This window comes from Pseudomonas sp. C2.3V, from assembly GCF_058536325.1.
In genome coordinates, this window is sequence record NZ_JBZUBN010000001.1 from 450,068 (window position 1) to 507,072 (window position 57,005).

The 57,005-nt window shown below is 54.7% G+C and carries 53 protein-coding genes and 2 tRNA genes (2 of these 55 running past the window's edge); 34 read left to right on the top strand and 21 right to left on the bottom strand.

The annotated features are described in order from the left end of the window. Positions 1-277: the final stretch of a carbamoyl-phosphate synthase large subunit gene (gene carB, locus AC4LF3_RS02225; RefSeq protein WP_010796799.1), read on the top strand. 2,945 nt of this gene lie to the left of the window's left edge; the window shows 277 of its 3,222 coding nt (coding positions 2,946-3,222); the start codon falls outside the window, past its left edge; the stop codon is at positions 275-277. Then, on the top strand, positions 274-750 hold the full coding sequence (gene greA / locus AC4LF3_RS02230) for a transcription elongation factor GreA (RefSeq protein ID WP_010796800.1): 477 nt from the start codon (positions 274-276) through the stop codon (positions 748-750). The genes carB and greA overlap by 4 nt, the downstream gene beginning before the upstream one ends. A 179-nt stretch (positions 751-929) precedes the next feature. Here greA and yhbY read toward each other — a convergent pair whose 3' ends face one another. After that, positions 930-1,241 (bottom strand): ribosome assembly RNA-binding protein YhbY, encoded by a 312-nt coding sequence (yhbY, locus tag AC4LF3_RS02235; RefSeq protein ID WP_491834694.1) that lies wholly within the window; start codon positions 1,239-1,241, stop codon positions 930-932. A 267-nt stretch (positions 1,242-1,508) separates the two neighbouring features. Between yhbY and AC4LF3_RS02240 the strand changes: the two genes are divergently transcribed. The 17 genes from AC4LF3_RS02240 (at position 1,509) to AC4LF3_RS02320 (ending at position 17,332) form a co-directional block, all read left to right on the top strand. Beyond that, entirely contained in the window at positions 1,509-1,814 is a 306-nt protein-coding gene (locus tag AC4LF3_RS02240; protein WP_376748341.1) for an SAM-dependent methyltransferase, read from the top strand. 78 nt (positions 1,815-1,892) lie between these two features. Then, complete coding sequence (gene ftsH, locus AC4LF3_RS02245; protein ID WP_019366086.1) at positions 1,893-3,803, top strand: ATP-dependent zinc metalloprotease FtsH; 1,911 nt, start codon at positions 1,893-1,895, stop codon at positions 3,801-3,803. A gap of 7 nt (positions 3,804-3,810) precedes the next feature. Next, positions 3,811-4,659, top strand: a complete 849-nt coding sequence (folP, locus tag AC4LF3_RS02250; RefSeq protein ID WP_491834695.1) for a dihydropteroate synthase — start codon at positions 3,811-3,813, stop codon at positions 4,657-4,659. A gap of 15 nt (positions 4,660-4,674) precedes the next feature. Further along, entirely contained in the window at positions 4,675-6,012 is a 1,338-nt protein-coding gene (gene glmM / locus AC4LF3_RS02255; RefSeq protein ID WP_289929651.1) for a phosphoglucosamine mutase, read from the top strand. A 66-nt stretch (positions 6,013-6,078) separates the two neighbouring features. Next, entirely contained in the window at positions 6,079-6,837 is a 759-nt protein-coding gene (gene tpiA, locus AC4LF3_RS02260) for a triose-phosphate isomerase (RefSeq protein WP_286790295.1), read from the top strand. Next, entirely contained in the window at positions 6,837-7,223 is a 387-nt protein-coding gene (gene secG, locus AC4LF3_RS02265) for a preprotein translocase subunit SecG (protein ID WP_312509750.1), read from the top strand. The genes tpiA and secG overlap by 1 nt, the downstream gene beginning before the upstream one ends. Before the next feature lie 12 nt (positions 7,224-7,235). After that, positions 7,236-7,321 (top strand) — tRNA-Leu (locus tag AC4LF3_RS02270). 84 nt (positions 7,322-7,405) lie between these two features. Next, positions 7,406-7,482: transfer RNA gene (locus AC4LF3_RS02275), tRNA-Met, on the top strand. A 128-nt stretch (positions 7,483-7,610) separates the two neighbouring features. Beyond that, positions 7,611-8,069, top strand: coding sequence for a ribosome maturation factor RimP (rimP, locus tag AC4LF3_RS02280; protein WP_010796808.1), 459 nt, complete (start codon positions 7,611-7,613; stop codon positions 8,067-8,069). Positions 8,070-8,116: 47 nt separating this feature from the next. Beyond that, entirely contained in the window at positions 8,117-9,598 is a 1,482-nt protein-coding gene (gene nusA, locus AC4LF3_RS02285) for a transcription termination factor NusA (RefSeq protein WP_491834696.1), read from the top strand. A gap of 26 nt (positions 9,599-9,624) precedes the next feature. After that, on the top strand, positions 9,625-12,219 hold the full coding sequence (infB, locus tag AC4LF3_RS02290; protein WP_491834697.1) for a translation initiation factor IF-2: 2,595 nt from the start codon (positions 9,625-9,627) through the stop codon (positions 12,217-12,219). A 94-nt stretch (positions 12,220-12,313) separates the two neighbouring features. Continuing rightward, on the top strand, positions 12,314-12,694 hold the full coding sequence (gene rbfA / locus AC4LF3_RS02295; RefSeq protein ID WP_019366080.1) for a 30S ribosome-binding factor RbfA: 381 nt from the start codon (positions 12,314-12,316) through the stop codon (positions 12,692-12,694). Between the two features lie 2 nt (positions 12,695-12,696). Continuing rightward, complete coding sequence (gene truB / locus AC4LF3_RS02300; protein ID WP_491834698.1) at positions 12,697-13,611, top strand: tRNA pseudouridine(55) synthase TruB; 915 nt, start codon at positions 12,697-12,699, stop codon at positions 13,609-13,611. A gap of 95 nt (positions 13,612-13,706) precedes the next feature. Then, a complete protein-coding gene (rpsO, locus tag AC4LF3_RS02305; RefSeq protein WP_010796813.1) occupies positions 13,707-13,976 on the top strand; it encodes a 30S ribosomal protein S15 in 270 nt (89 codons plus the stop codon). Between the two features lie 154 nt (positions 13,977-14,130). Beyond that, on the top strand, positions 14,131-16,236 hold the full coding sequence (gene pnp / locus AC4LF3_RS02310) for a polyribonucleotide nucleotidyltransferase (protein WP_010796814.1): 2,106 nt from the start codon (positions 14,131-14,133) through the stop codon (positions 16,234-16,236). Between the two features lie 235 nt (positions 16,237-16,471). After that, a complete protein-coding gene (locus AC4LF3_RS02315) occupies positions 16,472-16,834 on the top strand; it encodes a BON domain-containing protein (RefSeq protein WP_010796815.1) in 363 nt (120 codons plus the stop codon). 54 nt (positions 16,835-16,888) lie between these two features. Beyond that, positions 16,889-17,332: a PA2169 family four-helix-bundle protein gene (locus AC4LF3_RS02320; RefSeq protein WP_122043663.1), complete on the top strand. Its 444-nt coding sequence runs from the start codon at positions 16,889-16,891 to the stop codon at positions 17,330-17,332. Here AC4LF3_RS02320 and AC4LF3_RS02325 read toward each other — a convergent pair whose 3' ends face one another. The 16 genes from AC4LF3_RS02325 to dksA all read right to left on the bottom strand — a co-directional run bounded on the left by AC4LF3_RS02325 (position 17,333) and on the right by dksA (position 37,497). Beyond that, positions 17,333-17,644: a DUF2845 domain-containing protein gene (locus AC4LF3_RS02325; RefSeq protein WP_010796817.1), complete on the bottom strand. Its 312-nt coding sequence runs from the start codon at positions 17,642-17,644 to the stop codon at positions 17,333-17,335. Between the two features lie 9 nt (positions 17,645-17,653). Next, positions 17,654-17,947, bottom strand: coding sequence for a DUF2845 domain-containing protein (locus AC4LF3_RS02330; RefSeq protein WP_010796818.1), 294 nt, complete (start codon positions 17,945-17,947; stop codon positions 17,654-17,656). Between the two features lie 8 nt (positions 17,948-17,955). Further along, on the bottom strand, positions 17,956-20,814 hold the full coding sequence (locus AC4LF3_RS02335) for a DUF748 domain-containing protein (protein WP_491834699.1): 2,859 nt from the start codon (positions 20,812-20,814) through the stop codon (positions 17,956-17,958). An 80-nt stretch (positions 20,815-20,894) separates the two neighbouring features. Next, a complete protein-coding gene (locus AC4LF3_RS02340) occupies positions 20,895-21,911 on the bottom strand; it encodes a class I SAM-dependent rRNA methyltransferase (protein WP_312272074.1) in 1,017 nt (338 codons plus the stop codon). Positions 21,912-21,982: 71 nt separating this feature from the next. Further along, positions 21,983-22,861, bottom strand: a complete 879-nt coding sequence (locus AC4LF3_RS02345; protein ID WP_491834700.1) for an oxygenase MpaB family protein — start codon at positions 22,859-22,861, stop codon at positions 21,983-21,985. An 87-nt stretch (positions 22,862-22,948) separates the two neighbouring features. Then, on the bottom strand, positions 22,949-24,898 hold the full coding sequence (gene acs / locus AC4LF3_RS02350) for an acetate--CoA ligase (RefSeq protein WP_491834701.1): 1,950 nt from the start codon (positions 24,896-24,898) through the stop codon (positions 22,949-22,951). A 161-nt stretch (positions 24,899-25,059) separates the two neighbouring features. After that, complete coding sequence (pgi, locus tag AC4LF3_RS02355; protein ID WP_491834702.1) at positions 25,060-26,724, bottom strand: glucose-6-phosphate isomerase; 1,665 nt, start codon at positions 26,722-26,724, stop codon at positions 25,060-25,062. A 182-nt stretch (positions 26,725-26,906) separates the two neighbouring features. Next, a complete protein-coding gene (gene panC, locus AC4LF3_RS02360) occupies positions 26,907-27,761 on the bottom strand; it encodes a pantoate--beta-alanine ligase (RefSeq protein WP_491834703.1) in 855 nt (284 codons plus the stop codon). Next, the gene (panB, locus tag AC4LF3_RS02365) at positions 27,758-28,558 is read right to left on the bottom strand and encodes a 3-methyl-2-oxobutanoate hydroxymethyltransferase (protein ID WP_019367423.1); all 801 of its coding nucleotides are present in this window, start codon (positions 28,556-28,558) and stop codon (positions 27,758-27,760) included. The genes panC and panB overlap by 4 nt, the downstream gene beginning before the upstream one ends. Positions 28,559-28,812: 254 nt before the next feature. Next, on the bottom strand, positions 28,813-29,298 hold the full coding sequence (gene folK, locus AC4LF3_RS02370) for a 2-amino-4-hydroxy-6-hydroxymethyldihydropteridine diphosphokinase (protein ID WP_219652530.1): 486 nt from the start codon (positions 29,296-29,298) through the stop codon (positions 28,813-28,815). Between the two features lie 3 nt (positions 29,299-29,301). Then, entirely contained in the window at positions 29,302-30,705 is a 1,404-nt protein-coding gene (locus AC4LF3_RS02375) for a polynucleotide adenylyltransferase PcnB (RefSeq protein WP_491834704.1), read from the bottom strand. A gap of 688 nt (positions 30,706-31,393) precedes the next feature. Further along, the gene (locus AC4LF3_RS02380) at positions 31,394-32,824 is read right to left on the bottom strand and encodes a sigma-54-dependent transcriptional regulator (RefSeq protein ID WP_125888603.1); all 1,431 of its coding nucleotides are present in this window, start codon (positions 32,822-32,824) and stop codon (positions 31,394-31,396) included. Positions 32,825-32,886: 62 nt separating this feature from the next. Then, positions 32,887-35,844 carry a sensor histidine kinase gene (locus AC4LF3_RS02385; RefSeq protein WP_074829436.1) on the bottom strand — a complete coding sequence of 986 codons (2,958 nt, stop codon included), beginning with the start codon at positions 35,842-35,844 and terminating at the stop codon, positions 32,887-32,889. Beyond that, the gene (locus AC4LF3_RS02390) at positions 35,828-36,004 is read right to left on the bottom strand and encodes a hypothetical protein (RefSeq protein ID WP_010796831.1); all 177 of its coding nucleotides are present in this window, start codon (positions 36,002-36,004) and stop codon (positions 35,828-35,830) included. The genes AC4LF3_RS02385 and AC4LF3_RS02390 overlap by 17 nt, the downstream gene beginning before the upstream one ends. Positions 36,005-36,108: 104 nt before the next feature. Next, positions 36,109-36,996, bottom strand: a complete 888-nt coding sequence (gene gluQRS / locus AC4LF3_RS02395) for a tRNA glutamyl-Q(34) synthetase GluQRS (protein ID WP_010796832.1) — start codon at positions 36,994-36,996, stop codon at positions 36,109-36,111. Positions 36,997-37,053: 57 nt separating this feature from the next. Further along, the gene (gene dksA, locus AC4LF3_RS02400; RefSeq protein WP_010796833.1) at positions 37,054-37,497 is read right to left on the bottom strand and encodes an RNA polymerase-binding protein DksA; all 444 of its coding nucleotides are present in this window, start codon (positions 37,495-37,497) and stop codon (positions 37,054-37,056) included. A 238-nt stretch (positions 37,498-37,735) separates the two neighbouring features. On the opposite strand from dksA, the gene AC4LF3_RS02405 reads away from it, so the two are divergent. The 6 genes from AC4LF3_RS02405 (at position 37,736) to deoA (ending at position 44,124) form a co-directional block, all read left to right on the top strand. Continuing rightward, positions 37,736-38,908 carry a pyridoxal phosphate-dependent aminotransferase gene (locus AC4LF3_RS02405; protein WP_407362768.1) on the top strand — a complete coding sequence of 391 codons (1,173 nt, stop codon included), beginning with the start codon at positions 37,736-37,738 and terminating at the stop codon, positions 38,906-38,908. A gap of 21 nt (positions 38,909-38,929) precedes the next feature. Beyond that, positions 38,930-39,637 (top strand): DNA/RNA nuclease SfsA, encoded by a 708-nt coding sequence (gene sfsA, locus AC4LF3_RS02410; protein ID WP_491834705.1) that lies wholly within the window; start codon positions 38,930-38,932, stop codon positions 39,635-39,637. A gap of 367 nt (positions 39,638-40,004) precedes the next feature. After that, positions 40,005-40,943 carry a nucleoside-specific channel-forming protein Tsx gene (locus AC4LF3_RS02415; protein ID WP_139208921.1) on the top strand — a complete coding sequence of 313 codons (939 nt, stop codon included), beginning with the start codon at positions 40,005-40,007 and terminating at the stop codon, positions 40,941-40,943. Positions 40,944-41,001: 58 nt separating this feature from the next. Next, entirely contained in the window at positions 41,002-41,415 is a 414-nt protein-coding gene (locus AC4LF3_RS02420; RefSeq protein ID WP_074829428.1) for a cytidine deaminase, read from the top strand. Between the two features lie 66 nt (positions 41,416-41,481). Next, a complete protein-coding gene (locus AC4LF3_RS02425; RefSeq protein ID WP_010796838.1) occupies positions 41,482-42,747 on the top strand; it encodes a NupC/NupG family nucleoside CNT transporter in 1,266 nt (421 codons plus the stop codon). A 69-nt stretch (positions 42,748-42,816) separates the two neighbouring features. Continuing rightward, positions 42,817-44,124, top strand: a complete 1,308-nt coding sequence (gene deoA, locus AC4LF3_RS02430) for a thymidine phosphorylase (RefSeq protein ID WP_491834706.1) — start codon at positions 42,817-42,819, stop codon at positions 44,122-44,124. Positions 44,125-44,360: 236 nt separating this feature from the next. Here the strand turns inward: deoA and AC4LF3_RS02435 are convergent, their stop codons facing one another. From AC4LF3_RS02435 to AC4LF3_RS02445, 3 genes are all read right to left on the bottom strand, one after another. Then, positions 44,361-45,158, bottom strand: a complete 798-nt coding sequence (locus tag AC4LF3_RS02435) for a Crp/Fnr family transcriptional regulator (RefSeq protein WP_010796840.1) — start codon at positions 45,156-45,158, stop codon at positions 44,361-44,363. Positions 45,159-45,233: 75 nt separating this feature from the next. Further along, positions 45,234-45,521 (bottom strand): TfoX/Sxy family protein, encoded by a 288-nt coding sequence (locus tag AC4LF3_RS02440; protein ID WP_010796841.1) that lies wholly within the window; start codon positions 45,519-45,521, stop codon positions 45,234-45,236. 115 nt (positions 45,522-45,636) lie between these two features. After that, positions 45,637-47,178 carry a bifunctional aminoglycoside phosphotransferase/ATP-binding protein gene (locus AC4LF3_RS02445; RefSeq protein WP_491834707.1) on the bottom strand — a complete coding sequence of 514 codons (1,542 nt, stop codon included), beginning with the start codon at positions 47,176-47,178 and terminating at the stop codon, positions 45,637-45,639. A gap of 117 nt (positions 47,179-47,295) precedes the next feature. Here AC4LF3_RS02445 and mrcB point away from each other — a divergent pair, with 117 nt between their 5' ends. The 3 genes from mrcB to AC4LF3_RS02460 are packed head-to-tail and all read left to right on the top strand — an operon-like array spanning position 47,296 to position 50,692. Continuing rightward, positions 47,296-49,617 (top strand): penicillin-binding protein 1B, encoded by a 2,322-nt coding sequence (gene mrcB / locus AC4LF3_RS02450; protein ID WP_407362772.1) that lies wholly within the window; start codon positions 47,296-47,298, stop codon positions 49,615-49,617. Between the two features lie 11 nt (positions 49,618-49,628). Further along, positions 49,629-50,366 carry a tetratricopeptide repeat protein gene (locus AC4LF3_RS02455; protein WP_491834708.1) on the top strand — a complete coding sequence of 246 codons (738 nt, stop codon included), beginning with the start codon at positions 49,629-49,631 and terminating at the stop codon, positions 50,364-50,366. After that, on the top strand, positions 50,366-50,692 hold the full coding sequence (locus AC4LF3_RS02460) for a YqcC family protein (RefSeq protein ID WP_010796845.1): 327 nt from the start codon (positions 50,366-50,368) through the stop codon (positions 50,690-50,692). The genes AC4LF3_RS02455 and AC4LF3_RS02460 overlap by 1 nt, the downstream gene beginning before the upstream one ends. A gap of 3 nt (positions 50,693-50,695) precedes the next feature. On the opposite strand, the gene AC4LF3_RS02465 is transcribed toward AC4LF3_RS02460, so the two are convergent. Further along, the gene (locus AC4LF3_RS02465; protein WP_491834709.1) at positions 50,696-51,145 is read right to left on the bottom strand and encodes a DUF4124 domain-containing protein; all 450 of its coding nucleotides are present in this window, start codon (positions 51,143-51,145) and stop codon (positions 50,696-50,698) included. 387 nt (positions 51,146-51,532) lie between these two features. Between AC4LF3_RS02465 and AC4LF3_RS02470 the strand changes: the two genes are divergently transcribed. From AC4LF3_RS02470 to msrQ, 6 genes are all read left to right on the top strand, one after another. Then, the gene (locus AC4LF3_RS02470) at positions 51,533-53,260 is read left to right on the top strand and encodes an acetolactate synthase 3 large subunit (RefSeq protein WP_010796848.1); all 1,728 of its coding nucleotides are present in this window, start codon (positions 51,533-51,535) and stop codon (positions 53,258-53,260) included. Positions 53,261-53,262: 2 nt separating this feature from the next. Then, on the top strand, positions 53,263-53,754 hold the full coding sequence (gene ilvN / locus AC4LF3_RS02475; protein ID WP_010796849.1) for an acetolactate synthase small subunit: 492 nt from the start codon (positions 53,263-53,265) through the stop codon (positions 53,752-53,754). A 39-nt stretch (positions 53,755-53,793) separates the two neighbouring features. Next, positions 53,794-54,810, top strand: a complete 1,017-nt coding sequence (ilvC, locus tag AC4LF3_RS02480) for a ketol-acid reductoisomerase (protein WP_010796850.1) — start codon at positions 53,794-53,796, stop codon at positions 54,808-54,810. A gap of 168 nt (positions 54,811-54,978) precedes the next feature. After that, entirely contained in the window at positions 54,979-55,845 is an 867-nt protein-coding gene (pssA, locus tag AC4LF3_RS02485; protein ID WP_019367407.1) for a CDP-diacylglycerol--serine O-phosphatidyltransferase, read from the top strand. 63 nt (positions 55,846-55,908) lie between these two features. Beyond that, positions 55,909-56,919 carry a protein-methionine-sulfoxide reductase catalytic subunit MsrP gene (gene msrP, locus AC4LF3_RS02490; RefSeq protein WP_491834710.1) on the top strand — a complete coding sequence of 337 codons (1,011 nt, stop codon included), beginning with the start codon at positions 55,909-55,911 and terminating at the stop codon, positions 56,917-56,919. Beyond that, a protein-coding gene (gene msrQ, locus AC4LF3_RS02495; RefSeq protein ID WP_491834711.1) for a protein-methionine-sulfoxide reductase heme-binding subunit MsrQ crosses the window boundary here: on the top strand, positions 56,919-57,005 show its start. Its footprint extends 522 nt past the window's final position; 87 of the gene's 609 nt are visible here — the first part of the coding sequence; the start codon lies at positions 56,919-56,921; its stop codon lies beyond the right edge, outside the window. The genes msrP and msrQ overlap by 1 nt, the downstream gene beginning before the upstream one ends.

A 57,005-nucleotide genomic window follows, 5' to 3' on the forward strand; every position in this document is an offset into this window, starting at 1 on the left:
AGCTGGCCTGCCGGTTCGCCGTGTTAACAAGGTGACTGAAGGTCGCCCACACGTTGTCGACATGATCAAGAATGATGAAATTACATTGGTGATCAATACAACCGAAGGTCGTCAGTCTATTGCTGACTCCTACTCAATTCGCCGGAATGCGCTTCAACACAAGATCTGCTGCACGACAACGCTTGCAGGCGGCCAAGCGATTTGTGAAGCTTTGAAGTTTGGTGCAGAAAAGACTGTGCGCCGGCTTCAAGATTTACATGCAGGAATCAAGGCATGAACAAATATCCTATGACAATCCAGGGCGCTCGCGCCCTGGAGGAAGAGCTCAAGCATCTCAAGACGGAGCTTCGTCCCCAAATTACACAGGCGATTGCCGAGGCGCGCGAGCTGGGTGATTTGAAAGAAAATGCGGAATATCATGCGGCTCGCGAGCAGCAGGGTATGGTCGAGGCGCGTATTCGTGATATCGAAGGGCGTTTATCCAATGCCCAGGTAATCGATATCACAACGATTCCGCGCTCGGGCAAGGTGATTTTTGGTACAACCGTTGAGATCATAAACGTTGATACGGACGAGTCGGTGACGTATCAGATCGTTGGTGACGACGAGGCAGATATAAAGTCTGGCAAGATCTCGGTTAGTTCTCCAATTGCTCGCGCATTAATCGGCAAGCAAGAGGGCGACGCGGTGATCGTCAAGACCCCGGGTGGCGATGTTGAATACGAAATCGTCGAAGTGCGTCATATCTGATGTAGGTAGCCAGCTGTCCAATCGCTTCCCTTGAGGTAGCGATTGGAGGCGGGTAGGCAGGTTGTCAAAAGATGACTTGCCGAACAAGCATTAAGGTGAGAGGTCTGCCCAAGGTGGGCCTGCTTTCTCTTCCCATCAGACAGAATGCAGTTATCTGTATGCCTGATTCGTCCCGGGCATTACAGGCTGTGGCGGACTACGTTTGAAAGCGAACGGTTCTGCGGCTGAGCCTTGCGATAGATAAGTGCCATTTTGCCAATGGTCTGAATCAGGTCGCATTTGGCGGACTGGCAAAGTTCTCCCATTAGGGTTCGCCGATCTTCGCGCTCACTTAAATTGAACTTGACCTTGATGAGTTCATGATCGTTAAGTGCCCGCTCAAGCTCAGCCAGTACACCTTCAGTAAGACCATTTTCACCTACTATCAATACAGGCTTTAAATGGTGTCCGATAGATTTGAATTGCTTTTTCTGCTCTTGATTGAGAGCCATAATTAAACCCCAGAGAAAAGGTATCTATTGTACCCTAGCGGCTAGGTATAGCCCAGAAGGACAGGATAAAGTACGCGTGGCTCGATCAGAAAAGCAGCGTGTTTTTGCTCAGGTAACATTGTTCAGAGTGTTTTCGCGCAACATAAAGTTTTGAACGAATTGGCAAGGCGACTAGTGGAGCTTCCGAAGACCTTGTTATTTCTGATAGGGCCCCAATATGTGGGGTTTGAGTACAGTAAGTCAGCTGCAAGCTAAATATTTTGTAAGCTGGCGCCTGATCTTGCGCAGTGTCTACTGCGTCCGGCTGGTGAATTCTTAATCAAAATATTTCAAGACGAGGGGTTTGGCAGTTACCTGAAGCTGGAGCGGGAGAACTTCGACAAGGTTGTTATGCGCACGTCTTCTGCGTCACAAGATCGTCTGCATGAGCAGTATTTGCTGGTGCGAGGCTTAAAGGTAACGCGCAGTCAGATGCAACGGCAGACTCTTCTGAAAGTCTCAGCTAAAGTGAGAAGAGCGACGGATCTCATAAAGGGTTACAGACGGCCGCTGCTCAGCGTCAGCGTTGTGTAGTAACTTACCGGCCAATAGCCGGTTTCGATACGAACGGTTCCAAGCGAAGCCGGCTCAGAGGGTAGTCAATTGAACGATATGGCAAAGAATCTGATTCTGTGGCTCATCATCGCGGCCGTACTGGTCACGGTGATGAACAATTTCTCCAGTCCCAATGAGCCGCAAACGCTCAATTATTCTGACTTCATCCAACAAGTGAAGGACGGTCAGGTTGAGCGTGTGACTGTCGACGGTTACGTCATCACGGGAAAACATCGTGGCGGCGATACGTTCAAGACGGTTCGGCCTGCTATTCAGGACAACGGTCTGATTGGTGATCTGGTCAACAATAATGTGGTCATTGAAGGCAAAATGCCTGAACAGCAGAGCATCTGGACGCAGCTACTTGTAGCGAGCTTCCCGATTCTGGTGATCATTGCCGTGTTCATGTTCTTTATGAGGCAGATGCAAGGCGGCGCAGGTGGACGCGGCGGCCCCATGAGCTTCGGCAAGAGCAAGGCACGACTACTATCTGAAGATCAGGTGCGAACAACGTTCGCAGACGTTGCTGGCTGTGATGAGGCGAAAGAAGAAGTTACCGAGCTGGTAGAGTTTCTGCGTGACCCCGGTAAGTTTCAGCGTCTGGGTGGACGTATTCCTCGTGGTGTGCTGATGGTAGGTCCGCCCGGTACAGGCAAGACCCTGTTGGCAAAGGCTGTTGCCGGTGAGGCCAAGGTACCTTTTTTCACTATTTCAGGTTCCGACTTCGTTGAAATGTTCGTGGGCGTTGGTGCTAGCCGCGTTCGTGACATGTTTGATCAGGCGAAAAAACATGCGCCCTGCATTATTTTTATCGACGAGATCGATGCGGTTGGCCGCCACCGTGGAGCGGGCATGGGCGGTGGTCATGATGAGCGTGAGCAGACCCTGAACCAATTGCTGGTTGAGATGGACGGCTTCGAAATGAATGACGGTATTATCGTCATAGCTGCTACCAACCGTCCTGATGTACTTGACCCTGCTTTACTACGCCCGGGTCGCTTCGATCGTCAGGTCGTAGTAGGTCTTCCAGATATTCGTGGTCGTGAGCAAATCCTTAAGGTTCACATGCGGAAAGTTCCAATGGGAGATCGTGTGGATGCCGCTGTTATTGCGCGTGGCACCCCGGGGTTTTCGGGCGCTGACCTTGCCAATCTGGTAAACGAAGCCTCTCTATTTGCAGCGCGTTCCAATAAGCGCACCGTAGATATGCGTGAATTCGAGTTGGCCAAAGACAAGATCATGATGGGCGCAGAGCGCAAGACAATGGTCATGTCCGAGAAGGAGAAGCGCAACACTGCTTATCACGAGGCGGGGCACGCTATCGTAGGTCGCCTGGTGCCTGAGCATGACCCTGTCTACAAGGTCTCGATTATTCCTCGTGGACGCGCTTTAGGTGTAACCATGTTCCTGCCTGAGGAGGATCGTTACAGTCTGTCCAAGCGGGCGTTGGAGAGTCAGATCTGCTCGCTGTTTGGAGGACGAATCGCTGAGGAGATGACGCTTGGCTTCGAAGGCGTCACTACTGGCGCTTCGAATGACATCATGCGCGCTACTCAGTTAGCTCGCAATATGGTCACCAAGTGGGGCTTGTCTGAAAAGCTCGGCCCGCTACTCTACGGTGAGGAAGAAAGTGAAAGCTTCCTGGGTCGTGGTTCGGGTGGTGGTAGCGGCAGCATGTCAGGTGAGACAGCCAAAGAGATCGACTCTGAAATCCGGCGAATCATCAATGACTGTTACAACACAGCCAAGCGTCTGTTGGATGAGAATCGAGACAAGCTGGAAATGATGTCTGACGCTCTGATGAAGTACGAGACGATTGATGCTGATCAGATCGACGACATCATGGCAGGTCGTGTACCGAGGGAGCCGCGTGATTGGCAGGACGGTTCAGGTCCTACCGGCACCAATGCTACTCAAGGAGATAGTCGTCCCGAAACACCAATAGGTGGACCGGCAGGCGAGCACTAATTTCTCCATGATTCCTGTTTCAATCCAAACCCGACTGCTTTGCGGCAGTCGGGTTCTTGATTTATCACATCCCCATGTCATGGGGATCCTCAATGTCACCCCTGATTCCTTTTCTGATGGCGGCCGGTTTAATACCTTGGATAGCGCGCTGTTTCATGCACGTGCTTTGGTATCGGCAGGTGCCACCCTTGTTGATATTGGCGGCGAGTCAACAAGGCCTGGAGCTCCCGCTGTTTCAGAGGACGAAGAACTCAGTCGGGTAGTGCCTGTAGTTGAAGCTATATCTAAAGAATTGGACGTTATCATTTCGGTTGATACCTCTTCACCTCAGGTGATGCTTGAAAGTGCAAAGGTGGGGGCGGGACTGATTAATGACGTGCGTGCCTTGAAGCGTCCCGGTGCGCTTGAGGCTGCCGCTGCAACAGGCTTACCTGTCTGTCTGATGCATATGCAGGGTGAGCCTGGGACAATGCAGCAAAACCCTCATTATGAGGATGTGGTTACCGATGTGATTGCCTTCCTGAGTGAGCGGGTTGCTGCTTGTGAAAATGAAGGGATTCGTCGCGACCAACTTATTCTTGATCCTGGCTTCGGGTTTGCCAAAACGCTTGAGCATAACCTTGTTCTGTTCAAGCGTATGCCAGAGTTGTTTGAGCTAGCGTTGCCGCTGTTAGTAGGCGTTTCACGTAAGAGCATGATCGGGGCGGTCCTGGCCAGGCCTGTCGAAGAGCGTTTATATGGCAGTCTCGCTTTAGCTGCACTCGCGGTTGCCAAGGGAGCCAGTATTATCCGGGTGCATGATGTAGAGCAGACGGTTGATGTTATAAAAATGATTGCTGCGGTAGAGCAGGCTTAAGGCAAGGCGATAGCAATGGCTAGAAAGTATTTTGGAACAGATGGAATTCGTGGTCGCGTAGGTGAGTATCCCATTACCCCTGACTTTATGTTGAAGTTGGGATGGGCTGCGGGCATTGCGTTTCGTAGTCAGGGTATCTGTCGTGTCTTAGTAGGTAAGGATACGCGTAACTCTGGTTATATGTTCGAATCTGCACTTGAGGCCGGGCTTTCAGCCGCTGGCGCAGATGTCATGCTTTTAGGGCCGATGCCAACACCAGGTATCGCTTATCTTACACGTACATTCCAGGCTAATGCCGGTATTGTTATCAGTGCCTCCCATAACCCGTTCTACGATAACGGGATCAAGTTCTTTTCCGGGTTGGGCACTAAGCTGCCCGATGAGGTAGAGCTGATGATTGAGGAGTTACTGGATCAGCCGATGACTGTTGTGGAGTCTGCTCGCATCGGTAAAGTATCTCGTATCAATGATGCCGCAGGGCGCTATATAGAGTTCTGCAAAAGTAGTGTGCCAGCGGGTACCAGTTTTGCTGGTATGCGGGTCGTAGTCGACTGTGCTCATGGTGCGACTTACAAGATTGCTCCAAGTGTCTTCCGTGAGCTGGGTGCTCAGGTTAGTGTTATCGGTGCTCAGCCAGATGGTCTCAACATCAACAAAAATTGCGGCTCTACTCATTTAGGCGAGCTGCAGAAGGCTGTGCGGGATCAGCATGCTGACCTTGGTATTGCCTTTGATGGCGATGGTGATCGTGTGTTGATGGTTGACCATACAGGCGCAATCGTTGATGGGGACGAGCTCTTGTTCCTGATTGCGAAGGATCTCAAAGGCCGCAACCGCCTTGATGGTGGGGTCGTGGGTACTCAGATGAGCAATCTAGGGTTGGAGCTTGGTCTGGCTGAGTTGGAAATTCCATTTGCCAGGGCCAAGGTCGGCGACCGCTATGTCATGGCTGAGCTCTTGTCCAAGAAATGGACGCTAGGTGGCGAGAGTTCTGGTCACATTGTATGTTGCCAGTACACCACAACGGGCGATGCCATTATTTCCGCTTTGCAGGTTTTGATGGCATTGAGGCGCGCTGGGCAAACATTGGCAGAGGCGCGCAAGGGCCTCAAAAAGTATCCTCAAGTGCTTATCAATGTGCGCTACTCCGGAGACGTAGACCCCTTGGCGCATCCTGACGTACAAAAAGCATGTACAGAGGTGACCGAGCAAATGGCGGGCAAAGGGCGTGTTTTACTGCGTAAGTCGGGAACAGAACCGCTTGTTCGGGTAATGGTTGAAGGCAGCGACGAACGCCAGGTTCACAAGCATGCAGAAGCCTTGGCTAAGCTGGTAAGTGAGGTATGTGCTTGATTTGGCTTGTCAAAGCAAAAAAACTTAGATAATATCTGCGCCCACTTCGCTCACTGAGGCATTAGCATGCGCAAGCCTTTGGTCGCTGGTAACTGGAAAATGCACGGAACACGTGCAGATGTAGCCGAGCTGATAGAAGGGTTGAGTAAGCTCGCCTTGTCTGATGAAGTTGAGATGGTAGTGTTTCCGCCATTTCTGTTTATTGATCAGGTAGAGGTAGGCCTTGCGGATAGTAGTATAGGCCTCGGCGCGCAAGATTGTGCCGTGCAGCCTGAGCAAGGTGCGCTCACTGGTGAGATAGCAGCTTCTCAGTTGCGTGATGTGGGCTGTGGATATGTCCTTGTAGGGCATTCCGAGCGTCGTTTGATCTTGCTAGAAGATGACGATACGGTTGCAAAAAAGTTTGCTTCAGCCCAAAAGATGGGTATAGTGCCGGTCCTTTGTGTTGGTGAGACTCGAGAGCAGCGAGAAGCTGGTAAGACCTTTGACGTTGTTAAAGGGCAGCTCAAATCTGTAATAGATGTGCTGGGTATCGAGGCTTTTGAGTCTGCGGTTGTAGCCTATGAGCCTGTATGGGCGATAGGTACAGGATTGACAGCAACTCCTGATGAAGCTCAGGCGGTGCATCAGGAACTGCGACAGTTTATCCGCTCTTATAGCAATGTTGTGGCTGATAAAGTTCGGCTGCTATACGGTGGAAGTGTAAAGGGCGGTAATGCTGCCGAATTGTTCGGTATGCCTGATATCGATGGTGGGCTTGTAGGTGGAGCCTCCCTAAATGCGAATGAATTTGGCGTGATTTATCACGCTGCTGGAAGTAAATGATGTTAGAAACTCTAGTTGTTGTCGTGCATCTGCTAATGGCGCTGGGACTGGTTGTCCTAGTTCTTCTTCAGCAGGGTAAGGGTGCGGACGCTGGTGCTTCTTTTGGTGCGGGTGCTTCGGGTACTGTTTTTGGAAGCCAAGGTTCTGCTACCTTTTTGAGTCGTTTTACTGCTATACTGGCGGCGGTTTTTTTTGCTACTAGTTTAGGTTTGGCTTATTTCGCTAAGGAAAAAGCCAACGCGTTGCAGGAAGTGGGACTTCCTAAGCCTGCAGCCATGCAGCAGGCACCTGAGGTTCAGAAGCCTGCGGCAAATGATGATGTTCCCATGTCACAGCAGAAACCTTCGACATCCTCAGAAGGTGATGTTCCGGGAAATCAGAAATAGTAAGAAGTTTTTGCCGAAGTGGTGGAATTGGTAGACACGCTATCTTGAGGGGGTAGTGGCCAACGGCTGTATGGGTTCGAGTCCCATCTTCGGCACCATATTTAGACACTGAAAATAGTGTCGTGAGCGTAAGTAGATTGACCTGAAAGAGACTCTTTCTTATACTTTCGCTCCAGCTTTGACGCGGGGTGGAGCAGTCTGGTAGCTCGTCGGGCTCATAACCCGAAGGTCGTAGGTTCAAATCCTGCCCCCGCAACCAGTCAACAAAGGCCCCTTTATAGGGGCTTTTTGTTAGCTGAACAATCAGGTCGTGCGTTCTTGCAGCGACCACAAGGGATGGGCGTTATCGCCCATTTTTTATTTGCACAGCATGCGTGAGGCAACCAGGTGTCGAGCAAGCTAGAACAGTTGCAAGCCATGCTGGCCCCCGTCATCGAAGCGCTTGGCTATGAATGCTGGGGCATCGAGTACATTTCCCAGGGCCGGCATTCTCTGCTAAGGGTCTATATCGATCATTCAAACGGAATTCTGGTTGAGGACTGTGAAAAAGTCAGTCGTCAAGTTAGCGGGATTTTAGACGTAGAAGATCCTATTCCGGGCGAATACACCTTGGAGGTTTCATCTCCAGGTATGGATAGACCTTTATTCACTCTTGAGCAATTCAACGCTTTTGTCGGTGAGCAAGTAAAAATAAGGCTTCGTTCGCCTTATGAAGGCCGCCGCAATTTTCAAGGCCTTTTGCGCGGTGTGGAAGAACAGGATGTCGTGGTTCAGGTTGATGACCATGAATATCTGCTTCCCGTCGAGATGATCGATAAGGCTAATGTCATTCCCCGATTTGAATAAGGCGCAAATCCGCGGATCCCAAAGGATTGCGACAGGCGAGGCGTACGATGAGTAAAGAAGTTCTACTGGTAGTGGAATCGGTTTCCAATGAAAAAGGTGTTCCGCCCGGTGTCATTTTCGAGGCATTGGAGCTAGCCCTGGCCACTGCCACAAAGAAACGCTACGAAGAAGATGTAGAGCTGCGTGTGGCTATTAATCGCCACAACGGTAGTTATGAAACGTTTCGCTGCTGGACAGTTGTCAAAGATGAAGACTTTGATAATCCAGCAGCAAACCTGACGCTCGATGAGGCTCAGGAAATCAATCCAGATGCCAAAATTGGCGATCTGATTGAAGAAAAGATCGAATCCATAGAGTTCGGCCGCATCGCGGCTCAAACAGCCAAGCAAGTTATTGTCCAGAAAGTGCGTGAAGCTGAGCGTGCTCAGATTGTTGATGCTTACCGCGAAAAAGTGGGTGAGATCATTTCTGGTACAGTCAAAAAAGTTACGCGAGACAATGTAATCGTCGACTTGGGCAACAATGCAGAAGCCTTACTGGCTCGTGATCAGATCATCCCACGGGAAAACTTCCGTGTTGGCGTTCGGGTTCGTGCACTGCTCAAGGAAATCCGTACAGAAAATCGTGGTCCTCAGCTAAACCTGTCGCGCACAGCGCCTGAAATGTTGATTGAGCTATTCCGGATTGAAGTACCGGAAATATCTGAGCAGCTGATTGATGTTATGGCCGCTGCTCGGGATCCAGGCTCGCGTGCCAAAATTGCCGTGCGCTCGAAAGACAAGCGTATCGATCCGCAGGGTGCCTGTATCGGCATGCGGGGATCGCGTGTCCAGGCCGTGTCTGGCGAATTGGGCGGTGAGCGAGTAGACATCGTTTTGTGGGATGACAACCCTGCTCAGTTCGTTATCAATGCCATGGCGCCTGCTGAGGTTGCGTCAATCATTGTTGATGAAGATACCCACACCATGGATATCGCAGTTGCCGCTGATAATTTAGCTCAGGCTATTGGTCGTAGTGGCCAAAACGTTCGCCTTGCAAGTCAATTGACAGGCTGGACGCTGAACGTGATGACCGAAGAGGACATCATGGCCAAGCAGCAGGCAGAGACGGGCGATATTCTTCAGCAGTTTGTAGACGAACTGGACGTAGATGAAGAGTTGGCTCAGGTGTTGGTTGAAGAAGGTTTCACCACGCTCGAAGAAATCGCCTACGTTCCCATGGAGGAAATGCTCAATATTGATGGTTTCGATGAAGATATCGTCAATGAGCTTCGTAATAGGGCTAAGGACCGCCTGTTAACCCGTGCCATCGCGACGGAAGAACAACTGGCTGACAAGAAGCCGGAAGAAGATTTGCTTAGTCTCGAAGGCATGACTGAGGAACTCGCGCTTGAGCTGGCGCAGCGAGGCGTTGCCAATCGCGAAGATCTTGCCGAGCAGTCCATTGATGACCTGCTCGATATTAACGGCATGAATGAAGAGCGTGCCGGCAAGTTGATCATGGCTGCCCGTGCCCATTGGTTTGAGTGAGCGGTGCTGCCTGAGGAGAAGAGTGCATGACGCAAGTCACGGTGAAAGAACTGGCCCAAACGGTCAATACACCGGTTGAACGCCTGCTGCAGCAAATGCGGGAAGCGGGTCTGTCCCATAGCAGTGCAGACCAGGTTGTGACCGACACTGAAAAGCAAAAACTGCTGTCTCATCTGAAAGGAAACACCAAGCTGGAAGAACCGCGTAAAATAACGCTCCAGCGCAAGACTCAAACGACATTGAAGGTGTCTGGAAGCAAGACGGTTAATGTCGAAGTCCGTAAAAAGAAGACCTACGTCAAGCAAAGTCCCGATGAGTTGGCGACCGAACAGCAGCGTGAGCTTGAGGCACAGCGCGAGGCCGAAGAGGCTGCTCGCTTGAAGGCCGAAGAAGAAGCTCGCCAGCGAGCAGAAGAAGAGATTCGCTTGAAGGCCGAAGAGGAAGCTCGCCTTAAAGCTGAAGAAGAAGCTCGCCAGCAAGCTGCTGCCAAGGCCGCTCAAGAAGTGGCAGAAGCGGCTGCGAAAGCCGCTACAGAAACCAAGCCCGAGGAAGTAGTGGAAGAAGTGGTTGCAAATAAAGCAGCACCGGCAGCGCCGGCAGCTGCATCTGATGAGCGTAAGCGCGAAGAACCGCGTCGTCCCGTAGCGCCGCCTGTAGCAGGCAAGCGGGATGAGGATGAGCGTCGCGATCGCAAGCATGCACAGCACCGTCCTTCCTTGAAGGAGAAGGATAAGGTTAGTAGTCCGCGCGTTGTTCGTAGCGCTGGCGATGATGAAGATGATGGTTTTGGCGGTCGCCGTGGCGGCCGAAACAAGTCCAAGCTCAAAAAGCGTAACCAGCATGGCTTCCAGAACCCTACAGGGCCGGTTGTTCGTGAAGTCGCTTTAGGCGAAACAATTACTGTTGCTGAGCTGGCCCAGCAGATGTCTGTCAAGGCAGCTGAAGTCATCAAGTTCATGTTTAAGATGGGCTCGCCTGCCACGATCAACCAAGTGCTGGATCGTGAAACCGCTCAGCTGGTTGCTGAGGAGCTTGGTCACAAGGTTAAGCTGGTTAGCGAAAATGCATTGGAAGAGCAGCTGGCTGAGTCCCTCAAGTTCGAGGGCGAGCAGGTTCACCGTGCGCCGGTGGTTACGGTCATGGGTCACGTTGACCATGGTAAGACTTCCTTGCTGGACTACATCCGTCGCGCCAAGGTTGCAGCAGGCGAAGCGGGTGGCATTACCCAGCATATCGGCGCCTACCATGTAAACACTGATCGTGGCATGGTGACGTTCCTGGATACCCCTGGTCACGCAGCATTTACCGCCATGCGTGCTCGTGGTGCTCAGGCAACCGACATTGTTATTCTGGTTGTCGCTGCCGATGACGGTGTCATGCCACAGACAGAAGAAGCTATCCAGCACGCTAAGGCTGCTGGTGTGCCGATCGTTGTTGCAGTAAACAAGATCGACAAGCCTGATGCAGATCCGGACCGTGTTAAACATGATCTGGCTGGGCGTGATGTCATCCCAGAAGAGTGGGGCGGTGATACTCAGTTTGTTCATGTATCTGCCAAAGCAGGTACTGGCGTTGATGAGCTGTTAGAAGCCATTCTTCTGCAGGCTGAAGTTCTTGAATTGACTGCAACACCTTCGGCTCCAGGTCGTGGTGTAGTAATTGAGTCGCGCCTTGATAAGGGTCGCGGACCGGTTGCTACTGTTCTGGTGCAAAACGGTACTCTGCGTCAGGGTGATATGGCCCTGGTCGGTGTTAACTTCGGTCGTATCCGTGCCATGCTCGATGAGAACGGCAAGCCGATCAAAGAGGCAGGCCCATCCATCCCCGTCGAAATTCTTGGCTTGGATGGCACGCCGGATGCCGGTGATGAGCTGACTGTTCTGACCGATGAGAAAAAAGCGCGTGAAGTTGCCTTGTTCCGTCAGGGTAAGTTCCGTGAGGTCAAGCTGGCACGTGCTCAGGCAGGCAAGCTCGAAAATATTTTCGAAAACATGGGCCAAGACGAGAAAAAGACGCTTAACATCGTTCTCAAGTCCGATGTGCGCGGTTCTCTAGAGGCTCTGCAAAGCTCGCTAAGTGGTCTGGGTAACGATGAAGTTCAGGTGCGTGTTGTTGCTGGTGGTGTAGGGGGTATCACTGAAAGTGATGCGAACCTAGCGCTGGCTTCTAATGCGGTTCTCTTCGGCTTTAACGTTCGTGCCGATGCTGGTGCTCGTAAGATCATTGAGCAGGAAGGTTTGGATCTACGTTATTACAACGTGATCTACGACATTATCGAAGATGTTAAGAAAGCGCTAACGGGTATGCTGGGCAGCGATGTTCGCGAGAACATTCTGGGCATTGCAGAAGTTCGTGACGTCTTCCGCTCGCCGAAGTTTGGTGCTGTTGCAGGCTGTATGGTTGTTGAAGGCATGGTCCATCGCAATCGTCCGATTCGTGTTCTACGTGAAGATATTGTGATCTTTGAAGGTGAACTTGAATCTCTGCGTCGCTTCAAAGATGACGTGGCTGAAGTTCGTGCCGGCATGGAATGCGGTATCGGTGTGAAGAGCTATAACGACGTTAAGGTCGGCGATAAGATCGAAGTTTTCGAGAAGGTCGAAGTAGCACGCTCGCTGTAATTCACGCAAGCGAAAAGCCAGGAGCTGGAAGTTGCCGCAAGGCAGCTTCCAGCTTCGTCTTTTTAACAGCACCTGGCTTTAAGAGAGAGCGAAGATGGCTAAAGAATACACTCGTACTCAGCGCATCGGTGATCAGATGCAGCGTGAGTTAGCGCTTTTGATTCAGCGGGAAATTAAAGATCCTCGTCTGGGCCTGGTAACGATTACTGACGTCAATGTGGCGCGTGATCTTTCCCACGCCAAAGTATTTATTACTGTTTTGGGTAAAGATTCGTCTGAGGATATTGCCCAGAATTTAGGGATTCTGAATGAAGCCTCTGGCTTTTTGCGTCAGCAGTTAGGACGCGCAATGAAGCTTAGGACGATCCCGCAAATGCGCTTTCATTATGATGAGAGCATCCGTCGCGGAGCGGAACTGTCTGCGTTGATCGAGCGTGCAGTATCTGAAGATCGTCGTCACGAGGATGGAGAGTAAGCGTGGCGCAAGTGAAACGAATCCGTCGATCGGTTAACGGTATTCTGGTACTCGACAAGCCGCGAGGCCTGACCTCTAATGCGGCCCTGCAGAAGGTACGCTGGTTGCTTAATGCTGAAAAAGCGGGGCATACCGGTAGCCTTGATCCATTGGCAACAGGTGTTTTGCCGTTGTGCTTTGGTGAGGCAACAAAGTTCTCCCAGTATCTGCTTGATGCGGATAAAGGGTATGAAACGGTTATGCAGCTAGGTGTCACTACAACGACAGGTGATGCCGAGGGAGAAATCGTTGACCGTCGAGAGGTAAACCTTGACGCCTCGGCTGTAGAAGCAGCCCTGCCAGTGTTTCGAGGTGATATCCTACAGGTTCCGCCTATGTATTCGGCGCTGAAGCGAGACGGTCAGCCGCTCTATAAGCTGGCTCGTGCAGGCGAGGTGGTGGAGCGTGAACCGCGTTCTGTTACTATTAGCCGTCTCGAGCTGCTGGCGCTGACAACGGATCGCGCTACACTCGATGTGCACTGTAGCAAGGGCACCTACATTCGGTCCCTGGTCGAAGACTTAGGCCAGACGCTTGGTTGCGGAGCTCATGTAGCGGAACTACGCAGAACTCAGGCAGGCCCCTTCGCTCTGGCTCAGTCTGTAAGCCTTGAGGTGCTTGAAAAAGTGCACGAAGAAGGTGGTGCAGAAGCGTTGGATGCCTTCCTGCTCCCGGTTGATAGTGGTCTGGAGCACTGGCCGCTGCTACAACTGACCGAGCACACAGCCTACTATTGGTTGCATGGTCAGCCGGTGCGAGCGGCGAACGCGCCCAAATTTGGCTGGATGCGAGTACAGGATAATGAAGGTCGCTTCATCGGTATCGGTGAGGTGACTGACGACGGGCGTATTGCGCCGCGTCGTTTGGTTCGGTCGTAAGACTGATATGAGGGTGGCTGTTAACAGGCATGGTCATTCCTCTTCTCTGAACACGGGGGTAGTTCCCTCGGCCTGTTATATCTAGGAGCCCTATCATGGCACTTAGCGTTGAAGAAAAAGCCCAGATCGTTAACGACTACAAGCGCGGCGAAGGCGATACCGGTTCTCCGGAAGTGCAGGTTGCTCTGCTGTCTGCCAATATCGACAAGCTGCAGGGTCACTTCAAGGCCAACAGCAAGGACCACCACAGCCGTCGTGGTCTGATCCGTATGGTTAACCAGCGTCGTAAGCTGCTGGACTACCTGAAGGCCAAGGACACTACTCGTTACAGTGACCTGATCAGCCGTCTGGGCCTGCGTCGTTGATCACGATGCAAGCTGGACGCTAGTCGCTTAAAAGCTGGGGGTCGGCTATGCCGGTTTCCAGCTTTTTTGCTTCATGCGTCCCCTGAGATCGCGCCGGGTCCGATACCCCGCCGCTCTCAAGATTTCCCCAAGGGCAATACAAGAAGGAAATACTGTGAATCCAGTAATCAAGACATTCAAATTCGGTCAGCAGACCGTAACCCTGGAGACGGGCCGTATTGCGCGTCAGGCCAGTGGTGCAGTACTTGTCAGTACTGAAGACGTTAGCGTCCTGGTCACTGTTGTGGGCGCCAAGTCTCCAGCAGAAGGCCGTGACTTCTTCCCGCTGTCTGTCCACTATCAGGAAAAGACGTATGCGGCAGGTCGTATCCCCGGTGGCTATTTCAAGCGTGAAGGTCGTCCAAGCGAAAAGGAAACATTGACCTCCCGCCTGATCGATCGCCCGATTCGTCCTCTATTCCCCGAAGGCTTCATGAACGAAGTACAGGTTGTCTGTACTGTAGTTTCTACCAACAAGAAGTCTGATCCGGATATTGCTGCCATGATCGGTACGTCTGCCGCTCTGGCTATTTCCGGCATTCCGTTCGCGGGCCCGATTGGTGCTGCACGCGTAGGGTTCCACCCAGAGCTGGGCTATATCATCAACCCAAGCTATGAGCAGCTTCAGAGTTCCAGCCTGGACATGGTTGTCGCAGGTACCTCTGACGCGGTTCTAATGGTTGAGTCCGAAGCGGACGAGCTGACTGAAGACCAGATGCTGGGCGCTGTACTGTTTGCCCATGAAGAGTTCCAGGTTGTCATCGAGGCAATCAAGGCATTTGCTGCTGAAGCAGGCAAGCCTACGTGGGACTGGCAAGCTCCGGTCGAGAACACAGCTTTGGTTAACCAGCTGCGTGCCGAATTTGGTGAGGCAATCTCTCAGGCTTATACCATTACCATCAAGCAGGACCGTTATGCGGCTCTGGGTGAGCTGCGCGATCAGGCTGTTGCCAAGTTTGCAGGTGAGGAAGAGGGTCAGTACAGTGCCGCCGAGGTCAAGGAAATTTTTGGCCTGCTGGAGTATCGCACTGTACGTGAGAACATCGTAGGCGGTAAGCCGCGTATCGATGGTCGTGATACCCGTACTGTTCGTCCGCTGAATATTGAAGTGGGTGTGCTGCCCAAGACTCACGGCTCTGCATTGTTTACGCGTGGTGAAACTCAGGCGCTGGTAGCGACTACTCTGGGTACCGCCCGCGATGCTCAGATCCTCGACATGCTGGAAGGCGAGCGTCGTGACACCTTTATGCTGCACTACAACTTCCCGCCTTTCTCGGTTGGTGAGTGCGGACGTATGGGTAGCCCAGGCCGCCGTGAAATCGGTCATGGCCGTCTGGCACGCCGTGGTGTGCAGGCTATGCTGCCTTCTCAGGAAGAGTTTCCTTACAGCATTCGTGTTGTTTCAGAGATCACTGAGTCAAACGGCTCAAGCTCCATGGCTTCTGTCTGCGGTGCCTCGTTGGCATTGATGGATGCTGGTGTTCCAGTTCGCGCTCCGGTTGCTGGCGTTGCGATGGGCCTAGTAAAGGAAGGCGACAGATTTGCTGTTCTGACCGATATTCTAGGTGATGAAGATCACCTCGGCGATATGGACTTCAAGGTGGCCGGTACTGACAAGGGCGTTACCGCTCTGCAGATGGACATCAAGATCAACGGTATTACCGAAGAGATCATGGAAGTCGCTTTGGCTCAGGCTCTAGAGGCTCGCCTCAATATCCTGTCCCAAATGAATCAGATAATCGCCAAGCCGCGTGCAGAGCTGTCTGCCAATGCACCGACCATGATTGCCATGAAGATCGAGCCGGACAAGATCCGCGACGTTATCGGTAAAGGCGGCGCTGTTATTCGTGGAATCTGTGAAGAAACCAAGGCGTCGATCGACATCGAAGATGATGGCAGCGTCAAGATTTACGGCGAAACCCGTGAAGCTGCCGAGGCCGCCAAACAGCGCGTTCTGGGTATTACTGCAGAAGCTGAAATCGGCAAGATTTACGTTGGTAAGGTCGAGCGCATTGTCGATTTCGGTGCGTTCGTAAATATCCTGCCTGGCAAAGATGGTCTGGTACACATTTCTCAGATCAGCGATCAGCGCATCGAGAAGGTTTCCGATGTACTGAAAGAAGGACAGGAAGTGAAGGTATTGGTATTGGACGTGGATAACCGCGGCCGTATCAAGCTCTCTATCAAGGATGTCGCAGCAGCTGAAGCTTCTGGCGCCTGATAGTTAGTAAGTTGAAAGCCCAGCCTTGGCTGGGCTTTTTTATGTCCGCTGTTCATGCAACTTGCATGTATTGCATGAACGATTTATTGCAATGTGCAACGGTTTATTAAAAAGCCAAATTATTAACTTATTGATATTTAATGATTTTTTTATGAAGCCGACTTGGCATGCTGTTTGCGATCATGATTAGTGCTAGCGCCAGGATACGGCGTACACTCAAAACAGGAGTCACACCATGAAGAAGACTTTCAGCCATTTCGCTCTTGCCGCCGCCGCTGTTACCGCTCTAAGCATGCCGCTTGCCGGAGGTGCGTTTGCTGCCACAAACCATCAAACGATGACGTTGGCCGCTAATGACAACGTGGAGAAGGCAGAGGAAACAGTTTCCGACACATGGATCACTGGAAAGGTGAAATCTTCTTTCCTTGCTGATGATCATATCAAAGGGACCGATATCAAGGTCGAGACCAACAAAGGTGTAGTCTCCCTTTCAGGTACCGTTGCGACAGACGCTCAGCGTGAGCTGGCTGTTGAGAAAGCAAAAAATATCAAAGGCGTTAAAGCCGTATCGGCTGATGGCTTGAAATCGGCCGAGTAATCTAAAGTGGCGGGCTTGAAGCCCGCCACTTTTAGTACCTGTGAGGTAAGTGCCATGTCTGGAAAAGCAGATGCCTTTGTGGATCTGATTGAAGTTTCTCGTAATGGCAGAACATTCTACGAGTCAGCGATCAATGCAGTGAGCAGTCCCCAGCTCAAAGCGTTGTTCTCTGAGATGGCTCAGATGAAAGCGGGTCTGGTTATCCTGTTAAGTAGCCAGACATCCTTGCATGGCAGGCAGCCTGCTAATGACAGTCTTTTTGTAAGCTCCTTCAAAGAGCTTTATGAACAGACCAGAGCTGCTCTAGCAGAAGCGGGGGATACCACCTATATTCAAGTGTTAGAGGAGTCTGAGGACCAGCTTCTCCACCTGCTGGAACAGGCCATACACGATATGCCGGAACTGGAAGCCAAGCCGCTGGTTCAGGAGCAGCTACAAAAAGCCAAACTGTGCCATGATCACCTTTTAGAGCTCAAACTTCGCCTTAACGTGGCGTAATTATTGCCCGCGCTTGCTTTCAATCTTGAACAGCCGGTCGCCTCGAAACGTCAAATAGTGATACATGCCGTTCCATGGGCCATACACCCATTCTTCGACTTTAACGTCGCTGCGTCTTCTGTAACTGTCTACAACCTCAATGTAACCCAGGTTAGCACGGCTGCCGGGCCTTCCACATTTACGGTAAATTTCGCTGATATGGTCATCTGTATTGACCAGCTGACTACCGCATCGTAAGGACTCGGCATGAGCAGGCCACACTATGGTAGAGAGGATGAGCAGTACAGAGACTCGAAGAGCATTAAAGGGCATGAACAGGCTCTAATCACGTGTGAATTCGATGCTGACAAGCCGGTTGGCTTCAAATGTCAAAATGTAGGTTCCACCATTCCAGGGACCGTAAACCCATTCTTCCCGTGTCGATTCCCTACGACCATAGTCACCCTGCGTGTAGCCTATAAAATCTCGATGCGCAGGTTCGCCGCATTTCCGTTGTACCTCAAACGTACGGTCGCCCCGGTTAACCAAGTTACTGCCGCAGCGGAGCGTGTCACCTAGCGCCACCGAGGCGGAGAGCGCTAGTAATAGGGCTATGGCGGTTGTGGTGTATCTCATCTGCTGTCCTAGCTACTGCCAAGATGAAGTTGTGCCGCGATACGCCCATTATTGCCTTGCTGGCTTGTATTGACATCAATTAAATAAATACGCCCTTCCTCAAGCCCGGTCTTTTCTACGAGGTATTGCTTGATGTTTTGAGCACGCGCCTGTGCCAGTCGTCGCAGAAGCAGATCACTCGTTTTCCATGAATCAAGAATGGCAGCACTCAGACGCTGCTGCCGCTCGGTATCGCTCAGGTATGTCCACTCGGCAGGCGGCTGTTGTTTAAGGCGGGTACGGTAAATCCCCTCCAGCAAGGCAGGTCGCATATCCTCCGGTACGGCAAGCTGGGTGGCATCTGCGGGAACCTTGTCGCCTCGCCGCTGCAGCAAATTGTAGTATTGTGTCTGGAATTCGCGCTCCAAGCGCTGCGCAGAAAGTGAAGGGCCATCGATCTCAACCGCGCTACGGCCTTCTACATCCAGCTGCAGCTGCGGACGATTTTTTAGCGCCTGGGCCAGCGTATCGAGCGACTGACGCGCCTCACCCGTCAAGTTGACCGAGGCCGCTTCAAAGGGTATCTCGTTGAGGTCCGTTTCTGCTCGACCTGCCAAGCCTGCCAGCATCTTGAAGGGCGATTGGACGGCCCTTGCAATGACGTTGCGCATCGTTTGCCAGATGATGGGCGCCACGCTGAAGTTAGGGTCGTTGAGGTTACCCGCGACAGGGAGAGTCAGGTCAATTCTGCCGTGGGAGTCCTTGAGTAGCGCAACCGCAAGCCTGATAGGCAGGTCGACGGCATCAGGGCTGTCAATCCGTTCACCTAGCTCAAGTTGATCCAATACCAGATGGTTTTGAGCATCCAGCTTGCTGTTGTCGATCCGGTAGTTGAGATCCAGGTCCAGGCGCCCTTTGCGGATGGCATAGCCGGCGAATTTTCCGGAATAGGGCGTGAGGGTTGTAAGTTCAACATGACGGAATGCCGCTGTCACGTTGAGTTTGTTGAGCGGATCCAGTGGGTTCAGACGACCTTTGATATTGACGGGTGCAAAGCGATCCACCTTGCCGGTCAGGCTTATTTCCGCCGGATCGGAGGCCTTTGTATCCAGCGTGCCGATCTGACCGTTCAGCTCCTGAATAGCTGTTATGAAGCTGGGCGTAAGGCTATAGTCTGCAAAATTGGCCGAGCCGTTAACGACATGAATACCGCCGATGTGCAGGGTTAGCGGAGGGGTGTTGTCAGGTGCTTCGTCTTTGGGTTGAGGAATCAGCAGCTGACGAAAGTTGGTGGTCAGGTCTTCGTTGATAATAAGACGGGCATAGGGGCGCAGCAGAGTAATGTCATCAATGGCGAGACGCTGGCCATGCTCATAGCTGATACCTTTGAGCGTAAGCGTTTGCCAGCGCAGGAAGTCACGCTGGCGCTGGGTATCTAGAGTATGCAGCTGGGTGAGCTGGGCCTGCCCGGTCACGGACAAGGCAAGAGGCGCTGTATCATGGAGGGAGAGGTTGATGTCGCTTGCCAGCATGCCGCTCCGCACTTCAAGACGGATATAGGGGGCAATATAGGCTTGGGCTAGGCGTAGATCGATATCATTGTTAATGATATGCAGGCGAGCAGTCACAGGATTCAATGTCAGCTCACCGCTAACCTCAAGCTGCCCATGTAGACCAACTTGAGCGTTGAGGTTGACCGTGGTCGGCATTTGGCCTGCCAGATCAAGGCTGGATAACGCCAGGTTGATGTCCTTTATGTCCAGATCTACAGGTGCTGAAGCGGCCAGGTCTTTTAGATGAAGGCGGCCGCCTTGTAGGTCAGTCTTGCCAATGCTGATCTGCCAATTCGGTGTGTCGGGCAACGCCTCGGGTTGCTCTGGGAAGGTGAACAGCTTGGCCCAATCCAGCTGACCGTCCCGATCCCGAGATACCCAGGCCTCCAAGTTTCGGGTCTCGAGCTTTCCCAGATGGATCTGGCGTTTGGTCAGGTCCAGTGTGGCATCGGCAATAGCGAGGTGGTTTAGATGTATCTGTGGCGTGGCATTGACTGCTTTGCTGGAAAACTCATCAAGGCTCAGGCTGGTCTTGGACAGTTGTAGTTGAAAGGTTTTTCCTGTTTCGAGGTAGTACTGAGCATGCCCATTCAACCGACCCTTATCGAGTGAAAGCGGTAGCGCTTCGCTGACGTAGGCCCACCAGGGGGCCAGCGCAGCCTCCTTGAGCTCCAGGGAGCCATTAAGGGTGAAGGGGACCAAGTGGAGCGTTCCTTCGCTTGTGAGTGCCCCATCCTGGCCTGCTTGGGCATTCAGGCTGTAGCGGCCTGGATTTTCTGTGCGGGTGCCGATGTTTTCCAGGGTCAGATCAATGGGGTTGAAACTGACTTCGACGGGCTGTTTGAGCTGTTGATCTCGGTAATGCACTTGGGCCCTCTGAAGGACAAGAGCATCGATGGTCAAGGGAAAGGGTGGCTCGGTTGCATTTGCCGTAGGCTTGTCTTGAGGGTCAGAACTCTCAGGCGTTTTAAACAGCTCGGTAAGATTTAGCGTACCGTCTTTCTCGAGCGTAACGTCGACAACGGGCTCTTTCAGCTCCAGACGCGCCAGATGCGCTTCCCTTCGCCATAAGCTGTTCAGTTCAAGGTCAGCATAGAGGCGCTTGGCTGCCAAGACGGGGTGTTCGGGAGAACCAATGCGAAACCCCTTCAGTTCTACTTCAAATGTGAAGGGATTGAAGGTGATCTCATCAATCTGAGCAGGCTGCGTGGTGTAACGCGTCAACTGTTGGTTTGCAACGTGCAACGCAACGCGCGGGAGAATCAGAAAACCAAGCAGGCAATACAGCAGGAGGAGCGACAACACAATGGCGGCGCGTTTCAATGCTTTGGGCATGGCGTCTATCCATCAAGAGTGCTCTCCAGTATCGCACGTGCCGCTGTGGTGCCAACGGCAGCATGCGCAAAGCGTGATCGTTACAACTGTAAAATCAAGGTCTTAAGGGGCGGTTGGCCGTCAAAGGACGGGAAGTCCTCGTCTGGCGCGATAACCTGACAGTCACGTACCGGTCTTCCCTGTTTGCTGGCGCAGCGCAGAACAGACTCGCGCCATTCTGCCATGGAGACTTTGGCCAGGTTGTTACAGCACACCAGGGTGCCGTTTTCGGCAGTAGCCAGAAGCGCTGGTTTGAGCAGGCTTTGATAGTCACGCTGAAGGTCTACCGTTCCAAAGGCACTTTTGGCCCAGGCCGGTGGATCCAGAAACACAAGGTCGAATTGCTTTGGGTCCAGGCGAGGATAACCGGGCAAGCGCTGGCCTCGACGATGAGTGATAGGTAAGCCGGCTAGCTGGCGAATAGCGGGGAAATAGTCCGACTGAACGAACTGCATGGGCGGCAATGAAGGATTGAGAGTGCCGTTTTCCTGACCTACAGCCAGATTGCGCGTAGCGAAGTCCAGATTCCAGACCTCCTGCGCTCCACCAGCCGCCGCGCAGAGTCCTACACCGCAGGTATAGGCAAAGAGATTCAGGACTGACTTGTCCTGGCTGTTCTGCTTGACCCAGCCTCGCGCGTTACGCAAATCAAGAAAGAGTAACGGGTCTTGGCCGGCATGGCGGCCCCGCACACGATAGGTCAAGCCCCATTCGTGAGCGGCGGTGGCCTCCAGTGCATCTGGTTCGGTTGTATGGGCGGTGCTGCTTCGATCAATCCGGGAATTGCCTTGCGACCGGTCGTTATAAACGAGAAATAATTCCTGGCCCAAAAAACGCTGAACCTGCTGATGCAGTGCAAGGATCACGTCATTTTCGACAGGGGCGTGAAAGCTCTGAATCAGTAATTGCGGGCCGTACCGGTCGAGCGTAAGTCCTGCTGCGCCCTCCTGTGATCCATGAAACAGTCGATAGCAGTCCGTACCCTGGGTGTGGAGTCGTGTCAGGAGCGGCTCACGGCGGGACAATGCTGCGTCCAGAGCGGAGAAAAGGGTTTGCATGGGCAGGCCTTGAAGCGAAGAGCAATAAAGGCGTACAGAATACAGATTATTATGGGCTGCCGTGCGACCGATCAGGGCTTGATGGGCTGACCCATGCGGCGGCGCGCCCGATGTGAGGAGCCGTTGCGAACCGCCCAGCGTAACAGAGGAGCTGTACGGTTGACGCCGGCTCTTACCAGATGCCGCTCCGCGTGGCCGGGCAGGATATCCAGTTGCTGAGCGGCCCATTCGGGTAGCAGATCAATCCCTGCTCTCATGATCAGTGAACCGAATGGCTTGGCCAGCGCACTGAGGGCTGGGGCTGAAAGCAGGATCTGCGTAATCTCGCGCGTACGTTCATCGCAGACCAGCTCTGGGCGCATCGTATTGAGGTAATGTTCGATTTCTATCCGTGATGCCGGGACTTGCTGGGCGCCTAGTTGCCTGGCAATCAGAGAAACTTCGCGGTAATAGCGGTCCTGCTCCGCAAGGGAAAAGTGGGGATTGAAATAGCGAAGGTAGGCTTTCAGGAAGCTGCTCACCTCCGCGACATGTACCCACGTCAAAAGATCAGGATCATCGGCTGCGTAAGGGCGTCCATCCAGGGCAACTCCTTTGATATGGCCATGAATCATCCGGACTTTTTCGATCAACCGTTGTGCATCGGCCTGGTTGCCAAAGGTAGTGGCGGCAATGAATTGGCCGGTACGCCGTAATCGGCCCAGCATATCTTCTCGAAAGCGGGAGTGATCCCAGACACCTGCCAGTGCCAAGGGATGCAGCATTTGCAGAAGCAGGGCGGCGACCCCGCCGATCATCATGCAGGTAAAGTCACTGTGTACCTTCCAGCAGGCGGAATCAGGTCCGAACAGGCCAGGGTCCCCAGGTGGGTTTTCGTAATCGACTCCGCCCAGGCTTAGCCCGGTAAGGCTCATGACCTGACTTTCAATACGGCGTCGCAGGATTTCCATTACAGCCCCAAATGATGCTTCATCACGTAAAGCTTAATGGATAACGAGCCGCCAGACATCCAACGCTATGCCCGGCGGCGGTTTTACTCACTTTTTGGCTGCAAGATTCTGCCGATGCTCAATCAGCTCCTGCACGACGGAAGGATCAGCCAGGGTGGAGGTATCGCCCAGAGTGTCCAGCTCATCACAGGCAATCTTGCGCAGGATACGTCGCATGATCTTGCCAGAGCGTGTCTTGGGTAGCCGCGGCGCCCACTGGAGGAAGTCCGGTTTTGCAAAGCTGCCAATCTCGGAACTGACCTGAGCCAGCAGGCGCTTTTTCAGCTCATCCGTGGGTTGCACACCGCCCATTGGGGTGACAAATGCATAGACGCACTGGCCTTTCACATCATGGGGGCAGCCTACTACAGCGGCCTCGGCCACTTCGTCATGTAAAGCCAGCACGCTTTCCACTTCTGCCGTGCCGATCCGGTGGCCGGATACGTTGATTACGTCATCCACGCGGCCGGTAATCCAGTAATACCCATCTTCATCACGGCGGGCACCGTCACCGGTGAAATAGTAGCCAGGGTAAGCCTTGAAGTAGGTATCGATCATACGTTGATGATCGCCATAGATGCTTCGGATCTGGCTGGGCCAGCTGGCCTTGATAGCCAGAACACCTGCGGCAGGGCCTTCGATCTCCTTGCCTTTGTCGTCCAGAAGAACAGGCTGAACGCCAAAGAAGGGGCGTGTAGCCGAGCCGGGCTTGAGGTCCGTTGCGCCAGGGAGCGGTGCGATCAGGATGCTGCCTGTTTCGGTCTGCCACCATGTGTCGACAATAGGGCAGCGCTTCTCACCTACGACGCGGTAGTACCATTCCCACGCTTCAGGGTTGATGGGCTCGCCTACACTACCCAGCAAGCGGAGGCTGGCGCGGGAGCTTTTGTGCACATGGGCGTCTCCCTCACGCATTAGTGCCCGAATGGCGGTGGGGGCTGTATAGAAGATGTTGACCTGATGCTTATCCACGACCTGCCAGAAGCGTGAGGCATCCGGATAACTGGGCATGCCTTCGTACATCAGCGTTGTTGCCCCATTGGTCAAGGGACCATAGACGATGTAACTGTGGCCGGTTACCCAGCCGACGTCCGCGGTGCACCAGAAGATCTCACCTTCGTGATAATCGAATACATACTTGAAGGTCATTGCAGAGCCCAGCAGGTAACCCCCGGTGGTATGTAATACCCCTTTGGGTTTACCGGTCGAGCCTGAGGTGTAGAGGATGAAGAGCGGATCTTCCGCATCCACCGGTTCGGCTGGACATTCATCACTGACGTTTTGCACGGCGTCGTGGTACCAAACGTCCCGACCTTCGGTCCATGCAATATTGCCCTTGGTGCGCTGTACTACGATCACGTTGGAAACATTCGGGCATGAGGCCAAGGCCTTATCCACATTGTTTTTGAGCGGGACACATTTGCCGCCGCGGGTCCCTTCATCGGCGGTAATGACGGTACGGCAATCGGCATCCAGGATACGGTCGCGCAGGGCATCGGGAGAAAAACCGCCAAACACCACAGAGTGGACCGCACCCAGCCGGGAGCAGGCCAGCATGGCATAGGCCGCTTCGGGAATCATGGGGAGATACAGGCACACACGGTCGCCTTTCTTGACGCCATGCGTCTTCAGAACGTTAGCCAGCCTGCAAACATTCTGGTGCAACTCACGGTAGGTGATTTTCTGGGAATCGGAGGGATTGTCGCCTTCCCAGATAATGGCGACCTGGTCCGCACGCTTGTCCAGATGGCGGTCGACACAGTTGTAGGACACATTCAGTTGACCACCCTTGAACCATGAGGCTTCACCCTTGGCCAGATCGCTATGGTGAACTTCATCCCACGGTTTGAACCAGTCAAGCATGGCTTTGGCCTGCTCACCCCAAAAGCGCTCAGGGTCTTCAATGGACTGGCGATAGAGACGCTCATAGCCTTCTTTATCCAGAAGGGCTTGCTTTTGCACTGCTTCGGGCACGGGGTAGCGATGGTGTTCCGACATGGCGGGCTCCTGTTGTGGTTGTTCTCCGCTTCCATCCACATTAGGCGCTATTTGGGCGATGGGGTTCAGCCAGGCGATAGAGTGTGTGTATTTCTGGCCGAAAGTCGTAGGTGAAAATAAAAAAACGCCGCAAGAGCGGCGTTTTGAGCGGAGCGGATTGGTCAGCCGCGATGGTGCTGGCGGAAGTACTCGATCAGACCTTGAGTCGAGGCATCTTCCGCAGCCTCTTCTCCATTGCCAACCAAATGCTGATAGACGCTGTTACCCAGCTCTTTACCCAGCTCTACGCCCCACTGGTCAAAGGCATTGATACCCCAGATCACGCTTTGTACGAATACCTTGTGCTCATAGAGCGCCACCAGGGCGCCTAGGCTGCTCGGGGTTACGCGCTCGAATACCAGCGTATTGCTGGGGCGGTTGCCCGGGATGACCTTGTGCGGAGCCAGGAATGCTACTTGCTCATCAGGCAGGCCCTTAGCGCGCAGTTCGGCTTCCGCTTCTTCAAGCGTCTTGCCGCGCATGAGGGCCTGGCTCTGGGAGAGGCAATTGGCATACAACCAGGGGTGATGGTCAGCAATGGGATGATGGCTGGAGGCCGGCACGATGAAATCGCATGGAATCATCGGGGTGCCCTGGTGCATCAGCTGGTGATACGCGTGTTGCCCATTGGTGCCTACGCCACCCCAGATGACCGGGCCGGTTGCCGTGGCGACGGGAGTACCGTCCTGGCGAACACGCTTGCCATTGGACTCCATATCCAGCTGCTGCAAATGCTTAGTGAAGTCGCGCAGATAGTAATCGTAGGTCAGTACAGCGTGGCTCTGAGCATCCCAGAAGTTGCCATACCACACACCCAGCAGGCCCAGCAGCACGGGCAGGTTGCTTTCGAAGGGCGTCTTCAGGAAGTGCTGGTCCATAGCATAGGCGCCGGCCAGCAATTCCTTGAAGTTGGATACACCGATGGCAATGGCAACAGGCAGGCCGATTGCCGACCACAGCGAGTAACGGCCGCCGACCCAATCCCACATCGGGAAAATGTTTTCTTCGCTGATCCCGAACTCAACGGCTGTCTTCACGTTACTGGAGACCGCAATGAAATGCTTGTGCAGATCCTGCTCGGCGCAGCCCTGGCCAAGGCACCACGCACGTGCAGCCTGGGCGTTTTTCAGGGTTTCCAGGGTACCGAAGGATTTGGAGGAAACGATGAATAAGGTCGTTTCGGCTTCCAAGCCGGTCACCAGTTCATGGAATTCGCTGCCATCGATGTTTGCGAGGTAATGGCAGCGGACCTGCGACTGTGCGTAAGGCGTGAGTGCCTCGGCAACCTGCTGGGGTCCGAGGAAGGAGCCGCCGATTCCGATATTGACGACATCTGTGATCGGCTTGCCTGTGTGTCCTCGCCAGAGGCGGTTATGGATACGGTTGACCAGGTCGGTCATGCGGCCCAGTACCCGATGTACCTCCGGCATGACATCTTGCCCGTTCACCATCACCTTGTCGCCTAGCGGGCGGCGCAGGGCTGTATGGAGTGCAGGACGATTTTCCGAGGAATTGACGGGCTCGCCTGACAATAACGCCTTGATCGCGCCTTCAAGGTTTGCTTCACGTGCCAGGTTGATCAGCAGGTCGCGAGTCTGCTGAGTTAGCAGATTCTTGGAGTAGTCCAGAAACAGCCCGCAGGCGCTCAATGAAAATTGCTTGAAGCGTCCTGGGTCCGCCGCGAACGCATTACGCATAGTGAAGGACTGCATCTCCTGACGATGTTCTGTCAGTGCCTGCCAGGACTTCAACTCGGTAACGTTGATAGGCTGTTTGTAATACTCCATTGGGATTCGCTTCCTTCTGTAGGTATTGTCGTACGTTGTGCACTACATCTTGGGATAAAGCTTGTGGCACGCCCGGCTATAGCACGCCAAATAGAGCGCGTCAGTCAAGCTAATGATGGCCGTCAGACACGAAAAAGCCCGGGGTGTTCCGGGCTTTAGCGAAGCGGTGCTCATCCTGCTGATTAGATATCAAGCTCGAATGACAAATTATCAATCAACCGCGTGTTGCCAACATAGACGGCCAATAGTATTACCAGTTGCCGATCGGCTTCTGCCGCCGGGCGCAATGTGCCTTGCTGGCGAAGCTCCAGATAATCCACTCGCAGGCCATCCGCTTCAAGCTGCTGTCTGGCCTCGTCGATCAGGGCAGGGTAATCGCGGCGACCTGCCTGGATACGCTCGGCCACTTGTTTCAGCAGGCTATACAGGCAAGGGGCCGTGGCGCGCTGTTCGCCATTGAGGTAGCCGTTACGTGATGATAGTGCCAGCCCATCGGTGTCTCGAACGGTAGGCTGACCTATGATCTCGATAGGCATGTTCAGGTCATTGACCATCTTGCGGATAACAGCGAGCTGCTGGTAGTCCTTTTCACCAAACACAGCGACATCAGGCTGGACCATGTTGAACAGCTTGCTGACAACCGTGGCGACGCCTTCGAAATGACCGGGGCGGCTGCCGCCACACAGGCCTTCCGAAACGACCGGGACGCTGACCCGTGTCTGGTGGTCCATCCCTTCGGGATACATCTCCGATACGGCAGGTGCAAACAGAACTGCGCAGCCGGCCGCTGCCAGTTTCTCCTGGTCAGCGGCAAGCGTTCTCGGGTATTTGTCCAGGTCTTCGGTGGGACCGAACTGCAGTGGATTGACGAAAATACTGGCAACCACGAAATGGCTATTGGCCCGCGCTGTATCAACCAGGGCGACATGGCCTGCATGCAGGTTGCCCATAGTGGGAACAAAACCGATGCGCTTGCCTGTGCGACGGGCCTCGGCGACTGCGTTTCGCAGCTCGCTGATAGTGTGTACGGTAATCATGCCGAAAATCCGTGTTCTGGTGCGGGAAAGGTGCCGCTCTTGACGGCCTGGACATAGGCTGTGAAGGCTTCCTGGATACTGCTCTGGCCGGCCATGAAATTCTTCACGAACTTGGGTGAGCGGCCTGTCAGAGCAAGGCCTAGCATGTCGTGCATGACCAGTACCTGCCCATCCGTGTCCGCGCCAGCACCGATACCGATGACCGGTATGTTGGCAGCGCGTGTGATGTCGGCCGCCAGCGGGCTGGGGACACACTCAAGCACAATCATGGCAGCTCCGGCTGCCTCAAGCGCCTTGGCATCTTCACGCAGCTGCTGGGCGCGAGCCTCATCACGCCCTTGTACCTTGAAGCCACCAAACACATTTACTGACTGAGGCGTAAGGCCCAGGTGCGCGCAGACCGGAACGCCCCGTTCAGCCAGCTGGCGAATAGGCTCTGCCAGCCAGGCAGCGCCTTCCAGCTTGATCATGTGCGCGCCGGCCTGCATCAGTGCGCCAGCATTCTGGAAGGTCTGCTCCAGTGTCGAGTAAGCCATAAAGGACATATCGGCCACGATAAGTGCGCCACGATTGCCGCGTTTTACACAGGCCGTGTGATAGGCCATATCGGCCGTGGTAACAGGCAGGGTGCTGTCGTGGCCCTGAAGGACCATGCCCAGGGAGTCGCCTACCAGCAGTATTTCGACGCCCGCCTGGCTAGCCGTATGGGCAAAGGTCGCGTCATAGCAGGTCAGCATGGTGATTTTTTCACCGCGCTGTTTCAGCGCCTGCAAAGTGGTGAGGGTAACCTCAGGCATATCAAACTTCCTCTTCAGGCTGTGTCCTGAATGGCTGGGGACATACAGTCGTATCTTTTTATTCTGGTTGATGGCTGTAGCGAACTACAGATCTCATCGCTTGCCTGCCAATTCTGCAGAGGACACAGCCTGTCTGTAGGCAGTAACAAAGGGATGGCCAGGCAAGTGGGTGCCTATAGTCTCGGCGAGTTCAGGGGAAGTCAATCACGATGTGTTACCGGAACGTTACGGTAACACTATGACTTGCAAGTCCCTTATTCTAGTCGCTCCAGGCCCACGAACGGGCACTGGTCCAGCAGAGCCTGCAACAGGCTGCCATCAGGCAGGCGCAACTCATCCGAGGCAATTTCGGCCAGAGGGTAGAGAACGAACGCCCGGGCATGCATATGATAGTGCGGTACGGTCAGGCGGGGCTCATTGATCGTGTGGCTGCCGAATAGCAGGATATCAAGGTCTAGTGTTCTAGGGCCCCAGCGCTCATCCTTGCGGACTCGACCCTGCTGTTGCTCGATGGCTTGCAGCTCATCCAGCAGCGCAAGTGGTTCCAGAGCGGTATCAAGCGCTGCGACAGCATTTACATAGCGGGGCTGATCAGCCGGACCCAATGGGTCGCTTCCATAAAAGGAGGATCGGGAGACAAGTCGGCTTTGCGGAAGTGTATTCAACGCCGCCAGCGCTGATTCAAGCTGGGTGCGGGGCTCCGCCAGATTACTGCCGAGCCCGATGTAAACACGCTCCATCGATTACTCCGCTGGCGGGGTAGGTTTGTCGGTGCCAGGTGTGCGACGCTTGCGTGACCCACCGCCACGGCGGCGCTTGCGGACCGCGCCCTTGCCGTCCTCCTGACTCAGTTCACGAATCATCTCTCGACGTTGACTGTCGCTGACCTCCTGATAACGCGTCCACCATTGACCCAGGTTACCGGTACGCTCGCCGGCGCTCTCACGCAACAGGAGGAAGTCATAGCCTGCCCGGAAGCGGGGGTTTTCCAAGAGCATATCGGCGCGTTTGCCTTGACGGCGAGGCAAGCGTTCCTGCATGTCCCAGATCTCGCGCATGGGAATGGTAAAGCGCTTGGGAATGGCGATCCGGCGACACTGTTCGAGCGTAATGTCGTGAGCCGCTTCCTGCATGGCTGGAATCGGTGGTAGCCCCTTTTCCTGATGGTAATCCACACGGGCGGGAAGGGCAGGCCAGAGCAGCGCTGCAAACAGGAAGGCGGGTGTTACCGGCTTGCCTTCACGAATACGTGCGTCCGTATTGGCCAACGCCTGCTTGATGAGACGGCCTGTGTATTCAGGGTTCTTTTCGAGCGCTTCAGCCGTTGCCGGGAACAGAGGGGCAAAGAGGTCATAGCTGACCAGCAGCTCATAGGTGCGCTCTGCGTTACCGCTCAGGAACAATTTGAGCACTTCATCGAAGAGACGGGAGGCTGGGATGTCCCTCAACAGGTGTGCCAGGCGGCGAATAGGTGCTGCTGTCTGCTCTTCGATCTCGAAGCCCAGCTTAGCCGCGAAGCGTACGGCTCGCAGCATGCGCACTGGATCTTCCTGGTAGCGCTGCTCGGGATCTCCAATCAGGCGAATCAGGCGATTACGAATATCCGAGGCGCCATTGGCATAGTCGAAGATACGTTCCTGGGTAGCTTCGTAGTACAGGGCATTGATCGTGAAGTCACGCCGCTGTGCATCCTGCTCCTGATTGCCATAGATGTTGTCACGAAGGATGCGCCCACTTTCGTGGCGGGCGGAGTGAGCGGAGTCTTCATCCTCCTCTTCTTCGGGGTGATTGGCACGGAAGGTCGCCACTTCAATGATCTCTCGGCCAAAATGCACGTGGACCAGCTTGAAGCGACGTCCAATGACGCGTGCATTGCGAAATTCAGCGCGTACCTGCTCAGGCGTTGCGTTGGTCGCGACGTCGAAATCCTTCGGCTCAACGCCCAGCATCAGATCTCTTACGCAACCACCGACCAGATAGGCCTGGTAGCCAGTCTTCTCCAGCCGATCCACAACGCTCAGGGCATGGCGACTAATCTGTTCACGCTCCAGCGCGTGCTGGCTACGAGGAATCACGATAGGTAGTTCAGGCTTACTGGGTGCGCGACGTAATGGCGAACGCAGGGACTGGATCAGCTTTTTCAGCATTGATAGCACTGTTCTTGAGGTCGGCGGAGCGAGCGGAAACCCGCGGTTATGGCGGATTCTAGCATTATAGGAGGGGATCTTGAATGATGGCTGGCGTGAAGCTTAAGGCACTGGGGGAGCCGAAGCTCCCCCCCAAATTGGTACGTGCTTTGTTTTTATTGTTATATCGAACCTGTTGTTTTTCTTGTCTGGTCCGTCCTGGTCGGATACCTGCCGCCAGGAGGGCTCCCAAATTCGGGGCCAAGAGCAAACGGATTACTTTGGACGCTGATGTCGTCATGATCACAATTGATCTATCCAGTGCAGGTGCTGCCTCAGGGCAGTTTTATTGTTCTCGGCCTGGTACGGGGCAAATGCTCCGCAATCGACTCTTCTCCAAAATGATCAGTTAGCTACGCCTCCGCCTGCTTGTTCTTATTGTGCTGGAGTCGTTACGTCTTATTTTTATTAGGGGTTTTACTGATTTTTTATTTTTGTTGTGCCAGATATAAAGCAGATGCTGTGCCAACTTTTGAAAATCGTTTTAAAACAAAGAGTTATGAAAATATGTAGTGTTTTTTGAGGCGGGCAACATGAGAAATTCGTTACCGTTAACCTCGCCTGATGTTACGGCGGTAACACATTCTGAAATGATGGCCCTGTGTTACCCGCAAAAAAAACGCATCGGTAACGATGCGTTTTCTGTCTATCAGGACAGGTCGGTGCTGGTAGCGCCCGTTTTTCGGCGCGGAATACCAAGCCGTTGACGTCGCTCCCACAAGCACTTGCGACTTATGCCAAGCTTGCGGGCTAATTCGGTCTCGGTCATGTGGTCCTGGTGCTCAAGCACAAAGTGCTGGAAGTAGTCCTCCAGGGAAAGGTCTTCCGTAGGCTCATGGCTGACATTGGAGGAGCCCAGAGGCGTCTCGAGTGGATCCAGGAAGTGTTCGGAAAGGTCCAGATCTTCCAGTTCAATATCGATGCCGAGCAGGTCCGGCTCGATTTCGTTCTTCTCGCTGAGAATGACGGCTCGTTCGATTGCATTCTCCAGCTCCCGAACGTTACCCGGCCAGCTGTAATGGCGAATGGCGAGTTCAGCTTCCTGGCTGAAATGCATGGCCTCGCGACCCATGCGGTTGGACTGGCGGGCCAGAAATACGCGGGCGATTTCCAGCACGTCATTGCTTCGCTCACGCAACGGCGGAAGGCGCAGGGAAATAACATTCAGACGATAATAGAGGTCTTCCCGGAATTGCCCGGTCTTGGCCAACGTCTTCAAATCACGGTGAGTGGCTGCAATCAGGCGGACATTGACCTTTTGCGACTGCACCGAGCCGACGCGGCGAATCTCGCCCTCCTGCAAGACACGCAGCAGGCGTGCCTGAGCTTCCAGCGGCAGCTCGCCAATTTCGTCCAAAAAGAGCGTACCGCCATCAGCTGCCTCGACCAGACCGGTGCGGCTTGCGCTAGCACCTGTAAAGGCACCTTTCTCATGGCCGAACAGTTCGGACTCGATCAACGTTTCGGGAATGGCAGCGCAGTTCACGGAAATCAGAGGCGCTTTTACCCGGCGTGACAGGTTATGAAGTGCACGAGCTACCAGCTCCTTGCCCGTACCGGACTCCCCCTGAATGAGCACGGTGGAATCAGTAGGGGCAACCTTGCGAATCTTGCCGTATAGATCCTGCATGGGAGCACAACTGCCGATGATACCAATGTCGCTGTCGTGGACTGGCAGCGCTTCGGCGCGAGTGGCTGGACGCTCCGGCGGTGTCTGCTGCGGGGCCTGTTCGCGCTCGATGAGAATGCGCGCAACCGCCTGCAACATCTCGTCATGGTCGAATGGCTTGGCGATGTAGTCGACAGCGCCTTGCTTCATGGAGTCTACGGCAGAGCGCAGGCTGGCATAGCTGGTCATGATCAGCACCGGCTTGCCTGCAGCCAGGTCGATCAGCTCAGTCCCGGGGGCACCGGGCAGGCGCAGGTCACTGATAATCAGGTCGAACGATGGAATGTCGTAACGATCCTGCGCTTCCTGCACAGAGCCAGCCTCGCTGACCTGAAACTGATTGCGCTCGAGCAATCGGCGCAGGGCCGAGCGAATGATGGTTTCGTCTTCGACGATCAAAATATGTGCCATATTGGGCTCTCTCGACGGTGGCAGAGCGGAGGCGCCAGGCAGTGGCGCATCTCGTTTCCGCTCTACGTTCCGGTTACGGCTCGATCAGGTTGTTCAAAATGACGCGGCAAATTCACACGTATACGCGTACCGCGGCCTTGCACAAGGTCGATCGGGCTGTCGATCATTATGTCTCCATAATGCTCTTCCACGATGGAATAGACCAGAGCAAGGCCAAGTCCCGTCCCTTTACCAGGGTCTTTGGTTGTAAAGAAGGGCTCGAAAAGACGGCTGATTATGGCTTTTGGGATGCCGGAGCCTTCGTCCTCGACGATAAGCGTTACCGTCTGCCCACGGGCTTCGCTACGCACCTTGATCGTGCCGGTGGGTGGCGAGGCATCGCGAGCATTGGACAATAGATTGATCAATACCTGAGCAAGCCGTTGCGGGTCGCCTTTGACCCAGTGCTCCGGATCGCACAGGTTCTGGAACTCGACATCGACGCTGCGGCGGTTAAGCGACAACAGCGAGATGGCTTCTTGTGCAGTATCTAACAGTCTGACCGGCTCTGGGTCATGTTGCCGACCACCGGCATGGGCAAAGCTCATCAGCGATTGAACGATGCGGGTGATGCGGCGTGTCTGCTCGACGATCTGTCCGCTAATCTCCTGAATTTCTGCATCCGCTTCGCGTTCTTCCTGAAGGATCTGTGCCAGGCAGGCAATACCGGTAACCGGATTACCAATCTCGTGGGCGACTCCTGCTGCGAGGCGGCCAATAGAGGCGAGGCGCTCGGAGTGAATCAGTCGATCTTCGAGCAGCTGGGTCTCACTGATGTCTTCCACGACCAGAACGTTGCCGCTGTTACCGGGGGCAAGGGGCTCGTCGATGGCCGCCTTGTGCAAATTGAGCCAGCGCTGGTTGCTGTCGAGTGCCAGGCGCTGTTTGTATAGATGCTGGTCGGGAGAGCGGAGAAAGCGTTCGAACAGGGCTTTCCAGGGCTCAGGTAGTGCCGAAAGGCGCGAGCCTACAACTTGCACTGAGTCGATGTTTGTCAGCCGCTCCATGGCCCGGTTCCACATCAGGATCTCGCAGTCCTGGGCTAGCGCGCAAACACCCATGGGCAGTTCCTGCAGGGTTTGCCGGTGGTAACGACGCAAGGCGTCCAGTTCGGCTGCAAGACCTGTAAGACGGGACTGATAATCTTCCAGACGGCTTTCAATAAAATGGATGTCTTCGGTGACATAGGCCTCGCTGCCTTCCTTGTAAGGTAGGAACGTTTCGACGATATCCTGGGCGACCCGTGGCCCCATCAGGCCTGACAGGTTGGCCTCGATACGGTCTCTGAGCCGACGTAGCGCATACGGGCGACGCTCGTCGAAGGGAAGCAGCAGATCGCTGAGGGCGCGCTCTACTTCCTTCTGGGCGGTCTTGGCACCCAGGGGCTTGGCCAGCTGAGTAGCGAACTCCTGGGGCGAGGCGGCAATCAGCTCCCGTCGCTGGGGCCGCCTGACATTGTCTACCGCACAGGCTTCCGCCGCGCTCTTTTCCTCATCGCTGGCTTCGGTGAACAGAGAGACCAGTGCAAACACCAGAACGTTAGCGGCCAGTGACGCCAGGGCTGCCAAGTGCCAGTTGGTGGCATCGATGTAGTAGGAGAAAGGACCGACTTCGAAGCCTTTCATGAAGCCAAGCGCCGGCAGCAGCATGGTCAGCGTCCACAGGCCCATGCCGGTCAGAAGGCCTGCGATGAAGCCGCGGTGATTGGCGGTCTGCCAGTAGAGAACAGATAATGCGCCTGGTAGAAACTGCACTGTGGCCACAAAGGCAACAATGCCAAGGCTCGACAGGTCGCTATGATTACCGATCAGACGGTAAAACCCATAGGCGGCCATGATGATGGCTGCAATCAATCCGCGGCGCGTCCAGCGTAACCAGCGATAGATATTGCCGTCGGTAGGTGGCTGATACAGGGGCAGCACCAGGTGGTTGAGCACCATGCCAGACAAGGCCATGGTCATCACGATGATCACGCCGCTGGCGGCGGACAGGCCTCCTACAAACGCTACCAGCGCCAGCAGCGGTTTATCCAGCGCCATGCCCACGCCCAATGTGAAATATTCCGGGCTCGTGGGAGCACCAAGAGCAAGACCGCCCCAGAGAATCGGTGGAATAGCCAGGCTCATCAATAACAGGAATAACGGAAGGCCCCAGCTGGCGCTGACAAGGGCACGGGGGCTCAGGTTTTCCGTGAACGCCATGTGATACATGTGTGGCATCACGATGGCCGCCGCAAAAAAGACAAGGAGCAGGATCCGCCAGGGGCCTTCCTGCAAGGGTGTATGCAGTGTGGAAAGTGCTGTCTGATTCTGGGTCAGCCAGGTTTCAAGCCCAGAGGGACCATCGAACACGGTATAGAGCGTTACCAGGCCAACAGCACCTAGCGCGATGAGCTTGACCAGCGATTCGAAAGCAATCGCTACCACGAGTCCTTCATGGCGTTCGCGAGCGGTAATCTGTCGCGCGCCAAACAGCATGGCGAACAGCGTAATCAGAAAGCAGAAGGCCAGTGCCGGGCCGTCCTGTGCCGGTGCGCTGATCAGAATGCCCGTACTGGTAGCGACCGCCTGGATCTGAAGGGCCAATAGTGGCAGAACGGCAACCACCATCAGCAGGGCCGTGAGTGCGCCTGCCCAGGTACTTCGAAAGCGAAAGGCGAAAAGATCTGCCAGTGAAGACAGCTGATAGACACGGGTCAGCCGCAGAATGGGATAGAGCAGCACAGGCGCCAGCAGAAATGCGCCACATAGACCCAGATAATAGGAAAGAAAGCCGTACCCATAGTCATAAGCCAGGCCAACCGTTCCATAAAAGGCCCAGGCACTGGTATAGACACCTAACGACAGGGTATAGATGATCGGATGTCTGACCAGGCGGCGGGGGACCCAGCCTCGCTCGGTCATCCAGGCTACGCCAAAGAAAATCAGCAGATAACCTGCGCTAATGGCAAGCAGTTGGGAAATACTAAAGCTCATCGGCATCGCGTTGGCTCTGAAGAATAAAAGTAACCACGATCAGAATCAGCCAGAGTAGGTAAGGGCGATACCAGGCACCAGTCGGGTCGATCCACCAATCCATGATGGCAGGGGAAAACAGGTAGATGCCCACAACCAGGAGCAGGACCAACCGGTAGATATACATACTGCATTCTCAAATAGGCCTTGGCTGGATGGTAGCCGATGGACGGGGGAGCCTGCATCCGTTAACGCAGGTCTGCCTTATCCGTTTTGAGACAATCTGCGTTGTTACCGGAGTTCAGCTTCGGCAAGTGTATGGGTATGTGGTATCCGGGCAGGCTGCCAGGATTGTATACCCCAGGTCAGAATCTCTCGGGCACTGGCGCCATGGAGCTCGGAGGATGGCTGCTGGCCTAGCGCACGCAGGGCTCTGAGCAGTAGCGGTCCGGCTTGATCGTGCGGAAGAGGCGGGGAGCGATAGGATTTGCCTAGCTTGTGCCCGTCAGGCTGAATGATCAGTGGGACGTGCAGGTAGCGAGGCTGGGGAAAGCCCAGCAGTTCCTGCAGATAGAGCTGACGCGGCGTGGAGTCGAGAAGGTCTGCACCTCGGACGATATCGGTAATGCCCTGCCAGGCATCGTCCAGTACCACGGCGAGCTGATACGCAAACAAGCCATCACGCCGACGGATAATAAAGTCGCCTACGTCCCGTCCTAGATGCTGACGGAATTCGCCTTGTACCCTGTCGGTAAAGGCATATTCGAGCTCAGGAACCCGGATGCGTATCGCGGCCATGTCATGGGCATGCTGGGCGTTACGGCAGTGGCCTGGATACAGTCCCCCATAGCCTTCCAGCTGTTTGCGCGAGCAGGTACAGGCATAGGCTAGGCCGCTATGCAGCAGGCGCGCTACGGTAGCCTCATAGGCATCATGACGATCACTTTGCCGCTCTACGGCGCCATCCCATTCGAAGCCATAGCGTTCCAGCGTGTCGAGAATGGCTGTTTGGGCGCCTGGAACCTCACGAGGCGGATCGAGATCCTCCATGCGTACAAGCCAGCGTCCTCCTGCGGCACGGGCGTCCAGATAAGACGCAACGGCTGCAACCAGTGACCCGAAATGCAGATAACCGCTAGGTGTCGGGGCAAACCGGCCTATATAGGATGAGGTCGTCATGGTGGGGAATGACAATCGTTAAAAAGCAAGCGGGGCGCCTGAGCGCCCCTTGATCGGTCAGGAACCGATCTGCTTTTCCTTGATTTCCGCCAGTGTCTTGCAGTCGATGCACAGACTGGCAGTCGGACGGGCTTCAAGGCGGCGGATACCTATTTCGATACCGCAAGAGTCGCACCAGCCGTATTCGTTGTCTTCGATCAGCTGAAGCGTCTCGTCGATCTTCTTGATCAGCTTGCGCTCACGATCACGGGTACGTAGCTCGAAGCTGAACTCTTCTTCCTGGGTCGCACGGTCGGCCGGGTCGGCATGGCTGCCGGCATCTTCCTTCATGTGACTTACAGTGCGGTCTACTTCTTCCCGCAGTTCCTGCTTCCATTTATTCAGGATGTTAGTGAAATGGGCGCGCATGCGCTCACTCATGTACTCCTCGCCAGACTCCTCCTGATAAGGTTCGAAGCCACGGGTCAAAGGGGTGTTTTGCTGTTTTTCGTCGGTCGCCATGGATGACCCTCTCACTTTCGCTAATCCTGTCCGCAGGCTGGATACGTCTACTGGGCAAGAGGCCCCCGCGGATGCAAGCGGGCGAACTTACCAGAAGCCTTGGTGCGGCGCTACTACCTGAAGTCCTTGTTATCAAGCCCCAAGGCATATCTTGTGGGTCTTGCTCGAATTATATGTATTGGTGCCGTCTTTATAGCCTTGGTTAGAATCCCCTCTCTCTAACAAGTTCGGATAGACCATGACCAAATCATTTAGTGCGCGTAGCCGTGCCATTGAGCCCTTCCATGTCATGGCCCTGCTGGCTCGTGCCAATCAGTTACAGGCCGCTGGGCATGATGTCATTCATCTGGAGATCGGCGAGCCGGATTTCACGACAGCAGAACCCATCGTCCAGGCTGGACAGGCGGCGCTGGCGAATGGTAATACCCGTTACACCGCTGCGCGAGGTCTGCCTGAGCTGCGCGAAGCCATTGCCGAATTCTATGCCAAGCGCTATGCCGTCATTATTGATCCCGAACGCATTATGATTACGCCCGGAGGCTCAGGCGCACTTCTGCTAACCAGTGCGCTTCTGGTCGACCCGGGCAAGCACTGGCTGATGGCTGATCCCGGTTATCCCTGTAATCGCCATTTCCTGCGCCTGATCGAAGGGGCGGCCCAGTTGGTCCCGGCTGGTCCGCAGACGCGCTACCAATTGACGCCCGAGCTCGTCGACGCCCATTGGACGCAGGACAGCGTAGGTGCTCTAGTGGCATCGCCTGCCAATCCCACGGGAACGGTCCTGCACAGGGATGAGTTGGAGGCGCTTTCCAGGAGTCTATCCACGCGAGGCGGTCATCTGGTGGTGGATGAGATCTACCATGGTCTGACCTATGGGTCGGACGCGGCAAGCGTGTTGGAAGTCGATGACGAGGCCTTCGTTCTGAACAGTTTTTCCAAATACTTTGGAATGACCGGCTGGCGCCTGGGCTGGCTTGTCGCACCGTCGGAGGCTATTCCAGAGCTCGAGAAGCTGGCACAAAATCTTTATATCAGCGCACCCACGATTGCTCAGCATGCGGCCTTGGCCTGTTTCAAGCCAGACGCGATCGAGATTTTCGAGGCCCGACGTACAGCGTTTCAGCAGCGTCGCGACTTCCTGCTGCCAGCCTTGCGGGCGCTGGGCTTTGGAATTGAGGTCGAGCCGGAAGGCGCGTTTTACCTCTACGCCGATATGTCTGCCTTTGGCGGCGATGCGTATGCGTTTTGCCAGCATTTCATCGAGACCGAGCATGTAGCCTTTACTCCGGGGCTCGACTTCGGACGCTACCGTGCCGGTCAGCATGTCCGCTTTGCCTATACCCAAAGCCTGCCGCGGTTGGAGGAGGCCGTCACGCGCATTGCTCGCGGCCTCAAAACCTGGCGTCCCTGATCATCGAAGCGGAAGTAGTCCATGCAGTTTGATCCACCCCTGGAAGAGGGGCTTTTGATCCGGCGTTATAAACGGTTTTTGGCTGATATCGAGACGGTGACGGGCGAGACCCTGACGATTCATTGCCCGAATACCGGATCAATGCTCAATTGTCAGGCAGAGGGTGCTCGTGTCTGGTTCAGCCATTCCAATGATCCCAAGCGCAAGCTTCCTGGAACATGGGAGCTTGTAGAGACGCCTCACGGGCGGCTCGCCTGCATCAATACCGGCAGAGCGAACCGGTTGGTGGAGGAAGCGCTATTGGCTGGGGTAATTCCAGAGCTTGCCGGCTTTAGCACGTTGCGTCGTGAGGTGGCTTATGGCGCTGAAAATAGCCGGGCGGATTTTCGTTTGACGTATCCCTCAGGAGAGGTTTTTGTCGAGGTGAAGAGCGTAACGCTCGGCTACAACATGGACTGTGTGGCAGCTTTCCCGGACGCCGTTACGGTTCGGGGAGCCAAGCATTTACGTGAATTGTCGGCGCTGGCGCGTGAGGGCGCGCGTGCGGTGCTGTTGTATTGCGTCAATCTCACAGGTATCGAGGCGGTTCGTCCTGCCGATGATATCGATCCTGCCTACGGACGTGCATTGCGAGAGGCGCTGGAGGCCGGAGTCGAGATTCTGGCTTACGGTGCTGATATTACGCCACAGGCCATACAGGTGACTCGTCGGCTTAAGGTCGTGATGTAACTCTCGGTGGGATGAGCACGACCACGCCGTTGTGCCCTTCACTGGGCACGAATGAGTCATGACGGTGCAGCGACCAATGGATTCAGTAATGTGAGGCCGACTGATTCCGGTGTGCATGGAGAAAATGCGGGCCGGCAGCGGCTCTTGCCTGAATCCTGTTCAGCGAGTCAGGTTTGGCATATCCCGTGCTTACGCTCCCTCCCACTTTACAAACGTATCAATACGTAACCTTTTTGTAATGCGGTTACTCCGCACAGGGTAAAGCCTATGGCCTTCTGCTGTGCCTAATCTGGCGGGTGATGTAACCCTTTGAAGGAGTGCAACATTGGAGTACGCGGTTATTTCTCGTTTCTTTACCTGTTTACCTATGACCAAGCGGACTCAAAAGGTCTTGTTAGGTGTCTCGCTGACTGCAGGCATTGGCATGCCCGTGTTTGGAGCGACGCCACCTGCGCAAGGAGAGGAGAGTGCCCAGGGCGAGGACCTCAGCTACGAAGTCGCTCCGCCGGAGAAAGGAACCTATCTGTCCTCCTGGTATAACCAGAACGTGACACTGATCGGTAGCAAGGACATCAGCTTCGGTCCACGTCCCGTCGATGATATCTATCTCGAATATGAATATTTCGGGCGTAAAGGGCCTTTCGAGCTCTATGGGTATGTCGATATTCCCAAGGTATTGGGGATTGGTAACAGTCACGACAGCGGCGTATGGGATAAAGGCTCTCCCGTGTTCATGGAGCATGAGCCGCGGGTATCCATCGATGAGCTGCTGGGTCGCAAGCTGGGGTTCGGCCCTTTCAAGGAGTTCTATGTTGCGTTTGACTGGATTTATGATCACGGCCATAACCGCGAGAACCGGGGCAACACGCTTTATAGCGGCCTGGGAACGGATATCGAGACGGGGACGCGTCTCAACCTCTCCGCTAACCTGTATGTGCGTCGTCAGTGGGAAAATTATGGCGCTGCCAATGAAAACTCCTGGGATGGCTACCGGGCGCAGCTAAAGTACATTCTACCCTTGGGGACGTTCGACAACGGAGCGTCCCTAACATATGTCGGCTTTACCAACGTTGACTTCGGCTCGGATCTGCACGACAAGGCAGGCCCTGCTCGTACCGCCAACGCGACCGTCGCTACCAACGTCGTTTTGTATTCCTTTACGCACCTGCGCCTGATGGCAGTAGGGCGCTATTTCCATAATGGCGGACAATGGAAGGATGGCACCGAACTGAATTTTGGTGATGGCCCCTTCAGGGCTCGCTCGAACGGTTGGGGCTATTACTTCGGCGTGGGTTATCAATTCTGATTCATAAAACGAGGCTGGAACGTTTAAAGTGCCGGCCTTTTATCTGCGAGGACCTTTTATGAGCGAGCATGCCGCCACTGAGCATGAACAATTGTTGGAAGAAGCCAAGCTGGCTGCTGACCAAACTTACTCACCGTATTCTCAGTTTCCAGTGGGCGCTGCACTGTTGACCGAGGACGGGCGCGTAATTCATGGCGTAAACGTCGAAAATATTTCCTACGGCCTCACCAACTGTGCCGAGCGTAGCGCATTGTTTTCGGCCATCAGTCAGGGATTTGCTCCACGCAGCTTCAAGGCAATTGCCGTTTATGCTCCCAAGGTTCCTCTGATCAGCCCGTGCGGTGCCTGTCGTCAGGTCCTGCTCGAACTTATGGCGCCTGATGCAGTGATCATCTGCCAGGGTAGCGACGCGTCGGCCACCAAGGTCTGGACACTCAAGGAATTGCTTCCGGGCGCCTTTGATTCTTTCTAACGTCACCGAAGGCTTGCCGGCGTTCGAGTCGGCGCTTGAGGTCCTATTGTGTTCGGAGACAACACCATGATCAGTCTTGTCGGGATGGCTGTGCTCGTCGCTATTGCCGTCGTGCTATCCAGCCATCGCCGCGCTATCCGGCCGCGTACGGTTCTCTGTGCCTTTGGCATTCAGGTCGCGCTGGGGGCCTTTGCACTCTACATCCCCTGGGGCCAGACCGTGTTGGCATCGATCTCCAGTGGCGTCTCGTCGCTACAGCTCTATGCGGACAAGGGCATCGAGTTTCTCTTTGGCGGTTTGAGCAGTGCACGCATGTTCGAGGTGTTCGGCAATGGCGGCTTTGTATTTGCCATCAAAGTACTGCCGGTCATTGTCTTCTTTGGAAGCTTTATTTCCGTACTCTACTACCTAGGCATCATGGGCTGGATCATTCGGCTGATCGGAGGGGGCTTGAGGCTGATGCTGGGGACCAGCCGGATTGAATCGATGGCAGTAACGTCGGCCATCTTTATTGGTCAGTCTGAGGTACCGCTTGTCGTTCGGCCATTTATCGCCGATATGACCCGGTCAGAGTTATTTGCAGTGATGGTTGGCGGGTTTGCAGCCGTTGCCGGATCGGTATTGCTGGGCTATGCCGGGCTGGGTGTTGATCTCAAATATCTGATCGCTGCCAGCTTCATGGCTGCACCGGGAGGCTTGCTTATGGCCAAGCTGATGGAGCCTGAAACCGAGGCGACCCGGGACGAAACCATTGTGGGTAATCTGGGGCAGGGCGAGAACCGGCCAGCCAATGTCATTGATGCCGCCGCAGAAGGCGCTCAGGCGGGTTTGAAGCTTGCCGTGGCCGTAGGCGCAATGCTGCTGTCGTTCATTGCACTCATTGCCATGCTTAACGGATTGCTCGGCTGGGCTGGCAGTTGGCTGGGTTATCCGCAGATTACGATGCAGCTAATTTTGGGTTATCTGCTGGCGCCTGTCGCATTTCTCCTCGGCGTGCCGTGGAATGAAGCGGTTCAGGCAGGCGGTTTCATTGGCCAGAAAATTGTTCTGAATGAGTTCGTGGCCTATGTGGATCTTGCCAACTATATGGATCCTGCCAAGGCGGCTGCTGCAGGCGTGCAGGTCTTGTCTACCCATACACAAATCATTGTGACTTTTGCTTTGTGCGGCTTCGCCAATTTGGCATCCATTGCCATTCAATTGGGTGGCTTGAGTTCCATTGCTCCGCAACGCCGCTCTGAGCTGGCACGGCTTGGACTGCGCGCCATGATTGGCGGGACGCTCTCTAACTTCATGAGCGCAGCGATTGTGGGATTTTTCATCTCGATATGAACCAGGCGGCGCGGCAGTTATATGCTGCGCCTACCTCGTGATGGTGGATTAGTCCGGAGGACTGCCAGGATGTGGTTGGCTCAGGAAGTGATTCGTCGCAAGCGTGACGGCTTGGTACTGGAGCGCTCGGATATCAAGCATTTCGTTGCAGGAATAACGGACGGAACCCTCAGCGAAGGCCAGATCGCGGCATTCGCGATGGCTGTTTTTCTCAAGGGCATGACGGTCGACGAGCGCATTTCCCTTACGACTGCCATGCGCGATTCGGGACAAACGCTCTCCTGGAGCCTGCCCGGTCCTGTAGTCGACAAGCACTCCACCGGCGGTGTGGGTGATGTGGTAAGCCTCGTTCTTGCGCCATTGCTGGCAGCTTGTGGCTGTTACGTGCCGATGATCTCAGGTCGCGGCTTGGGCCATACCGGCGGTACGCTGGACAAGCTGGACAGTATTCCCGGTTATAACTGCCAGCCATCACCTGAGCAGTTGAGGCGAGTCGTGGCTGAAGTGGGCTGCGCCATCATTGGGCAGACCGCTGACCTGGCACCGGCGGATAAACGGCTTTATGCCATTCGCGATGTGACCGGCACGGTTGAGTCCATTGATCTTATTACCGGGTCGATTCTGGCCAAGAAGCTGGCGGCAGGACTGGATGTTCTGGTCATGGACGTCAAGACGGGTAACGGTGCCTTCATGGCAGAGACTAGCCAGGCGCAAGCGCTGGCACAGAGCATTGTCGCGGTAGCCAGCGGGGCAGGTGTCAAAACGCAGGCATTGGTTACCGATATGAACCAGCCGCTGGCACGCAGTGCGGGAAACTCGCTGGAAGTGGCTGAGGCTATCGCGCTTCTCAAAGGCGAGATCCGTAGTCAGCGACTTTGGGAGGTAACAATGGCCTTGGCTGCACAGGCCCTGGTTTTGGCAGGGCAGGCCAATACAACAGTCCAGGCCCATGAACAATTGCTCGGGGTCTGGAGAGACGGTTCCGCCCTAGAGTGTTTCGCTCGTATGGTGGCCGCGCTGGGCGGCCCGGTTAACCTGACCAAGGCACCGGAGCGGTATCTACAGCAAGCGCCTGTCGTCATGCCTGTTTTCAGTGAGCGACCGGGACGTGTGGTGTCCATCGATACACGTTCGGTAGGCCTGGCTGTTGTAGTCCTGGGTGGCGGTCGTCAGCACCCGGCCGATCAGATCGATCTGTCGGTTGGTTTAAGTGAGCTGGCTTTTGTGGGCGAGGCCGTAGACGAGCAGAAACCTCTCTGCTGGGTTCATGCTGCCAATAAGGACAAAGCCCAGGAAGCAGCTGTCTCGATCAAGCGTGCCTACCGCTTGGGAATGGAGAGCCCTGTGCCCGGCAGACTGATTCACGAGTACATCTGAAGGCTGGATAACCAGTTACGCACTTAGAGCAGTCGCTTTTCTCCAGGCAAAAAAAGACCCGGCAGAGCCGGGTCGAAACCGTGATTAGCCTGATGAGGAGATAACCTGAAAGGCCGACCTGCTAGTCTCTCAGTTATCAGAGCCAGTCTCGCGACCAGCTGATTCAAATAATAGCTATTCTCATTTCTGTGTCAAGCTATTCGAGAATATTTCTTATTCTCAAATAGGAAGCAGGCTTATGATTTGAGCTGCTGGCGCAACTGCGTGACTTCCTTGTTAAGCAGATCGATGCGGCGAGCCATATTCTCAATAAGGTTGTGAGCGATACGGGGCGTGCTGTACATCAGGCTTAAAAACTGATCCTTGGGAATGATCATCACTGTGCAGGGCTCGGTCGCTACTACAGTCGCACTGCGTTTCTCCTGGGTGAAAACCGCCATGGCGCCAAAGATTTCGTCTTTGCACACATCGCCTACCTTCTGATCATTGACCCGCGCCTCGGCGTGGCCTTCGATAATAATGAAGACGTGGTCAGCCTCATCCCCCTGACGGATCAACTCTTCGCCTATGGCAAATTGCTTGAAGCCTGTACTGGGGCGTACTTCCTGGGGCTTGAGTCGCACCAGTGCATCGGAAAGCAGCGCGTTTTGACCAATAAGATATTGAAGCAGCAGTTCCTGGCGCTGTTCGCTGCTGTGGATATGGCGAAACACATCCGAGCGCCGGTAGGGAATGAGCGTGACGGGCTCGTCGCTTTTATAGGTGCACTCGGGAAGGTCGAGCCCTTGTCTCATGCCAACCAGGTCGCCTTCCTGCAAATAAAACAGGGGACGCCCCTCCACTAAGGCATGCACCATGCCTTTCTGTATCAGAAAAAGATGGTTGGCTGGCTCAAGCTCGCTCAAGCCATACAAGCAGTAAACGGAAATAGGCTCGCCTGAAGGGGAGAGTCCTTCGAGCAACTGCGCCGGAATACCCTGTAGACGGCTGATCAGCTGGTCGGCATAGGTAGGCTGCTCGCCAAGGAGATACATGGCCCTGAATCCTTTATATCAGAGGTGTGAAATAGCTCGCACAATAAGCAAGCCGGTGGACGGCGTAAATCCTCATCAGCGGAGCTTGTGAGCTATCTCGTGTTCCTGAGCCAAGGCTCTGGCCTGAGCGAGTAGAGCCTGCTTGTGTTGAGGTGTCAGTTCATTCCAGTGAATGTTGAGCAGAGCGCCCTCCAGGGCATAAAGCAGAACTTTCGATGTACGAAAACCGCGTGCACATACCGCCATGTAAGCTCCCGCCGAGCCTCGATTGCGCAACTCGTCTACCGTACGGATACCTACCGCATGTAACCAAAGTACTGACGTCTTGCCGAGATTCTTCAACAACAGTAAGTCATTACTCATCGTGCCCTCCAGGCCCGTTTTGCCTAGTGCTCACTGAATGCACTCGCCTGAGTACCTCTTCAGTGTAGCGGTCTCTCCGAGCGCTGGAGGAGGAAACGATGTGTGGAGCCTGCAGTCAGTTGACCGGTAGCTTGTCCTGCATGGCCTTGACGAGCGCATCCAGGTTAGCCGGATCGGTCATGTCAACATGCCGTGTTCGGATCAATTCCTGCTCAGTCAGTGCTTCACGGCCTTGCTGCTGAACCTGGATAACCGCCAGGGTCGCATCGGAGGGATCACGGCCTTCAGCCTGGCGCTCGGCCAGCCACCGGGCGATCATGGTATCCGGGGCGTGGCAGTCGATGATCAGGAAGGGGACGGCTGCCGTTTCTGCCACCTGAGCAGCTGCTTCGCGCTGGGCCTGTTTCAGATAGGTTGCATCCAGTACCACTGGGTAGCCAGCCTGAAGGATACCCGCCGCCAAGTGATGCAGGCGATCATAGGTTGCCTTCCCGGACTCAGCGCTATACAGCACCTCAGGCGTGGCGTCCTGAATCAACCGCTTGCGCTCGACATCCGAGCGAATACGAATCGCGCCCAGTGCCTCCACCAGTTTGAGCGCTGCGCTGCTTTTGCCTACAGCGGATACGCCATGGGTAATGGCCAGCAGGCAGTACGGAATGGCGCAGTAACTTTCTGCCAGAGACGCATAATTGCGGTAGCGTGCCAGGATTTCAGCCTTTTGAGCCGGATCGGAGGCCTGGCCGTACTGGAAGAGGTTGACCTTGGCCCGAACCATGGCCCGGTAAGCCTTATAGAACGGCAGAACATGCAGCCCGTCATAATCGCCGGTCATCTCGAAATAGGCATTGATGAAGCGGCGGGCCAGCGTCTTGTGCTTGCGGTCTTCCAGGTCCATCGCCAGGAAGGCGGTATCGGCAATCACATCCGTCATACGGAAAGGCTCGTTGAACTCGATGCAGTCAAAGAGTACGACCTGTCCGTCCAGTTGGGTCACATTGGCAAGGTAGATGTCGCCATGGCATTCACGAATGAAGCCTTCCGCCTTGCGCCGCTCGAATAGGGGATGCAGCCGGGCAAAATGTTCCTCTGCCCAGGCCTCCAGGTGATCCAGTTGGGCAAGGTCTTGTGCATGCTCAAGCATAGGGCGGATCTGCTCGAAGTTCTGACGCACAGGTGCCATCACCGCATCGGGCGACCCCAGTTCGTTTGAAGCATCGACAACCGGTGCGCTCAAATGGAAGCGCGCAATCTGCTCGGCCAGTGCATCAATATGCTGCTCGGTGAGTTCGCCGCGCTTTTCAATCTCGCTCAAGAGCTGACTCTGAGGAAACTCGCGCATCTTGATGGCATATTCAATAACCGGACCTTCGCCACCTATCTGGGGTGACTCCGGACGGCCTATAATGGGAACGACATCCAGATACAGCCCTTTCGTCAGGCGTTGGTTGAGGCGTAGTTCCTCGCTACAGAAATGCTCTCTGGCTTTCAGGTCGGTAAAGTCAAGAAAGCCGAAGTTCACCGGTTTCTTGATCTTGTAGGCATACTCCCCTGTCAGAACAACCCAGGAAATATGCGTCTCGATAACATTGAACGCGGTAACCGGGTGCGGATAGAGGGCCGGGTTCTGCAGCGCAGCGATCAGGGTCTGACTCACAAGCGGTCCTTAGCGTAGCCATGAAAAAGTGATCGCCATTATGGCCGCTGTGAGTGACCCTGCAAACCGCTGGCTGGCGTCTGCCCGCTAGAAGCAAAGTGCGTATAATGCGCCGCCATGAAACGCACCCGATCCTCTCGCTCAAAAAAACCGTCCCGCCAATTCTTCAACTGGCGCTCCCTGTCCGGCTGGGCTCTTAAATTAGGCCTGGTGGGCTTGGTCGTCCTTGCGGGATTTTCCATTTATCTCGACGCTATCGTGCAGGAGAAATTTTCCGGTAAGCGCTGGATGGTTCCTGCCAAGGTATATGCACGGCCGCTTGAGCTGTTTACAGGGCTTAAGCTCAGCAAGGATGACTTCCTGACCGAGCTTGATGCACTAGGCTATCGCCGTGAAAAAGCCATTCAGGGGCCGGGTGACGTCTCGGTAGCAGGCTCCAGCGTCGAGCTGGATACCCGAGGCTTTCAGTTTTACGAGGGTGAGGAACCTCCTCGCTCGATCAAGGTGAACTTCTCTGGCGATTTTGTCTCGGGTCTGAGTAGCAAGGACGGCTCGGATCTGGCCGTGGCGCGTCTTGAGCCTCTGTTGATCGGCGGCATATACCCTGCCCACAACGAAGACCGTATCCTCGTTAAGCTGGATCAGGTTCCGGCTGCCCTTATCAATGGACTGGTTGCGGTCGAGGACCGTGAGTTCTGGGATCACCATGGCGTTTCGCTGAAGTCGATTGGGCGAGCCGCCTGGATCAACGTTACTACAGGGCAGTTGCGTCAGGGTGGCAGCACACTGACCCAACAGTTGGTCAAGAACTTCTACCTCACCAGTGAGCGCAGTCTGACGCGTAAGCTTACCGAAGCCCTGATGGCGGTATTGCTGGAGCTGCATTACGACAAGAACGAAATCCTTCAGGCCTACCTCAATGAGGTTTTCCTGGGGCAGGATGGCACCCGCGCCATTCATGGTTTCGGTTTGGCCAGTCAGTATTTCTTTAGCCAACCGTTGTCCGAGCTCAAACTGCACCAGGTCGCTCTGCTGGTAGGAATGGTAAAAGGACCTTCCTACTACAATCCGCGGCGTTATCCGGAGCGTGCCCTGGCTCGTCGTAATCTGGTCATCGACCTGATGGCCGAACAGGGTGCGGTTACAAAGGAAGATGCGGAAGCGGCCAAGCAGCGGCCCTTGGGGATCAGCAAGGCAGGCTCGCTGACAAACAGCTCCTATCCCGCCTTCATCGATCTAGTTAAGCGTCAGCTCCAACAAGACTACCGGGAAGAGGATTTGACTGGTGAAGGGTTGCGTATTTTCACCAGCTTCGATCCAATTCTTCAGCTCAAGGCCGAAACCTCCATGGCCGAGGCCTTGAAGCGCCTCGACGGCCGCAAGGGTGTGGAAGGCATTGAGGCGGCCATGGTGGTCACCAACCCTGAAACCGGTGAAGTTCAGGCATTGCTGGGCGGGCGTGATCCTCGCTTTGCCGGCTATAACCGGGCACTGGATGCAGTTCGGCAGGTCGGCTCCATCATCAAGCCTGCGGTATACCTGACAGCACTGGAAAGGCCGAGTCAGTACACCCTGACCACGTTCATCAAGGACGAGCCGTTCTCCGTTAAGACAGGTGATGGTCAGGTTTGGCGTCCGCAGAATTACGAACGTGATTCCCACGGAACGATTTTCTTGTATCAGGGACTAGCTCACTCCTACAACCTGTCTACTGCCCGGCTGGGCCTGGATCTGGGCGTGCCTGAGGTGCTCAAGACCATCGAGCGTCTGGGGGTGAGTCGCTCGTTGCCGCCTTATCCTTCAACGCTTCTGGGTGCTGGTGCGTTGACTCCTATGGAGGTCGCCACCATGTATCAGACGCTGGCCAATGGCGGGTTCAATACACCGCTGCGTAGCATTCGTAGCGTTCTGGCATCTGACGGTGAGCCGCTCAAGCGTTATCCGTTCCAGATCCAGCAGCGTTTCGATCCGGGGGCTATTTACCTGACCCAATACGCGATGCAGCGTGTCGTGCGCGAGGGTACTGCTCGCTCGGTCTATAACCAGCTGCCTTCATCCTTGAATCTGGCGGGCAAGACCGGTACGACCAACGATTCACGAGACAGTTGGTTCTCGGGCTTCAGTCAGGACTTGCTTGCCGTGGTCTGGCTGGGTCGTGATGACAATGGCAAGACGCCGCTGACCGGCGCGACAGGAGCCCTGCAGGTATGGACCGGGTTCATGAAACGTGCCAAGCCAACCTCGCTGGACCTTCCGCTGCCCGATAATGTTGTTCAGGCATGGGTTAATCCGGCCACAGGGCAGGGGACCGATCCAAATTGCCCCGGCGCGGTCCAAATGCCCTATATTCAGGGAAGTGAGCCGCCCCCTGGGCCGGCATGTGGTGGACAGAACCCTTCCGACTCTGTCATGGACTGGGTCCGCGGTTGGTTGAATTAAGAGGGTAGAACGTGACTAAAGCGGTATGGGCGGCACTGGCCGCTACGGTAGCTCTGGCAGGTTGTGCCACGCCACAGCAAGGTGCTATTCCGGTTGTGGACTCAAGCACGCCTGTTTCCAATCAGGAGCTGGCGCGTAGTGGCGGTCGCATGCCGACTAATTCACCGCTGCCTATGGCTGCCCAGGCGCCACAGCAGGATGGCGGTGTAACGGTGATGGTGCCCGGTGATAACCCGGCGCCCATCCAGACCTTTGCGGCAGCTCCGGCTACAGCGCCTATTTCGACGGGGCCTATAACTGTGGGACCCTCTACCGGTGCGCCAGCTGCTCAGGGGTATGACAGCTACTCAGCGCCCCAGCCGGCACCCAGCGCGCCTACGGGAATTCCTTCCAGTCGTAGCAGTGCGCTGTCGGCCGATGAGCAGCTCGATGGGCCCGTATTGGCCTTGCTGACAACAGCACAGCAACAGCAGGGCGGCGGTGACCTTAACGGAGCGTCCTCAAGCCTGGAGCGTGCCATGCGCATAGCGCCTCGCGAGCCGCAAGTGCTATATCGGCTGGCTGAAGTCCGCCTGGCCCAAGGCGATGCCGCGCAGGCTGAGCAGCTGGCTCGACGTGGACTGACGTACGCCAATGGCCGTCCTGCCCTGCAAGCCAGTCTGTGGGAATTGATCGCTCAATCGCGCGAACGCCAAGGCGATGCCGCGGGTGCGGCTACAGCACGTCAGCGTGCCAAGGTGGGTGCCTGATGGATGCTCGCCTGTCTGATCTGGCGGAGCAATTGCTTCTGATCGAGCGAGAGTTGCGTGTGCTGGGGTGGTGGGAAAGCGTGCCGCCCAGCGATCAGGACCTGGCCAGCCAAGAGCCGTTCTGTGTAGACACGTTGAGCTTTGCGCAATGGCTTCAGTGGATTTTTCTACCACGGATGAAGGTCATCATTGAGTCGGACAGCGGGTTACCTGGACGCTCAGGCATCCGTCCTATGGCGGAAGTGGTCTATCAAAACGACATGCGCAACGTGGCAACGCTTTTGGAGGCGCTGGGCGAGTTCGATCGTCTGATCGAACATCGCTAAGGCTTAATTGCAGTTCTGATTGATCGAGAATTCGGCTTCGCTGATACGCTGCTGGCGTTCTTCCTCGGTGAGCCGTCTCATTTGACCCCGACCTTCTTCGACCATGACCCGAGGATTACTGCGCAGCTGTGCCAGGTTGGTTCGCGCAGCCTTGCAGTACTCCTCACGCTTCTTTTCTTGTTCTCTGACGTCTTGCTGAACCTTCTGCTCGATAGAGCGCTGTTCTGCATTGTTCACGGCGTCGCCCGTACCATTCCCGGCTCCCGGTGTGTTGGCCTGGCCTGAAAGACTGGGTGCCGGTTTTACCTTCATTTCATCTGCATTGCGGTCAGCAGGCGGTTGCGCGCTGAAGTGGGTGACGCCTTGGGCATCGACCCATTTGTAGACCTGAGCGGCGTGAACGGAGCCCATCAAGACAAAGGCACTGCTAATGGCTAAAAACGTACGCCACATGTTGAATCCTTTAGCGTAAGGGTTAGAGCGCTCTACTATAGCGAAACTTGCCTTTAAAAAATGAGACTTCGATCTGTGCATAAATTAAGTGCATAGACGGCTTGACTTGCACCGGCTGAATGCGAAGAATCCAAAGTTCGCTGTAGAAAGCCGGCCCAAAGCTAGCTTCTCGGCAGACCATGAGGTGCCTACCCGCGCCGCCGCAGTCATACCCGTAACGCGTTACCTCGCGCTGGGTGGAGGAACTCGGTAACTCTAGAGCTCTTCCAACACGGCTTTCTTGGCAGCTGTCCCGTCGGCGATCACCGTCGCCCATGCTCTGCCTTGCAGTCGATCGAACCCCGAAAGCCCACTCGTGGGCGCTCGTATTGCGTTGAGAGGTGAAACGTGGAGCTCTTATCCGGCGCTGAAATGGTCGTCCGTTTTTTGCGTGACGAAGGCGTTAAATACATCTATGGGTATCCTGGTGGTGCCCTGCTGCACATCTACGATGCCCTCTTTAAAGAAAAAGAAGTAACCCATATTCTTGTTCGCCATGAGCAGTCAGCCACGCATATGGCAGACGGCTATGCGCGTGCGACCGGAAAGGCAGGCGTCGTTCTGGTAACGTCAGGTCCCGGTGCCACTAACGCCATTACAGGTATCGCTACGGCGTATATGGATTCCATTCCGATGGTAATCCTGTCTGGGCAGGTTGGCAGCAACATGATCGGCTCCGATGCGTTCCAGGAAGTCGACATGGTGGGGATTTCCCGGCCTATCGTTAAACACAGCTTCATGATCAAGCACCCCTCCGAAATTCCAGAGGTCATGAAAAAGGCCTTCTATCTGGCGGAGTCGGGTCGTCCCGGGCCGGTTGTGGTTGATATCCCGAAGGATATGACCAGCCCCACGGAGAAGTTCGAATACGTATACCCCAAAAAGGTCAAGCTGCGTTCCTATAATCCGGCTGTTCGTGGCCATTCAGGACAGATTCGCAAGGCCGCTGAAATGCTGTTGGCGGCCAAGCGGCCCATCCTGTATTCGGGCGGCGGCGTCATCATGGGGAACGGTGCAGCCCAGCTGACCGAGCTTGCCAAGATGCTCAACCTGCCAGTTACCAACACGTTGATGGGGCTGGGCGGTTTTCCAGGCAGTGATCGTCAGTTCCTGGGTATGCTAGGTATGCACGGCAGTTACACAGCCAACCTGGCAATGCACCATAGCGATGTCATCCTGGCAGTAGGTGCCCGCTTTGATGATCGCGTCATCAACGGCGCCAAACGGTTCTGCCCCAATGCCAAGATCATTCACGTCGATATCGATCCTGCCTCCATCTCCAAAATGATCAAGGCGGATGTTCCGATTGTTGGACCTGTCGATAGCGTTCTGACGGAAATGGTTGCCATCCTCAAGGAAATTGGCGAGAAACCCGCGGCAGAAGCTCAGGCCAATTGGTGGAAGCAGATTGAGGAATGGCGCAGCTCGCAGGGCGGCCTGTTTCCCTATGACAAGGGGGATGGAAGTATCATCAAGCCGCAGACGGTGATCGAGACGCTTTACGAAGTAACCCATGGAGATGCGTTCATCACTTCTGACGTAGGTCAGCATCAGATGTTCGCTGCACAGTACTATCTGTATGACAAGCCAAACCGCTGGATCAACTCCGGTGGCCTGGGCACCATGGGGTTCGGCCTGCCAGCGGCCATGGGCGTCAAGCTGAACTTCCCTGACGTCGACGTCGCTTGTGTAACAGGCGAGGGCAGTATCCAGATGAATATTCAGGAGCTGTCCACCTGTCTGCAGTATGACCTTCCCGTCAAGATCATTACGCTGAACAACCAGGCCCTGGGCATGGTTCGCCAGTGGCAAGACATGCAGTACAACAGCCGTTACTCGCATTCCTATATGGAATCGCTCCCTGACTTCGTCAAGGTGGCTGAGGCATACGGGCATGCCGGTATGCGCATCACGCGTCTGGCTGATCTCAAGCCCATGATGGAAGAGGCCTTTGCCATGAAGGACCGTCTGGTCTTCCTGGATATTCAGGTCGATACCAGCGAGCACGTCTATCCGATGCAGATTAAGGATGGGTCGATGCGCGAAATGTGGCTGAGCAAGACGGAGCGGACTTAATCATGCGGCACATCATTTCCCTTCTGCTAGAAAACGAGCCAGGCGCATTGTCCCGTGTGGTCGGCCTGTTCTCGCAGCGCAACTACAACATCGAAAGCCTGACCGTCGCCCCGACAGAAGACCCAACGCTCTCGCGTCTGACGCTGACAACCGTGGGGCACGATGAAACCATCGAGCAGATTACCAAGAACCTCAATAAGCTGATCGAGGTTGTAAAGCTGGTGAATCTGTCCGAGGGCTCCCACATTGAGCGTGAGCTTCTGCTGATCAAGGTCAAGGCGACCGGAGCTCAACGCGATGAAGTCAAGCGCACCACGGATATCTTCCGTGGACAGATAGTGGATGTAACGAGTAGCGTCTATACGATTCAGCTGGCTGGTACGAGTGAAAAACTCGACAGCTTTATCCAGGCGATCGGTACGACGTCTATTCTGGAAGTCGTACGCAGTGGTGTCACAGGGATTTCCCGTGGCGACAAGGCTCTGAGCATTTAAATTTGATAAAGCCACGCGGCTAATTCTAAGGAGAATTTCATGCGCGTTTATTACGATAAAGATTGTGATCTTTCCATCATTCAGGGCAAGAAAGTCGCCATTATCGGCTATGGCTCTCAGGGCCACGCTCATGCAAACAACCTGAAAGACTCAGGTGTAGACGTTGTCGTCGCGCTGCGCCCGGGCTCTGCCTCTGCCAAGAAGGCCGAAGCGGCTGGACTGGCTGTCAAAAGCGTTCCAGAAGCCGTTAGCTCTTCCGATGTCATCATGATTCTGACGCCTGACGAATTTCAGGCTCAGCTGTACAAGAATGAAATCGAACCTAACCTGAAGCAGGGCGCTACCCTGGCGTTTGCTCACGGCTTTGCAATCCATTACAACCAGGTTGTGCCGCGTGCGGATCTGGACGTAATTATGATTGCACCCAAGGCCCCGGGTCATACTGTTCGCTCCGAGTTCGTCAAGGGCGGCGGTATTCCTGACTTGATCGCCGTTTACCAAGATGCTTCCGGCAATGCCAAGAACGTAGCGCTGTCCTACGCTTGCGGCGTGGGCGGCGGCCGTACCGGTATCATCGAAACCACATTCAAGGACGAGACCGAGACCGACCTGTTCGGTGAGCAGGCTGTCCTGTGCGGTGGTACCGTTGAGTTGGTTAAAGCAGGTTTCGAAACACTGGTTGAAGCGGGCTACGCTCCTGAGATGGCCTACTTCGAGTGCCTGCATGAGCTGAAGCTGATCGTGGACCTCATGTATGAAGGCGGTATCGCCAACATGAACTACTCCATCTCCAACAATGCGGAGTATGGCGAGTACGTGACAGGTCCTGAAATTATCAACGCCGAATCTCGCCAAGCTATGCGCAATGCGCTCAAGCGTATTCAGGATGGCGAATATGCCAAGATGTTTATCAGCGAAGGCGCAAGCAACTACCCATCCATGACGGCATATCGTCGTAATAATGCGGCGCACGGTATCGAGCAGATCGGTGAAAAACTGCGCGCCATGATGCCTTGGATTGCTGCTAACAAGATCGTCGACAAGAGCAAAAACTAATCATTAGGGCCATTAAAGGTCCTGTTGATCTCAGTTTCGGAAAAACGCGGCCACGGCCGCGTTTTTTCGTTTCAGCTCGTCTTCTGATATAAAAGCTGTAACGTGTTAAGGATGAACCCTGAGAGGAGGGGATCATCCAAGACTTCAAGTCCTATGCAAGGAATTTTCATGAGCGAGCGTCCCGACGAAGCTAACGAAACAGCTTCTTCAAGCACTGAAAGCATTATTCCCGTCGATGAGCATTTCGAAGAAACACACGATGCCCAGGGACGAAAGATTCGCCGTCGAGGCGTCTATTTACTTCCGAACCTCTTCACGACAGCCGCGCTTTTTGCAGGACTTTATTCAATCATCAAGTCCATTGCGGCACAGACTGCGTTTATCCAAGGGCAGTCGGAAGAGGCTGCTGTAGGGTTTGCTGCAGCAGCGGCAGCCATTTTTATCGCCATGATCCTTGATGGACTGGATGGTCGTGTTGCGCGCTTGACCAATACCCAGAGTGCTTTTGGGGAACAGTACGATTCGCTGTCCGACATGGTGGCCTTTGGTGTGGCGCCGGCCATTCTTGCATTTGAATGGGCTCTGATCAGTCTAGGCAATGTAGGTTGGGCTGTGGCCTTTATCTATGTGGCAGGTGCAGCACTTCGACTGGCGCGTTTCAACACTCAAATCGGCTCCGTCGATAAGCGTTATTTCATTGGATTAGCCAGTCCGTCCGCCGCTGCGCTAGTTGCTGGAACAGTGTGGTGCTTTAGCGACTTTGGTATTCAGGGCTCCAAACTCTCATTCCTGGTTGCGTTCATGGTTGCTGCTGCAGGAATGCTCATGGTTAGTAATTTCAAGTACTGGAGCTTCAAGACCCTGGATATGAAAGGGCGTGTTCCGTTCGTGGGCATCCTCATCGCTGTCCTGATCTTCGCCATTATCTTTACTGATCCGCCACGTGTCCTGCTGCTGGGTTTCCTTGCTTATGCTGTGTCAGGTCCCGTCAAGGCATTAATGCGCTTCCGTCGTCATCGCGACCGCACGCATTGATTAATTCCCTGATTATCTCCACAGTGAGACTACGTATCGACAGTAGTCGCTGTGGAGATTGCCATGCTGATCAACGTCCCTCCGCGTTCTGCCTGCAAGCCATCTGAAATCACTCCAGAAAATATCTATTTGTCTCGCCGTCAATTCATGGGTGCAGCCAGTGCTGCTGTTACTGCTACGATGCTGCCCGGCTGGGCGCTTGCTGACGGATCTGTTTATTCAGATGTGGAACCAGGCAAAGCGCCTAATTGGTTTGCCGAGAAGCAGTCTGCTATTCATTGGAAAGCGGTAGATGTAAAAGGTGAGTCTATAACGCCTTTCAAAGACGCCACGCAATACAATAACTTTTATGAGTTCGGCCCTGATAAAGGGGATCCCTATGCCAATGCAGGGCAGATGGTGATCGAGCCTTGGACAGTCAAGGTAGACGGAGAGGTTGGTAAGTCAGGTACCTACTCGCTGGAGGACATTATCCGGCCTCAGCAGTTGGAAGAAAGGATATACCGCCTGCGTTGTGTCGAAGCCTGGTCCATGGTTATCCCGTGGCTGGGTATTCCACTGGCAGATGTCATTAAACAGTTCCAGCCAACAGCTAATGCCAAGTACGTTCGTTTTGAAACATTGAATGATCCCCAGCATATGCCAGGGCAGCGTTCCAGTTTCTCTCTACTGGATTGGCCTTATCGAGAAGGTCTGCGTATGGATGAAGCCATGCATCCATTGGCTATATTGGCGGTAGGCATGTATGGGCGAGTACTGCCTAATCAGAACGGCGCACCCATTAGATTAGTTGTGCCGTGGAAGTATGGATTCAAAAGTATCAAGTCGATTGTTCGCATCAGCTTGGTGAGTGATCAACCGCAGACAACCTGGCAAAGCATGGCGCCAAATGAGTATGGCTTTTATGCCAACGTCAATCCGCAGGTCGATCATCCCCGTTGGAGTCAGGCTAAAGAGCGACGGCTTCCTAGCGGTCTATTTAGTCCTAATATTAAAGAAACACAGATGTTTAACGGTTATGCAGAGGAGGTTGCTGGCCTATACGCCGGAATGGACCTAAGGACGCAGTATTAATGGTATGGCGATTGGTCGTTTTTATCAGTGCGTTTTCGGTGCTTGGTGTTTGGCTGTACGAGGCATGGAGTTCTGCCTTGGGTCCT

Coding starts and splice junctions, on each gene's coding strand:
- greA (WP_010796800.1), top strand. CDS start 274: ATGAACAAATATCCTATGACAATCCAGGGCGCTCGCGCCCTGGAGGAA.
- yhbY (WP_491834694.1), bottom strand. CDS start 1,241: ATGGCTCTCAATCAAGAGCAGAAAAAGCAATTCAAATCTATCGGACAC.
- ftsH (WP_019366086.1), top strand. CDS start 1,893: ATGGCAAAGAATCTGATTCTGTGGCTCATCATCGCGGCCGTACTGGTC.
- folP (WP_491834695.1), top strand. CDS start 3,811: ATGATTCCTGTTTCAATCCAAACCCGACTGCTTTGCGGCAGTCGGGTT.
- glmM (WP_289929651.1), top strand. CDS start 4,675: ATGGCTAGAAAGTATTTTGGAACAGATGGAATTCGTGGTCGCGTAGGT.
- tpiA (WP_286790295.1), top strand. CDS start 6,079: ATGCGCAAGCCTTTGGTCGCTGGTAACTGGAAAATGCACGGAACACGT.
- secG (WP_312509750.1), top strand. CDS start 6,837: ATGTTAGAAACTCTAGTTGTTGTCGTGCATCTGCTAATGGCGCTGGGA.
- nusA (WP_491834696.1), top strand. CDS start 8,117: ATGAGTAAAGAAGTTCTACTGGTAGTGGAATCGGTTTCCAATGAAAAA.
- infB (WP_491834697.1), top strand. CDS start 9,625: ATGACGCAAGTCACGGTGAAAGAACTGGCCCAAACGGTCAATACACCG.
- rbfA (WP_019366080.1), top strand. CDS start 12,314: ATGGCTAAAGAATACACTCGTACTCAGCGCATCGGTGATCAGATGCAG.
- rpsO (WP_010796813.1), top strand. CDS start 13,707: ATGGCACTTAGCGTTGAAGAAAAAGCCCAGATCGTTAACGACTACAAG.
- AC4LF3_RS02315 (WP_010796815.1), top strand. CDS start 16,472: ATGAAGAAGACTTTCAGCCATTTCGCTCTTGCCGCCGCCGCTGTTACC.
- AC4LF3_RS02320 (WP_122043663.1), top strand. CDS start 16,889: ATGTCTGGAAAAGCAGATGCCTTTGTGGATCTGATTGAAGTTTCTCGT.
- AC4LF3_RS02325 (WP_010796817.1), bottom strand. CDS start 17,644: ATGCCCTTTAATGCTCTTCGAGTCTCTGTACTGCTCATCCTCTCTACC.
- AC4LF3_RS02330 (WP_010796818.1), bottom strand. CDS start 17,947: ATGAGATACACCACAACCGCCATAGCCCTATTACTAGCGCTCTCCGCC.
- AC4LF3_RS02335 (WP_491834699.1), bottom strand. CDS start 20,814: ATGCCCAAAGCATTGAAACGCGCCGCCATTGTGTTGTCGCTCCTCCTG.
- AC4LF3_RS02340 (WP_312272074.1), bottom strand. CDS start 21,911: ATGCAAACCCTTTTCTCCGCTCTGGACGCAGCATTGTCCCGCCGTGAG.
- AC4LF3_RS02345 (WP_491834700.1), bottom strand. CDS start 22,861: ATGGAAATCCTGCGACGCCGTATTGAAAGTCAGGTCATGAGCCTTACC.
- acs (WP_491834701.1), bottom strand. CDS start 24,898: ATGTCGGAACACCATCGCTACCCCGTGCCCGAAGCAGTGCAAAAGCAA.
- pgi (WP_491834702.1), bottom strand. CDS start 26,724: ATGGAGTATTACAAACAGCCTATCAACGTTACCGAGTTGAAGTCCTGG.
- panC (WP_491834703.1), bottom strand. CDS start 27,761: ATGATTACCGTACACACTATCAGCGAGCTGCGAAACGCAGTCGCCGAG.
- panB (WP_019367423.1), bottom strand. CDS start 28,558: ATGCCTGAGGTTACCCTCACCACTTTGCAGGCGCTGAAACAGCGCGGT.
- folK (WP_219652530.1), bottom strand. CDS start 29,298: ATGGAGCGTGTTTACATCGGGCTCGGCAGTAATCTGGCGGAGCCCCGC.
- AC4LF3_RS02375 (WP_491834704.1), bottom strand. CDS start 30,705: ATGCTGAAAAAGCTGATCCAGTCCCTGCGTTCGCCATTACGTCGCGCA.
- AC4LF3_RS02380 (WP_125888603.1), bottom strand. CDS start 32,824: ATGGCACATATTTTGATCGTCGAAGACGAAACCATCATTCGCTCGGCC.
- AC4LF3_RS02385 (WP_074829436.1), bottom strand. CDS start 35,844: ATGCCGATGAGCTTTAGTATTTCCCAACTGCTTGCCATTAGCGCAGGT.
- AC4LF3_RS02390 (WP_010796831.1), bottom strand. CDS start 36,004: ATGTATATCTACCGGTTGGTCCTGCTCCTGGTTGTGGGCATCTACCTG.
- gluQRS (WP_010796832.1), bottom strand. CDS start 36,996: ATGACGACCTCATCCTATATAGGCCGGTTTGCCCCGACACCTAGCGGT.
- dksA (WP_010796833.1), bottom strand. CDS start 37,497: ATGGCGACCGACGAAAAACAGCAAAACACCCCTTTGACCCGTGGCTTC.
- AC4LF3_RS02405 (WP_407362768.1), top strand. CDS start 37,736: ATGACCAAATCATTTAGTGCGCGTAGCCGTGCCATTGAGCCCTTCCAT.
- sfsA (WP_491834705.1), top strand. CDS start 38,930: ATGCAGTTTGATCCACCCCTGGAAGAGGGGCTTTTGATCCGGCGTTAT.
- AC4LF3_RS02415 (WP_139208921.1), top strand. CDS start 40,005: ATGACCAAGCGGACTCAAAAGGTCTTGTTAGGTGTCTCGCTGACTGCA.
- AC4LF3_RS02420 (WP_074829428.1), top strand. CDS start 41,002: ATGAGCGAGCATGCCGCCACTGAGCATGAACAATTGTTGGAAGAAGCC.
- AC4LF3_RS02425 (WP_010796838.1), top strand. CDS start 41,482: ATGATCAGTCTTGTCGGGATGGCTGTGCTCGTCGCTATTGCCGTCGTG.
- deoA (WP_491834706.1), top strand. CDS start 42,817: ATGTGGTTGGCTCAGGAAGTGATTCGTCGCAAGCGTGACGGCTTGGTA.
- AC4LF3_RS02435 (WP_010796840.1), bottom strand. CDS start 45,158: ATGTATCTCCTTGGCGAGCAGCCTACCTATGCCGACCAGCTGATCAGC.
- AC4LF3_RS02440 (WP_010796841.1), bottom strand. CDS start 45,521: ATGAGTAATGACTTACTGTTGTTGAAGAATCTCGGCAAGACGTCAGTA.
- mrcB (WP_407362772.1), top strand. CDS start 47,296: ATGAAACGCACCCGATCCTCTCGCTCAAAAAAACCGTCCCGCCAATTC.
- AC4LF3_RS02460 (WP_010796845.1), top strand. CDS start 50,366: ATGGATGCTCGCCTGTCTGATCTGGCGGAGCAATTGCTTCTGATCGAG.
- AC4LF3_RS02465 (WP_491834709.1), bottom strand. CDS start 51,145: ATGTGGCGTACGTTTTTAGCCATTAGCAGTGCCTTTGTCTTGATGGGC.
- ilvN (WP_010796849.1), top strand. CDS start 53,263: ATGCGGCACATCATTTCCCTTCTGCTAGAAAACGAGCCAGGCGCATTG.
- ilvC (WP_010796850.1), top strand. CDS start 53,794: ATGCGCGTTTATTACGATAAAGATTGTGATCTTTCCATCATTCAGGGC.
- pssA (WP_019367407.1), top strand. CDS start 54,979: ATGAGCGAGCGTCCCGACGAAGCTAACGAAACAGCTTCTTCAAGCACT.
- msrP (WP_491834710.1), top strand. CDS start 55,909: ATGCTGATCAACGTCCCTCCGCGTTCTGCCTGCAAGCCATCTGAAATC.